The sequence below is a fragment of the Pseudomonas cavernae genome, from assembly GCF_003595175.1.
GTDB classification, from domain to species: Bacteria; Pseudomonadota; Gammaproteobacteria; order Pseudomonadales; family Pseudomonadaceae; genus Aquipseudomonas; species Aquipseudomonas cavernae.
On sequence record NZ_CP032419.1, the window covers coordinates 4,497,900 to 4,554,663 of the forward strand.

Annotated in this window: 54 protein-coding genes and 2 pseudogenes (1 of these 56 running past the window's edge); 32 read left to right on the top strand and 24 right to left on the bottom strand. The window is 64.2% G+C overall.

Going from position 1 to position 56,764, the window contains the following annotated elements; genetic code table 11:
- The 6 genes from D3880_RS20425 to D3880_RS20450 form a co-directional block, all read left to right on the top strand.
- On the top strand, window positions 1-173 hold the final stretch of the coding sequence (locus D3880_RS20425) for a hotdog family protein (RefSeq protein ID WP_119895246.1). It extends 292 nt beyond the left edge of the window; only the last 173 of its 465 coding nucleotides appear in the window; the start codon falls outside the window, past its left edge; it ends in the stop codon at window positions 171-173.
- A 91-nt stretch (window positions 174-264) separates the two neighbouring features.
- A complete protein-coding gene (fabG, locus tag D3880_RS20430) occupies window positions 265-993 on the top strand; it encodes a 3-oxoacyl-ACP reductase FabG (RefSeq protein WP_119895247.1) in 729 nt (242 codons plus the stop codon).
- Window positions 993-2,219 (top strand): beta-ketoacyl-ACP synthase, encoded by a 1,227-nt coding sequence (locus D3880_RS20435; protein ID WP_119895248.1) that lies wholly within the window; start codon window positions 993-995, stop codon window positions 2,217-2,219. The genes fabG and D3880_RS20435 overlap by 1 nt, the downstream gene beginning before the upstream one ends.
- A 25-nt stretch (window positions 2,220-2,244) precedes the next feature.
- Window positions 2,245-2,646, top strand: a complete 402-nt coding sequence (locus D3880_RS20440; RefSeq protein WP_119895249.1) for a hypothetical protein — start codon at window positions 2,245-2,247, stop codon at window positions 2,644-2,646.
- A gap of 24 nt (window positions 2,647-2,670) precedes the next feature.
- Window positions 2,671-3,114: an excinuclease gene (locus D3880_RS20445; protein WP_119895250.1), complete on the top strand. Its 444-nt coding sequence runs from the start codon at window positions 2,671-2,673 to the stop codon at window positions 3,112-3,114.
- Between the two features lie 39 nt (window positions 3,115-3,153).
- Complete coding sequence (locus tag D3880_RS20450; RefSeq protein WP_119895251.1) at window positions 3,154-3,747, top strand: Sbal_3080 family lipoprotein; 594 nt, start codon at window positions 3,154-3,156, stop codon at window positions 3,745-3,747.
- Between the two features lie 50 nt (window positions 3,748-3,797).
- Here the strand turns inward: D3880_RS20450 and hemE are convergent, their stop codons facing one another.
- From hemE to D3880_RS20505, 11 genes are all read right to left on the bottom strand, one after another.
- Window positions 3,798-4,865 (bottom strand): uroporphyrinogen decarboxylase, encoded by a 1,068-nt coding sequence (gene hemE, locus D3880_RS20455; protein WP_119895252.1) that lies wholly within the window; start codon window positions 4,863-4,865, stop codon window positions 3,798-3,800.
- A gap of 185 nt (window positions 4,866-5,050) precedes the next feature.
- Complete coding sequence (locus D3880_RS20460; RefSeq protein ID WP_119895253.1) at window positions 5,051-6,469, bottom strand: FAD-dependent oxidoreductase; 1,419 nt, start codon at window positions 6,467-6,469, stop codon at window positions 5,051-5,053.
- 32 nt (window positions 6,470-6,501) lie between these two features.
- A complete protein-coding gene (gltB, locus tag D3880_RS20465) occupies window positions 6,502-10,947 on the bottom strand; it encodes a glutamate synthase large subunit (protein ID WP_119895254.1) in 4,446 nt (1,481 codons plus the stop codon).
- A 244-nt stretch (window positions 10,948-11,191) separates the two neighbouring features.
- Complete coding sequence (locus tag D3880_RS20470; RefSeq protein ID WP_119895255.1) at window positions 11,192-12,820, bottom strand: AAA family ATPase; 1,629 nt, start codon at window positions 12,818-12,820, stop codon at window positions 11,192-11,194.
- Between the two features lie 17 nt (window positions 12,821-12,837).
- Entirely contained in the window at window positions 12,838-13,935 is a 1,098-nt protein-coding gene (gene aroB / locus D3880_RS20475; protein ID WP_119895256.1) for a 3-dehydroquinate synthase, read from the bottom strand.
- Window positions 13,936-13,986: 51 nt separating this feature from the next.
- On the bottom strand, window positions 13,987-14,505 hold the full coding sequence (gene aroK / locus D3880_RS20480) for a shikimate kinase AroK (RefSeq protein WP_119895257.1): 519 nt from the start codon (window positions 14,503-14,505) through the stop codon (window positions 13,987-13,989).
- 4 nt (window positions 14,506-14,509) lie between these two features.
- Window positions 14,510-16,573 carry a type IV pilus secretin PilQ gene (locus D3880_RS20485; protein WP_119895258.1) on the bottom strand — a complete coding sequence of 688 codons (2,064 nt, stop codon included), beginning with the start codon at window positions 16,571-16,573 and terminating at the stop codon, window positions 14,510-14,512.
- 54 nt (window positions 16,574-16,627) lie between these two features.
- Window positions 16,628-17,122 carry a type 4a pilus biogenesis lipoprotein PilP gene (gene pilP, locus D3880_RS20490; RefSeq protein WP_119895259.1) on the bottom strand — a complete coding sequence of 165 codons (495 nt, stop codon included), beginning with the start codon at window positions 17,120-17,122 and terminating at the stop codon, window positions 16,628-16,630.
- Window positions 17,123-17,151: 29 nt separating this feature from the next.
- On the bottom strand, window positions 17,152-17,775 hold the full coding sequence (gene pilO / locus D3880_RS20495) for a type 4a pilus biogenesis protein PilO (protein ID WP_119895260.1): 624 nt from the start codon (window positions 17,773-17,775) through the stop codon (window positions 17,152-17,154).
- The gene (locus D3880_RS20500; RefSeq protein ID WP_119895261.1) at window positions 17,772-18,344 is read right to left on the bottom strand and encodes a PilN domain-containing protein; all 573 of its coding nucleotides are present in this window, start codon (window positions 18,342-18,344) and stop codon (window positions 17,772-17,774) included. Before D3880_RS20500 ends, pilO begins: the two co-directional genes overlap by 4 nt.
- The gene (locus D3880_RS20505) at window positions 18,344-19,408 is read right to left on the bottom strand and encodes a pilus assembly protein PilM (RefSeq protein ID WP_119895262.1); all 1,065 of its coding nucleotides are present in this window, start codon (window positions 19,406-19,408) and stop codon (window positions 18,344-18,346) included. The genes D3880_RS20500 and D3880_RS20505 overlap by 1 nt, the downstream gene beginning before the upstream one ends.
- A gap of 184 nt (window positions 19,409-19,592) precedes the next feature.
- On the opposite strand from D3880_RS20505, the gene D3880_RS20510 reads away from it, so the two are divergent.
- The gene (locus tag D3880_RS20510; RefSeq protein ID WP_162935026.1) at window positions 19,593-22,028 is read left to right on the top strand and encodes a penicillin-binding protein 1A; all 2,436 of its coding nucleotides are present in this window, start codon (window positions 19,593-19,595) and stop codon (window positions 22,026-22,028) included.
- A 66-nt stretch (window positions 22,029-22,094) separates the two neighbouring features.
- Here D3880_RS20510 and D3880_RS20515 read toward each other — a convergent pair whose 3' ends face one another.
- From D3880_RS20515 to rpmE, 4 genes are all read right to left on the bottom strand, one after another.
- Window positions 22,095-23,363, bottom strand: coding sequence for a malic enzyme-like NAD(P)-binding protein (locus D3880_RS20515; RefSeq protein ID WP_119895264.1), 1,269 nt, complete (start codon window positions 23,361-23,363; stop codon window positions 22,095-22,097).
- Window positions 23,364-23,466: 103 nt separating this feature from the next.
- Window positions 23,467-24,906, bottom strand: a complete 1,440-nt coding sequence (locus tag D3880_RS20520) for a M48 family metalloprotease (RefSeq protein ID WP_119895265.1) — start codon at window positions 24,904-24,906, stop codon at window positions 23,467-23,469.
- On the bottom strand, window positions 24,903-25,703 hold the full coding sequence (locus D3880_RS20525) for a thermonuclease family protein (RefSeq protein ID WP_119895266.1): 801 nt from the start codon (window positions 25,701-25,703) through the stop codon (window positions 24,903-24,905). Before D3880_RS20525 ends, D3880_RS20520 begins: the two co-directional genes overlap by 4 nt.
- 23 nt (window positions 25,704-25,726) lie before the next feature.
- Window positions 25,727-25,939: a 50S ribosomal protein L31 gene (gene rpmE / locus D3880_RS20530; RefSeq protein WP_119895267.1), complete on the bottom strand. Its 213-nt coding sequence runs from the start codon at window positions 25,937-25,939 to the stop codon at window positions 25,727-25,729.
- Window positions 25,940-26,106: 167 nt separating this feature from the next.
- Between rpmE and D3880_RS20535 the strand changes: the two genes are divergently transcribed.
- The 10 genes from D3880_RS20535 to D3880_RS20580 all read left to right on the top strand — a co-directional run bounded on the left by D3880_RS20535 (window position 26,107) and on the right by D3880_RS20580 (window position 38,935).
- Complete coding sequence (locus tag D3880_RS20535; RefSeq protein WP_476644154.1) at window positions 26,107-28,341, top strand: primosomal protein N'; 2,235 nt, start codon at window positions 26,107-26,109, stop codon at window positions 28,339-28,341.
- A gap of 108 nt (window positions 28,342-28,449) precedes the next feature.
- Entirely contained in the window at window positions 28,450-30,192 is a 1,743-nt protein-coding gene (argS, locus tag D3880_RS20540; protein WP_119895269.1) for an arginine--tRNA ligase, read from the top strand.
- A 6-nt stretch (window positions 30,193-30,198) separates the two neighbouring features.
- The gene (locus tag D3880_RS20545) at window positions 30,199-30,879 is read left to right on the top strand and encodes an SPOR domain-containing protein (RefSeq protein WP_119895270.1); all 681 of its coding nucleotides are present in this window, start codon (window positions 30,199-30,201) and stop codon (window positions 30,877-30,879) included.
- Window positions 30,880-31,030: 151 nt separating this feature from the next.
- Window positions 31,031-31,561 (top strand): ATP-dependent protease subunit HslV, encoded by a 531-nt coding sequence (hslV, locus tag D3880_RS20550; protein ID WP_119895271.1) that lies wholly within the window; start codon window positions 31,031-31,033, stop codon window positions 31,559-31,561.
- Window positions 31,562-31,632: 71 nt separating this feature from the next.
- Window positions 31,633-32,970 (top strand): ATP-dependent protease ATPase subunit HslU, encoded by a 1,338-nt coding sequence (gene hslU / locus D3880_RS20555; RefSeq protein ID WP_119895272.1) that lies wholly within the window; start codon window positions 31,633-31,635, stop codon window positions 32,968-32,970.
- A gap of 61 nt (window positions 32,971-33,031) precedes the next feature.
- Window positions 33,032-33,406: a gamma-butyrobetaine hydroxylase family protein gene (locus tag D3880_RS20560; RefSeq protein ID WP_119895273.1), complete on the top strand. Its 375-nt coding sequence runs from the start codon at window positions 33,032-33,034 to the stop codon at window positions 33,404-33,406.
- Between the two features lie 259 nt (window positions 33,407-33,665).
- Window positions 33,666-35,348, top strand: a complete 1,683-nt coding sequence (gene phaC / locus D3880_RS20565) for a class II poly(R)-hydroxyalkanoic acid synthase (protein WP_119895274.1) — start codon at window positions 33,666-33,668, stop codon at window positions 35,346-35,348.
- Between the two features lie 161 nt (window positions 35,349-35,509).
- The gene (gene phaZ / locus D3880_RS20570) at window positions 35,510-36,367 is read left to right on the top strand and encodes a poly(3-hydroxyalkanoate) depolymerase (protein ID WP_119895275.1); all 858 of its coding nucleotides are present in this window, start codon (window positions 35,510-35,512) and stop codon (window positions 36,365-36,367) included.
- 192 nt (window positions 36,368-36,559) lie between these two features.
- Window positions 36,560-38,242, top strand: a complete 1,683-nt coding sequence (gene phaC, locus D3880_RS20575; protein WP_119895276.1) for a class II poly(R)-hydroxyalkanoic acid synthase — start codon at window positions 36,560-36,562, stop codon at window positions 38,240-38,242.
- A gap of 78 nt (window positions 38,243-38,320) precedes the next feature.
- Window positions 38,321-38,935: a TetR/AcrR family transcriptional regulator gene (locus D3880_RS20580; protein ID WP_119895277.1), complete on the top strand. Its 615-nt coding sequence runs from the start codon at window positions 38,321-38,323 to the stop codon at window positions 38,933-38,935.
- A gap of 47 nt (window positions 38,936-38,982) precedes the next feature.
- Here D3880_RS20580 and D3880_RS20585 read toward each other — a convergent pair whose 3' ends face one another.
- The 3 genes from D3880_RS20585 to D3880_RS20595 form a co-directional block, all read right to left on the bottom strand.
- Window positions 38,983-39,798, bottom strand: a complete 816-nt coding sequence (locus D3880_RS20585) for a phasin family protein (RefSeq protein WP_119895278.1) — start codon at window positions 39,796-39,798, stop codon at window positions 38,983-38,985.
- 10 nt (window positions 39,799-39,808) lie between these two features.
- On the bottom strand, window positions 39,809-40,240 hold the full coding sequence (locus D3880_RS20590; protein WP_119895279.1) for a phasin family protein: 432 nt from the start codon (window positions 40,238-40,240) through the stop codon (window positions 39,809-39,811).
- Window positions 40,241-40,347: 107 nt separating this feature from the next.
- Entirely contained in the window at window positions 40,348-40,623 is a 276-nt protein-coding gene (locus D3880_RS20595) for a polyhydroxyalkanoic acid system family protein (protein WP_119895280.1), read from the bottom strand.
- 131 nt (window positions 40,624-40,754) lie between these two features.
- On the opposite strand from D3880_RS20595, the gene ubiE reads away from it, so the two are divergent.
- The 9 genes from ubiE to D3880_RS20640 all read left to right on the top strand — a co-directional run bounded on the left by ubiE (window position 40,755) and on the right by D3880_RS20640 (window position 46,752).
- Window positions 40,755-41,525 carry a bifunctional demethylmenaquinone methyltransferase/2-methoxy-6-polyprenyl-1,4-benzoquinol methylase UbiE gene (gene ubiE / locus D3880_RS20600; protein ID WP_119895281.1) on the top strand — a complete coding sequence of 257 codons (771 nt, stop codon included), beginning with the start codon at window positions 40,755-40,757 and terminating at the stop codon, window positions 41,523-41,525.
- On the top strand, window positions 41,525-42,148 hold the full coding sequence (locus D3880_RS20605) for a ubiquinone biosynthesis accessory factor UbiJ (protein ID WP_119895282.1): 624 nt from the start codon (window positions 41,525-41,527) through the stop codon (window positions 42,146-42,148). The genes ubiE and D3880_RS20605 overlap by 1 nt, the downstream gene beginning before the upstream one ends.
- The gene (gene ubiB / locus D3880_RS20610; RefSeq protein ID WP_119895283.1) at window positions 42,145-43,752 is read left to right on the top strand and encodes a ubiquinone biosynthesis regulatory protein kinase UbiB; all 1,608 of its coding nucleotides are present in this window, start codon (window positions 42,145-42,147) and stop codon (window positions 43,750-43,752) included. The genes D3880_RS20605 and ubiB overlap by 4 nt, the downstream gene beginning before the upstream one ends.
- Window positions 43,753-43,875: 123 nt before the next feature.
- Window positions 43,876-44,277, top strand: coding sequence for a phosphoribosyl-AMP cyclohydrolase (gene hisI / locus D3880_RS20615; RefSeq protein WP_119895284.1), 402 nt, complete (start codon window positions 43,876-43,878; stop codon window positions 44,275-44,277).
- Window positions 44,270-44,605: a phosphoribosyl-ATP diphosphatase gene (locus D3880_RS20620; protein ID WP_119895285.1), complete on the top strand. Its 336-nt coding sequence runs from the start codon at window positions 44,270-44,272 to the stop codon at window positions 44,603-44,605. Before hisI ends, D3880_RS20620 begins: the two co-directional genes overlap by 8 nt.
- Window positions 44,606-44,627: 22 nt before the next feature.
- Window positions 44,628-44,873 (top strand): twin-arginine translocase TatA/TatE family subunit, encoded by a 246-nt coding sequence (locus D3880_RS20625; protein ID WP_119895286.1) that lies wholly within the window; start codon window positions 44,628-44,630, stop codon window positions 44,871-44,873.
- Window positions 44,874-44,876: 3 nt separating this feature from the next.
- Window positions 44,877-45,263: a Sec-independent protein translocase protein TatB gene (tatB, locus tag D3880_RS20630; protein WP_119895287.1), complete on the top strand. Its 387-nt coding sequence runs from the start codon at window positions 44,877-44,879 to the stop codon at window positions 45,261-45,263.
- The gene (gene tatC / locus D3880_RS20635) at window positions 45,260-46,048 is read left to right on the top strand and encodes a twin-arginine translocase subunit TatC (RefSeq protein ID WP_119895288.1); all 789 of its coding nucleotides are present in this window, start codon (window positions 45,260-45,262) and stop codon (window positions 46,046-46,048) included. Before tatB ends, tatC begins: the two co-directional genes overlap by 4 nt.
- Window positions 46,045-46,752 carry a 16S rRNA (uracil(1498)-N(3))-methyltransferase gene (locus tag D3880_RS20640; protein ID WP_119895289.1) on the top strand — a complete coding sequence of 236 codons (708 nt, stop codon included), beginning with the start codon at window positions 46,045-46,047 and terminating at the stop codon, window positions 46,750-46,752. The genes tatC and D3880_RS20640 overlap by 4 nt, the downstream gene beginning before the upstream one ends.
- A 140-nt stretch (window positions 46,753-46,892) precedes the next feature.
- Here D3880_RS20640 and D3880_RS20645 read toward each other — a convergent pair whose 3' ends face one another.
- Window positions 46,893-47,387: a winged helix-turn-helix transcriptional regulator gene (locus D3880_RS20645; protein ID WP_119895290.1), complete on the bottom strand. Its 495-nt coding sequence runs from the start codon at window positions 47,385-47,387 to the stop codon at window positions 46,893-46,895.
- 117 nt (window positions 47,388-47,504) lie between these two features.
- Between D3880_RS20645 and D3880_RS20650 the strand changes: the two genes are divergently transcribed.
- The 5 genes and pseudogenes from D3880_RS20650 to D3880_RS20665 all read left to right on the top strand — a co-directional run bounded on the left by D3880_RS20650 (window position 47,505) and on the right by D3880_RS20665 (window position 51,576).
- Entirely contained in the window at window positions 47,505-48,233 is a 729-nt protein-coding gene (locus tag D3880_RS20650; RefSeq protein WP_119895291.1) for an SDR family oxidoreductase, read from the top strand.
- 208 nt (window positions 48,234-48,441) lie between these two features.
- Window positions 48,442-49,029, top strand: coding sequence for a 2-hydroxychromene-2-carboxylate isomerase (locus tag D3880_RS20655; protein ID WP_119895292.1), 588 nt, complete (start codon window positions 48,442-48,444; stop codon window positions 49,027-49,029).
- A gap of 224 nt (window positions 49,030-49,253) precedes the next feature.
- Window positions 49,254-50,195, top strand: a pseudogene (locus D3880_RS23475) (methyl-accepting chemotaxis protein); the annotation flags it as partial.
- A 303-nt stretch (window positions 50,196-50,498) separates the two neighbouring features.
- Window positions 50,499-51,098: pseudogene (locus D3880_RS23480) on the top strand (methyl-accepting chemotaxis protein); the annotation flags it as partial.
- A 49-nt stretch (window positions 51,099-51,147) separates the two neighbouring features.
- A complete protein-coding gene (locus D3880_RS20665; RefSeq protein WP_119895294.1) occupies window positions 51,148-51,576 on the top strand; it encodes a UPF0158 family protein in 429 nt (142 codons plus the stop codon).
- Between the two features lie 344 nt (window positions 51,577-51,920).
- Here D3880_RS20665 and D3880_RS20670 read toward each other — a convergent pair whose 3' ends face one another.
- The 5 genes from D3880_RS20670 to pip form a co-directional block, all read right to left on the bottom strand.
- Window positions 51,921-52,655, bottom strand: a complete 735-nt coding sequence (locus D3880_RS20670; RefSeq protein WP_119895295.1) for an amino acid ABC transporter ATP-binding protein — start codon at window positions 52,653-52,655, stop codon at window positions 51,921-51,923.
- Window positions 52,648-53,610 carry an amino acid ABC transporter permease gene (locus D3880_RS20675; RefSeq protein ID WP_119895296.1) on the bottom strand — a complete coding sequence of 321 codons (963 nt, stop codon included), beginning with the start codon at window positions 53,608-53,610 and terminating at the stop codon, window positions 52,648-52,650. Before D3880_RS20675 ends, D3880_RS20670 begins: the two co-directional genes overlap by 8 nt.
- 72 nt (window positions 53,611-53,682) lie before the next feature.
- Window positions 53,683-54,474: a transporter substrate-binding domain-containing protein gene (locus D3880_RS20680; RefSeq protein ID WP_119895297.1), complete on the bottom strand. Its 792-nt coding sequence runs from the start codon at window positions 54,472-54,474 to the stop codon at window positions 53,683-53,685.
- A gap of 142 nt (window positions 54,475-54,616) precedes the next feature.
- Complete coding sequence (dtd, locus tag D3880_RS20685) at window positions 54,617-55,054, bottom strand: D-aminoacyl-tRNA deacylase (RefSeq protein ID WP_119895298.1); 438 nt, start codon at window positions 55,052-55,054, stop codon at window positions 54,617-54,619.
- Complete coding sequence (gene pip, locus D3880_RS20690; protein WP_119895299.1) at window positions 55,051-56,022, bottom strand: prolyl aminopeptidase; 972 nt, start codon at window positions 56,020-56,022, stop codon at window positions 55,051-55,053. The genes dtd and pip overlap by 4 nt, the downstream gene beginning before the upstream one ends.
- Before the next feature lie 89 nt (window positions 56,023-56,111).
- Between pip and D3880_RS20695 the strand changes: the two genes are divergently transcribed.
- Window positions 56,112-56,546, top strand: a complete 435-nt coding sequence (locus tag D3880_RS20695; RefSeq protein WP_119895300.1) for a hypothetical protein — start codon at window positions 56,112-56,114, stop codon at window positions 56,544-56,546.
- Window positions 56,547-56,764 lie beyond the last annotated feature (218 nt).

The following is a 56,764-nucleotide window of genomic DNA, read 5'->3' on the forward strand; positions in this document are numbered from 1 at the left end:
GCAGCGAGCTGCGCATCCGCGGCCTGCGCTCGCTGCAGGACGACAACGGCATGGGCGTCTTCGAATGCCACCTCGAGGGCGACGGCATCGCCGCCTCCGCGCGCCTAAACGTATTCCGTCCGCCGCACCCGGACGGCTATCTGCAAGAACCCGCTCAGGACTCCCCCGCATGACCGACCCGATCCTGGTCACCGGCTCCAGCCGCGGCCACCTAGCCCATGCCGGCGCGGGCGAGACGCCCGCCGCAGCATCAAGAGATCGCGCATGACCGATTCTATTTTGGTAACCGGCTCCAGCCGCGGCATCGGCCGCGCCATCGCCCTGCGTCTGGCGCGCGCCGGCTTCGATATCGTGCTGCACTGCCGCAGCCGCCGTGACGAGGCGGACAAAGTCCAGGCCGAGATCGAGGCGCTCGGCCAGAGCGCCCGCGTGCTGCAGTTCGACGTCGCCGACCGCGCCGCCTGCCGCGCCGCCCTGGAAGCCGACGTCGAGGCGCACGGCGCCTACTACGGGGTGGTGTGCAACGCCGGCCTGACCCGCGACGGCGCCTTCCCGGCGCTGACCGACGAGGACTGGGACCAGGTCCTGCGCACCAACCTCGACGGTTTCTACAACGTGCTGCAGCCGCTGACCATGCCGATGATCCGCCGCCGCGCGCCGGGGCGTATCGTCTGCATCACCTCGGTGTCGGGGCTGATCGGCAACCGCGGCCAGGTCAACTACAGCGCCTCCAAGGCCGGCGTGATCGGCGCCGCCAAGTCGCTGGCCATCGAGCTGGGCAAGCGGCGCATCACGGTCAACTGCGTGGCGCCGGGGCTGATCGACACCGATATCCTCGACGAGCAGGTGCCGGTCGAGGAGATCCTCAAGCTGATCCCGGCGCAGCGCCTGGGCACGCCGGAGGAAGTGGCCGGCGCGGTGAATTTTCTGATGTCCGAGGAGGCGGCCTACATCACCCGCCAGGTCATCGCAGTCAACGGAGGACTCTGCTGATGAAACGCGTGGTCGTCACCGGCATGGCCGGCATCACTTCGCTCGGCAACGACTGGGCGAGCATCGAGGCGGCGTTCCGCGCCAACCGCAGCGGCATCCGCCGCATGGACGAGTGGGATCGCTTCAGCGAACTGAACACCCGCCTGGCCGGGCCGATCGACGACTTCGGCGTGCCCAAGCACTGGACCCGCAAGCAGCTGCGCAGCATGGGCCGCGTCTCGCGGCTGGCGGTGGCGGCGGCCGAACGTGCCCTGGAGGACGCCGGCCTGCTCGGCGACCCATGCATCCAGGACGGGCGCATGGGCGTGGCCTGCGGCTCGTCCACCGGTAGCACCGACGAGATCAAGACGTTCGGCAACATGCTGCTGAACTCGGTGGCCGACGGCCTCAACGCCAACTCCTACGTGCGCATGATGCCGCACACCACGGCGGCCAACATCAGCATCTTCTTCGGCCTCACCGGCCGCCTGATTCCCACCTCCAGCGCCTGCACCAGCGGCAGCCAGGGCATCGGCTACGCCTACGAGGCGATCAAGTTCGGCCGCCTGCCGCTGATGCTCGCCGGCGGCGCCGAGGAACTCTGCCCGACCGAGGCCATGGTGTTCGACGCGCTGTACGCCACCAGCCTGAAGAACGATGCCCCGCACAGCACGCCGCGCCCCTACGACAACGGCCGCGACGGCCTGGTGATCGGCGAGGGCGGCGGCATGCTGGTGCTCGAGGAGCTGGAGCATGCGCTGGCACGCGGCGCGCGCATCCACGCCGAGATCGTCGGTTTCGGCAGCAACGCCGACGGCGCGCACATCACCAAGCCGGAACAGCTGACCATGCGCGGCGCCATGCAGCTGGCGCTGGACGACGCCGGCCTGAGCCCGGACTCCATCGGCTACGTCAACGGCCACGGCACCGCTACCGAGCAGGGCGACATCGCCGAAACCCTGGCCACCGCCGAGCTGTTCGGCAGCCGCATGCCGATCAGCTCGCAGAAGAGCTTCCTCGGCCACACCCTTGGCGCCTGCGGTGCGTTGGAGTCCTGGTTCAGCATCGAGATGATGAACCGCGACACCTACATCCACACCCTCAACCTCGACGAAGTCGACCCGCGCTGCGGCGAACTCGACTACCTGCGCGGCGAGGTGCGGCAGATGCACCACGACTACGTGATGAACAACAACTTCGCCTTCGGCGGGGTCAACACCTCGCTGATCTTCCGCCGCTGGGCCTGACCGCCGCCAATCAAGGAGATTAGGAATGTCCCTTCCATTGCGTACCCTGCTGCTGACAGCCGGTTTGACCATCCTGGCCGGCTGCACCAGCAAGCCCGTCGTCACCGTCGAGCAGAACGTGCCCGCCATCCATACCGGCGCGGCCATCGACACCCAGCGCGCGATCGTCAGCGCCCTGGGCAAGCGCGGCTGGCAGGTGCAGCAGGTCAGCAGCAACCAGGTGCTGGCGGAGATCACCCTGCGCGGTCGCCATCATGCGGAAATCACCATTCCCTACCGGCCCGATCACTACACCATCCAGTACCGCAGCAGCTGGGGGCTGGACTATAAGAATGGCAAGATCCATCGCAACTACAACCGCTGGGTGAACAACCTCAACAGCAGCATCTTGCGCGAACTGCAAAGCCAGCCCGTAAGCAAACTCTGATCCACCCTCATCAAGGAAGACACCATGCAACTCAAAGCCCTGATCACCAGCTCCGCCCTCCTGCTCGCCGCCCTGCCGGGCCTCAGCCAGGCCCGCGACACCACCTTGCACCTCGATTTCGACGCCATCGTCGCCCAGGCTACCCAGGCCGGGCGCCTGGACGGCAGCGTGAAGTTCTACCTGGCCGGCGAGCAGGTGCCGGGCAAGGTTGCCCCACTGAACGACGCCGTCACCAACAAGAAGACCAACGCCTTCAACAAGAGCGACGAGGAAGCCTGTGCCTGGGTGCTGCAGTCGGCCCTGGTCACCCTACAGGACGCCGCCAAGAAGACCGGCGCCAACGCCGTGGTGGATATCGTCAGCTACTACAAGCGCAACGAATTCCGTGACCCGCAGAAATATGAGTGCCATGCGGGCGCCTTCGTCGCCGGCGTGGCCCTCAAGGGCAAGCTAGCCAATGTCCAATAGGCCCCCGCCCATAAGCATCACATCGTCCAGGAATCAACTATGCCCACCAGACTCATCCTCGGCGCGCTGGCGCTCAGCGCCCTAAGCGGTTGCAGCATCCACCAGCAAGTCGACCCAGCCCAACTCGGCACCGACAGCGCAGCGGAAATCTGCATGATCGGCGCCAGCGGGGTGCGCGAAGGCTTCACGCAAACCTACCGCAGCGCCTTGCAGCAGAAGGGCTTTGCCGTCACCGAACTGAGCCCGGGCTCAAGCCCCTCGGCCTGCCCGCTAAGCACGACCTATACCGGCACCTGGAAATGGGATCTGGCGCTCTATATGGCCTATGCCGAAATGCGCGTGTATCAGCAGGGGCGGCAAGTCGGCCAAGCGGTCTACGACTCACGCTCGGGGAGCGGCCGACTGGATAAGTTCATCGACGCCGAGAGCAAACTCAACGAGTTGGCCGATCAACTGTTCCCCCCGGACAGCGTCAACCTTGGCCGTCCCGCGGCCTCAGCTAGCGCCCCCGCCACGCCGGCGGCGCCGAAGAGCCGCGCCCAGCTGATCGAAGAGCTGAACCGGGAACGCTTGTCCTACGAGGAATACCAACGGCGTTACCGGGAAATCACTCAGGCCAGCGAGACTCACTAACGCTGGCGCGCCATAGCAAAAGGGCCGCTAATGCGGCCCTTTTGCTTCGTTCAGCGATGGTACTGCGCCGACAATTCGTGCACCGCCTCGAGGAAGGCGCCGGCGTGCGCCGGGTCGACTTCCGGGGTGATGCCGTGGCCGAGGTTGAACACGTGGCCGCTGCCCTGGCCGTAACTGGCGAGGATGCGCGCCACCTCGGCGCGGATCGCCGCCGGCTGGGCGTACAGCACGGTGGGGTCCATGTTGCCTTGCAACGCCACTTGGTCGCCGACCCGGCGACGGGCGTCGCCGATCTCGCAGCCCCAGTCCAGGCCGAGGGCGTCGGCGCCGCTGGCGGCAATGGACTCCAGCCACAGGCCGCCGTTCTTGGTGAACAGGATCACCGGCACCTTACGGCCGTCGTGCTCGCGGATCAGCCCGGCGACGATCTGCTTCATGTAGGCCAGGCTGAACTCCTGGTAGGCCGCCGCCGACAGGTTGCCGCCCCAGGTGTCGAAGATCTGCACCGCTTGCGCGCCGGCGCGGATCTGGCCATTGAGGTAGCTGGTCACCGACTGCGCCAGCTTGTCGAGCAGCGCATGCATGGACTGCGGGTTGTCGTAGAGCATGGCCTTGGACTTGCGGAAGTCCTTGCTCGAACCGCCTTCGACCATATAGGTGGCCAGGGTCCAGGGGCTGCCGGAGAAACCGATCAGCGGCACGCGGCCATTCAGTTCGCGGCGAATGGTGCGCACCGCGTCCATCACGTAACCGAGATCCTGTTCCGGATCGGGAATCGGCAGGGCGGCGATATCGGCGGCGCTGCTGATCACCTTCTTGAAGCGCGGCCCCTCGCCGGTCTCGAAGTACAGGCCCTGGCCCATGGCGTGGGGAATGGTCAGGATGTCGGAGAACAGGATCGCCGCATCCAGCTGCGGGTAGCGGTCCAGCGGCTGCAGAGTGACCTCGCAGGCGAACTGCGGGTTCATCATCAGCCGCATGAAGTCACCGGCCTTGGCCCGGCTAGCGCGATACTCCGGCAGGTAGCGACCGGCCTGACGCATCATCCATACAGGGGTGACGTCGACGGGTTGCTTGAGCAGGGCGCGGAGGAAGCGGTCGTTCTTCAAGGCAGTCATGGGCAGTGTTCCCAAAATCGGCAGCAAAAAAGTGCGGGCATTTTCGTAGGGTGGATTAGCCGCAGCGCGGCGTAATCCACCGCCCACTCACAAAAAGGTGGGCAATTGTCGCAAAGCCCAATGCAAAAGGCACGGCGAGTGCCGTGCCTTTTGTCCGTCGCGACGATATGCCGCGCGCCGAGCGGTCAGACGTTCAGGTAATCGAGGATGCCTTCGGCGGCGTTACGCCCCTCGAAGATCGCCGTCACCACCAGGTCGGAACCGCGCACCATGTCGCCACCGGCGAAGATCTTCGGGTTGCTGGTCTGGTGCTTGAACTGGCCCTGTTCCGGCGCCACCACGCGACCTTGGCTGTCGGTCTGGATGCTGAGCTGCTCGAACCAGGCAGCCGGGCTCGGGCGGAAGCCGAAGGCGATCAGCACGGCTTCGGCCGGGATGATTTCCTCGGACCCGGGGATCGGCTCGGGGCTGCGACGGCCACGGGCGTCCGGCTCGCCGAGACGGGTCTCGACCACCTTGACGCCTTCCACCTTATCCTCGCCGACGATGGCGATGGGCTGGCGGTTGAAGAGGAATTTCACCCCCTCTTCCTTGGCATTCTTCACTTCCTTGCGCGAACCGGGCATGTTCTCGGCGTCACGGCGGTAGGCGCAGGTGACGCTCTTGGCGCCCTGGCGGATCGAGGTGCGGTTGCAGTCCATGGCGGTGTCGCCACCGCCGAGCACCACGATTTTCTTGCCCTTCATGTCGACGAAGTCTTCCGCGCTCTTCTCGAAACCGAGGTTGCGGTTGACGTTGGCGATCAGGAAGTCCAGGGCATCGTGCACACCCGGCAGGTCTTCGCCAGGGAAGCCGCCCTTCATGTAGGTGTAGGTGCCCATGCCCATGAACACGGCGTCGTATTCGGCGAGCAGTTGCTCGATGCTCACGTCAGTGCCGATCTCGGTGTTCAGGCGGAACTCGATGCCCATGCCACCAAAGACTTCGCGACGACGGCTCATCACGGTCTTTTCCAGCTTGAACTCGGGGATGCCGAAGGTCAGCAGGCCGCCGATTTCCGGGTTCTTGTCGAACACCACCGGGGTCACGCCGTTGCGCACCAGCACGTCGGCGCAGCCGAGGCCGGCCGGACCGGCACCGATCACCGCGACGCGCTTGCCGGTCGGCTTGACCTTGGACATGTCCGGGCGCCAGCCCATGGCGAAGGCGGTGTCGGTGATGTACTTCTCCACCGAGCCGATGGTCACCGCGCCGAAGCCGTCGTTGAGGGTGCAGGCCCCCTCGCACAGACGATCCTGCGGACACACGCGACCGCAGACTTCCGGCAGGGTGTTGGTCTGGTGCGACAGCTCGGCGGCAGCCAGGATGTTGCCTTCCGAAACCAGCTTCAGCCAGTTCGGAATGAAGTTGTGCACCGGGCACTTCCACTCGCAGTACGGGTTGCCGCAGCCGAGGCAGCGATGCGCTTGCTCACACGCCTGCTGCGGCTTGAACGGCTCATAGATCTCGACGAACTCTTTCTTGCGCTGGCGCAGGAGTTTCTTCTTCGGATCTTTGCGCCCGACCTCGATGAACTGGAAGTCGTTGTTCAGACGTTCAGTCATTTCAAAACCTCATCAAACTACTTCAGGCGCGATTATTGTGGGTTGGCACGGGTACTGGAGAGCAGCGAGGCCAGGTTGGCGGCCTTCGGCTTGACCAACCAGAACTTGCGCAGGTAGTCGTCCAGGTTGTCCAGGAGGTTGCGTCCCCACTCACTGCCGGTTTCTTGCACATATTCGGCCAACACACCTTGCAGGTGGCTACGGTAAGCCTCCATGGCTTCGCTGTTGATCCGCTGGATCTCCACCAGCTCGTGGTTGACCCGGTCGTAGAAGCTGTTGTCCAGGTCGAGCACATAGGCGAAGCCGCCGGTCATGCCCGAGCCGAAGTTGTAGCCGGTCTTGCCCAGCACGCAGACGAAACCGCCGGTCATGTATTCACAGCAGTGGTCGCCAGTGCCTTCCACCACAGTATGCGCCCCGGAGTTGCGCACGGCGAAGCGCTCGCCGGCGGTACCGGCGGCGAACAGCTTGCCGCCGGTGGCGCCGTACAGGCAGGTGTTGCCGATGATGGCCGAGTCCTGGGTCTTGAACGGGCTGCCCTTGGGCGGGGTGATCACCAGCTTGCCGCCGGTCATGCCCTTGCCGACGTAGTCGTTGGCGTCACCTTCCAGGTACAGGTTCAGGCCGCCGGCGTTCCACACGCCGAAGCTCTGCCCGGCCGTGCCGGTGAAGCGGAAGGTCAGCGGCGCCTTGGCCATGCCCTGGTTGCCGTGGGCACGGGCGATCTCGCCGGAAATCCGCGCGCCGATGGAACGGTCACAGTTGCAGATGTCCAGGGCGAACTCGCCGCCGCTCTTGGCGACGATGGCACCCTTGGCCAGTTCGACCATCTTCTCGGCCAGCAGGCCCTGGTCGAACGGCGGGTTGCGGTCGACCTCGCAGAACTGCGGCTTGTCGGCCGGGATGTGGTCACTGCCGAGCAGCGGAGTCAGATCCAGATGGTTCTGTTTTTCCGTCTCGCCGGGGAGCATTTCCAGCAGATCGGTACGCCCGATCAGCTCGCCGAGGCTGCGCACGCCCAGTTTGGCCAGCCACTCACGGGTATCTTCGGCCACGTAGGTGAAGTAGTTCACCACCATGTCGACGGTGCCGATGAAATGGTCCTTACGCAATTTATCGTTCTGGGTGGCGACGCCGGTGGCGCAGTTGTTCAGGTGGCAGATGCGCAGGTACTTGCAGCCCAGGGCAACCATCGGGCCGGTACCGAAACCGAAGCTCTCGGCGCCGAGTATGGCCGCCTTGATCACGTCGAGACCGGTCTTCAGCCCGCCGTCGGTCTGCACCCGCACCTTGCCGCGCAGGTCGTTGCCACGCAGGGTCTGGTGAGTTTCGGCGAGGCCGAGTTCCCACGGGCTGCCGGCGTACTTGATCGAGCTCAGCGGCGAAGCGCCGGTGCCGCCGTCGTAACCGGAGATGGTGATCAGGTCGGCATAGGCCTTGGCCACACCAGCGGCAATAGTGCCGACGCCGGCTTCCGCGACCAGCTTGACCGAAACCAGCGCCTGCGGGTTGACCTGCTTAAGGTCGAAAATCAGCTGCGACAGGTCTTCGATCGAGTAAATGTCGTGGTGCGGTGGCGGCGAGATCAGGGTCACGCCAGGTACCGCATAGCGCAGACGAGCGATTAGCCCGTTGACCTTGCCGCCCGGCAGCTGGCCACCTTCGCCGGGTTTGGCGCCCTGGGCCACCTTGATCTGCAGCACTTCGGCGTTGACCAGATATTCCGGAGTCACCCCAAAACGACCGGTGGCCACCTGCTTGATCTTCGAGCTGCGGACGGTGCCGTAACGCGCCGGGTCTTCGCCGCCCTCACCGGAGTTGGAACGACCACCGATGCGGTTCATCGCCTCGGCGATGGCTTCGTGGGCTTCCGGCGACAACGCGCCAAGGGAAATACCCGCGGCGTCGAAACGCTTGAAGATCGACTGCAGCGGCTCGACTTCGTCAAGGCTGAGCGATTGGTCAGCCAGTTTGACCTGCAGCAGGTCGCGCAGCATCGATACCGGACGGGTATCGACCAGCGCGGCGTATTCCTTGTACTTCTCGTAGCTGCCCTGCTGCACGGCGGCCTGCAGGGTGTTGACCACGTCCGGGTTGTAGGCGTGGTACTCGCCACCGTAGACGAACTTGAGCAGGCCGCCCTGCTGGATCGGCTTGCGATTGTTCCAGGCTTCGGCGGCCAGCAGTTTTTGCTCGCTCTCGAGGTCGACGAAACGCGCGCCCTTGAGGCGGCTGGCGACGCCACGGAAGCTCAGGCCGACCACTTCCTCGGACAGGCCGACAGCTTCGAACAGCTGGGCGCCGCGGTAGGAGGCGACGGTGGAGATGCCCATCTTCGAGAGGATCTTCAGCAGGCCCTTGGAGATACCCTTGCGGTAATACTTGAACACCTCGTCCAGATCGCCGAGCACTTCACCGGTGCGGATCAGGTCGGCCAGCACCTCGTAGGCGAGGAACGGGTACACCGCCGAGGCGCCGAAACCGAGCAGCACGGCATAGTGGTGCGGGTCGCGGGCGGTGGCGGTCTCGACCAGGATGTTGCAGTCACAGCGCAGGCCTTTTTCGGTCAGGCGGTGGTGCACCGCGCCGACGACCAGCGAAGCGTGGGCCGGCAGCTTGCCGGGGGCGATGTGCCGGTCGGTCAGCACCAGTTGGCTCTTGCCGGCGCGCACCGCTTCTTCGGCTTGATCGGCCATGTTGCGCACGGCGGCTTGCAGGCCGAGGCTCTCGTCATAGTTGAGGTCTATGACATGACGCTCGAAGCCCGGACGATCCAGAGTCATCAGCGCCCGCCATTTGGCCGGCGAGATCACTGGCGAGCTAAGGATGACGCGGGTGGCGTGATCGGACGACTCGGTGAAAATGTTGCGCTCGGCCCCCAGGCAGATCTCCAGGGACATGACGATCGCTTCCCGCAGCGGGTCGATCGGCGGGTTGGTGACCTGAGCGAACTGCTGGCGGAAGTAGTCATAGGGGGAGCGGATGCGCTTGGACAGCACGGCCATCGGCGTGTCGTCGCCCATCGAGCCGACCGCTTCCTGACCCTGCTCGGCCAGCGGGCGCAGCACCTGGTCACGCTCCTCGAAGGTGACCTGGAACATCTTCATGTACTGTTTGAGCTGGTCGGCATCGTAGCTGGCCACACCCTGATCGTCGGCCAGGGTCGCCTGAATGCGCACCGCGTTCTGCCGCAGCCACTGCTTGTACGGGTGGCGCGACTTGAGGCGATTGTCGATGTCGTCGGTGTTGAGCACCTGACCGGTTTCGGTATCCACCGCGAGAATCTGCCCAGGGCCGACCCGCCCCTTGGCGAGCACGTCTTCCGGCTGGTAGTCCCACACGCCGATTTCCGATGCCAGGGTGATGTAGCCGTTCTTGGTGGTCACCCAGCGCGCCGGACGCAGGCCGTTGCGATCGAGCAGGCAAACAGCGTAGCGGCCGTCGGTCAACACCACGCCGGCCGGGCCGTCCCACGGCTCCATGTGCATGGAGTTGTACTCGTAGAAGGCGCGCAGGTCGGCGTCCATGGTTTCGACATTCTGCCAGGCCGGCGGGATGATCATGCGCACGCCGCGGAACAGGTCGATGCCGCCGGTGACCATCAGCTCGAGCATGTTGTCCATGCTCGACGAGTCGGAGCCGACACGGTTGACCAGCGGACCCAGCTCGTCCAGATCGGGGATCAGCTCATTGGCGAACTTGGTGCGACGGGCCTGCGCCCAGTTGCGGTTGCCGGTGATGGTGTTGATCTCGCCGTTGTGGGCGAGGAAGCGGAATGGCTGCGCCAGCGGCCATTTCGGCAGGGTGTTGGTGGAGAAGCGCTGGTGGAACACGCAAATGGCGGTCTGCAGGCGCTCGTCACCCAGGTCTGGGTAGAACTGCTGCAGGTCGGCCGGCATCATCAGGCCTTTATAGATGATGGTCTTGGGCGAGAAGCTGCAGATGTAATGATCGGTATCGGCCGCATTGGCCACCGAGGAGCGGCGCCTCGCGCTGAATAGCTTGATCGCGAAGTCCTGATCGCTGAGGCCTTCGCCACCGACGAATACCTGCTCGATCTGCGGCAAGCGCTCCAGGGCCAAGCGCCCGAGCACGCTGGTGTCCACCGGCACCTTGCGCCAGCCGACCAGTTGCAGACCGGCAGCGAGGATTTCGCGATTCATATTCTCGCGAGCGACCTCGGCTTTGCCGGCATCCTGATTGAAGAACACCATGCCCACGGCGTATTGCTGCGGCAACTCGGCGCCAAAGTGATCCTTGGCCATGGCGCGGAGGAACAGATCCGGCTTCTGAATCAGCAGACCGCAGCCATCGCCTGTCTTACCGTCGGCGTTGATCCCGCCGCGGTGGGTCATACAGGTCAGAGCTTCAATCGCTGTTTGCAACAGGTGATGGCTCGCTTCGCCCTGCATATGGGCGATCAGGCCGAAGCCGCAGTTATCCTTGAACTCATCAGGATGGTACAGACCTGCTTTCATAGGGACTCTCACCAGATGCCTCTCATCAAGGCAATTACTTTCTAATTCAATCACTTACCAAGCGCGCAGGACTAAGCGCCAGCTTTGCGCAGGCAAAAGGGGGGTCATTGTACACAGCTGCCTGGGGGGTCACAAACCCCCGAGTGGCGATCAAGCGACACCTTATGTCGCTTAGATGAAAGGACAATACCATGCGGTCATGCTATCGACCGCATGGTCATCCTTGCCTAGCGCCCTAACAGCGTCAGCGTGCCCGCACATCCTGCTGGATGCTGGCGAAGCTCCGGGGCCAGGGCTTTCCGGCCTGCACCTTGGCCGGCAGACTCTTGATCGCCGCTTGTGCCGCATCGCGCGTGGCGAAACTGCCGTAGGTCACCACATACAGCGGCTGGCCTTGGTGCGCTTTCTTGAAATAGCGGTAATCGCCGCCTTGCTGGCGCACGAAGGCCTGAGCACTGCTCTCCGAGCGCGTTCCCAGTATCTGCAGCGCGTAGCGGCTGGCCGCCTGCCGACCGTACCAATCCGCCCCCGCGGGAACGGTGGCCGCTACCGCTTTCTCCGCAGGCTTTGCGGGCTTGGCGACAGGCTTGGTCACCGCGGCTGATGCAGGAGCTGGCGCCGGGCTCGGCTTGGACGCAGCAGGCACAACAGAAGCAGCCGCAACCACAGGATTTACCTTGGCCGCTGGAGCCCCCGATGCAGCCACTGGTGCTGCGGGAACAGGAGCGGCCGCCACAACAGGCGCTACCGGGTTGACCACAGGCGGCACCTGCGGCTCCACAGGCTCAGCCAAACCAGTCTCCTCGCCATCTGCCTGCCCCGCCACCTGAGCCAGCGGCTCACGAATGACCGGCTGTGCCTCACCCACAAGCGGCAGCGGCAATGGCTGTGCCGCACCGGCGAATTCGATGGCCGGACCACCCTGCGGCGCGGCCGTGACTTCCTGCGCCGCAACCGGCGCAGCGGGAGCGGCCGCCTCCAGCGGCAGCTGGGCCGCAACAGGCGCGACGGGCTCGACTGGCGAACCACCCTTCATCAGCCAGGCCACCGCCACCGCTACCGCCACCACCGTCAGCGCTAATAGATGTTTTTTGGGTAGCTTGAGGGCAAACCCAGCAGCCTGGGCCGAACCCCGCCGCACCAACATGGTATCGATCAGGGTCTCCCGCGCCACTTGATTGATCAGCCCCGGCCAGCCATCGGATTGCTGATGGATATCGGCCATCTGCTCATCAGACAGTAACTCGAGTCCCTGACCCGCACCCTCCAGGCGTTGAGCCAAATATTCCCGGGTCTCATCCTCACCGTAGGGCTGCAACTCGACGGCATGAAAACGCTCCTCGCCATCGGCCAGCAACTCGAGCCGTGGCAACAGCGACGAGTGCCCAAACAAGAACACATGCGGACGCCCTTCGGCACTGCCCGCTGCCAGCGCCAGCAGGGCATCGAGCGCGGAATCATCCAGCTGCTCGGCGTCATCGACAAGCAAATATACCTCTTGTCCCATTAACGCCAATTGTGCGACCTGGGCCAGGAGCGCGCGAACATCTGCTTGCGGCGAGCTCAACCCCTGGGCCACCTGACGCAGCAGCCCGCCGGCATCCATCGCCCCACGAGCCGAAAGCACCACGCTCTGCACCGCCTGCTTGTTGGTGCTGGCCACTAGCGCTTGGCGCAACAGCGTCTTGCCACTACCCTGCGGCCCAGTCACCGCCAGCAATAACTGGCTGTACCGGGCCAAGTGATGCAGCTGCCCCAGCACTGGCTTGCGCTGCGCCGGGAAAAACTTGAATCCCGGCACCCGGGCCGCGAAGGGATCGTGACTGAACTGATAGTGACTGAGGAAAGCCTCGTCGGCGTGCAAACTGGTCATGGTGCTCTCAATTAGTCTTAAAGCTGGTCCACCAACGCACGGTAATCCGCAGCCAAGGTGGCATCTAGAATCTCGCGAGGAAAATCGCCGGTCACGACGGCATCGCCCATCTGGCGTAGCAACACCAGACGTAAGCGCCCACCCTGCACTTTCTTGTCCACCGCCATGTACTTGAGAAAATGCTCGGCACTCATGTCTTCCGGCGGCACTACTGGCAACCCCGCACGCAGAAACAGACGGATTGCACGATCACGCTCAGCTGCGGCGATCCACCCCAAGCGCCTAGACATCTCCAGCGCCATGACGGTTCCCGCCGCCACCGCTTCGCCATGCAACCAAGCGCCATAGCCCTGATGGGCCTCAATGGCATGGCCGAAGGTATGGCCGAGATTGAGGATGGCCCGCAACCCCGACTCGCGCTCATCCACCCCGACGACACGCGCCTTGGCGGCACAAGAACGCTCGATGGCCGTGCTCAGCGCCTGCTGATCGAGCGCTCGCAACGCATCCATGTGCGTTTCCAGCCAGGCCAGGAAGGGTTCGTCACAGATCAAGCCATATTTGATGACTTCTGCCAGACCGGCAGACAGCTCGCGCGGCGGCAGTGTCGCCAGGGTGGCGGTATCGATGACCACCGCCTTCGGCTGGTAGAACGCCCCCACCATGTTCTTGCCCAGAGGGTGATTGATGCCGGTCTTGCCACCCACCGAAGAGTCCACCTGAGACAGCAAGGTGGTTGGCACTTGGATGAAGTCGACGCCACGCTGATAACAAGCCGCTGCGAAGCCGGCCATATCGCCGACCACCCCACCGCCCAACGCAATCACTGTCGTGCCACGCTCATGCCGAGCGCGCAGCAATCCATCGAAAATCAGCTGCAAGGTTTCCCAATTCTTGAACGCCTCGCCGTCTGGCAGAATCACTGTCGCCAGCTCAAACCCTTGTAACGCCGCGGTCAGCTTAGCCAGATAGAGCGGTGCGACGGTCTCATTGGTAACGATTGCAACTTGTCGCCCAGCAATGTGCCGCCCAAGCAGCTCCGCCCGAGCGAGCACACCCGCTCCGATGTAAATCGGATAGCTCCGTTCGCCAAGTTCGACCTGAAGAGTATGCATGCGGCCCCCACGGTAAAAAGGGCACTAGGATAGCGCAATTCCGTCTCCGCTTTAACGCGGCGGCAACGCTTGAAGACGCTCGAGGACTTCCTGCACCACCATACGTGGCGGGCGCTCGTCGGTCTCGATCACGATATCCGCGATCTCCCGGTAGAGCGGATCACGGATAGCCATCAAGTCGCGCAGAACTTTTCCTGGATTGGCCGTGCGCAAAAGCGGTCGATTCCGGTCCCGCGCAGTGCGGTCGAGTTGCTGTTCCACAGAGGTGTGCAGGTAAACGACCCGCCCCCCAGCATGCAGTGCCTGCCGGTTCTCTGGACGTAGCACCGCCCCGCCCCCCGTGGCCAGAACCACGCCGTCCAGCTCACAGAGCTCAGCAATGACCGCATGCTCGCGCTCACGAAAACCCTGCTCGCCTTCGACATCAAAGATCCAGGGGATATCAGCCCCCGTGCGCAGTTCAATCTCCTTGTCGGAATCCTTGAACGGCAACCTCAGCTCTTTCGCCAGCAACCGCCCGATGGTGCTTTTACCTGCCCCCATCGGGCCAATCAGAATCAAATTACGCACAAAATCACTGGCTCACAGCAATGGCCTGATTGTTCATGATACGCGGAGTCAGGAAGACCAGCAGCTCGGACTTCTTATTCTGCACAACATCGCGCCTAAACAGTCGACCAAGGAAGGGCAGGTCGCCGAGAAACGGCACCTTGTCGACGGACGTGGTCTGGGTGTTGGAAAACACCCCGCCGATCACGATAGTCTCTCCGTCGGCCACCAACACCTTGGCATTGACCTCATTTTTGTTGATCGCGGGAACCCCCCCCGTAGACGCCACGACCGAAAAGTCCGGGGCATCCTTGGTAACCTTGACCTCCATGATGATTCGGTTATCCGGCGTGATTTGCGGCGTAACCTCTAGCGACAGCGCCGCCTCTTTAAAGGAAGTACTGGTTGCACCGCTGGAACTGGCTTCTTGGTAGGGCACTTCGGAACCTTTCAGGATTTTGGCAGTTTCCTTATCCGATGTGACCACCTTCGGTTGCGACACGACCTCGCCGTTGCCGGTCTTTTCCATGGCCGACAGTTCCAGATCGAGAATGGTGTTGTCGGTGATAAATCCCAGATTCAATCCGGAGCTTGCCCCGGTGGCACCTAGATCGACAAAGGTCCCAGCATCGATTTCCAAAGGGTCACTGTTCTTGACTAGACTGTTCGAGCCGCCGACCACAAAGTTATTGTCGCCAACACTCACGCCACGCCACTCAACCCCGAGCGACTTGTCGTAATCGACATTGGCCTCGACGATGCGCGCCTCGATCATCACCTGGCGCACCGGGATATCCAATTGCGACACGATGCGCCGCAGCTCATCGAGCTTATCCTGAGTCTGGTAGGCGATAATGCTGTTGGTGCGATCATCCACCGTAATGGAACCACGCTCATCTTTACTGGCATCGCCACTAGTGACCGACTGGAACAGCTTGGCGATATCGGCCGCCTTGGCATAGTTGACTTGAATCAGCTCGCGGCGCAGCGGCGCAAGCTCGGCAATTTGCTTCTGCGACTCCAGCTCTTGGCGCTCACGCGCAGCAATTTCATCAGCCGGAGCAACCAGCAGAACGTTGCCCACCTTGCGCTTGTCCAACCCCTTGGTTTTCAACACCAGATCAAGCGCCTGGTCCCACGGCACATTTTGCAGACGCAAAGTGATATTGCCCTGTACGGTATCACTGGCCACCAAGTTCAGATCAGTGAAGTCGGCGATCAACTGCAGCACCGAACGCACATCGATATCCTGGAAATTCAACGAAAGCTTCTCGCCGTTGTAGGCGAAGCTCTCGGCCTTGCGTTTCTCAACATCCTGCTGATTCAGCGGCTTGATGCTGACGGTCAACTTGTTGTCAGCTTGATAGGCCAAGTAGTCATAGAAGCCCGTTGGCTCAATGGTGATACTGGCTTTATCCGCCCCCCCCGCAGCACTGACGAACTGCACAGGCGTCGCAAAATCCTTGACATCCAGACGGACCCGGAGGCTTTCAGGCAATTGCGTTTTGGCGAAATCCAGGCGGATCTTGCCACCTTGCTCTTGAATATCCGGGCTTACCGAAGGATCGGACAGCTCGATCACTACATTGCCCTCACCCTGCTCGCCCCGCTGAAAGTCAATATTGCGGATAACCCGCCCTGAAGGTGCATAGCTTTTCTTGGCAACTATGGGTGCCGACGGCGCCACGCGCGATACCGGCGCAGCGTTGGAGCTCTCACCAACCACCACATAAAGGGCATTACCTTCGGTGCGCGTGCTATAGGGGGCCAGGGTGGTGAGATTGATGATCAGCCGGGTACGATCCTTGGCCTCCACCACCGTAACGCTGCGAGCATTACCAACGCCCAGCTCGCGATTCTTTGTGCCAAGGCCGTTCTTCACCCCCGGAAGATCCAGCGCGATGCGCGCCGGCTGTTCGATGGTATAACCACGTGGCGCAGCCACTGGCTCATCAAACGCCAGTTTGAGCTCCACCCGATCCCCCGGCAAAGCAGCCACATCAAGTGCCTGCAGATTTGCCGCCAGCAAAGCCGGCGACAGAAGCGCCGCAAGAAAAGAAACGCAGAGGCGCGAAAGAGAGCTCTTCATTCTCAGATTCCGTTGTGCAGACCGGTAATTATTTTTCATTTCCCCACCCCAACCTTAAGAGCGCTCTTTGAGAGAGAGACTTCGCGGTCGCTCCAACCAGCCACCTTCACCATCCGGGACTATCTCGACCACATCTACTTTCGCTTCGCTGATCGCGATAATGCGACCATTGTTGCGCCCCAAGTAATCGCCAACCCTGACCCGATGCACCCCCCCTGCACCGCTAATCAAGGCATACATTCCTCCATCATTAGAGAGGGTACCGACCATTTCGAAGACTTCGATGTTGAAGCCCTCCAAAAATTGTTTTACCCGGGTTTCATCGGGCTTGATTTCCTTTGACCCCTTCGGCCGACTGACCAGATCAATCTTCACCGGCGGCTGGAATGGACTGCGCAACGCCGCCGCACTATAAGTAAAAGCCTCATAGGGCTGAAATTTCGGCAGCGGCTCAATTGAGCCCTTGGGGCGAGCACGAACTTCATCCATGTAAGTTTGCAAATCCGTAAAGTCTCCGCTAGATCCGCAACCTACCAGACCGCACAGCATCAAACCATACAAAGCAAGATGGGAGCTCTTCACTTCTGCAGCCCCTTGTCGTTATAACGGTAAGTTTTCGCCAGAATATTCATGCGCAACTTTGTCGAACTATCTGCACTGACCGGCTTAATCTCGAAATCATGCAACGTCACAATACGCGGTAGGCTGGAGACGCCACTTACAAACGTCGCCAGGTCATGATAAGAACCCACCACCGATATCTGGATAGGCAATTCGATATAGAACTGCTGAGCGACCTCCGGTAGAAGCTTGATCTCCTCAAACTCAAGACCACTACCCAGCCCCGTGCGCGTGATATCCTCAAGCAAACCAGGGACTTCCGTATCACTTGGCAATTGCCGCAGAAGAGCGCCGAAAGAAATCTCCATCTCTTTCATCTGTTCTTTGTAAGCCTCGAGGTTGGCTGCCTGGAACGCCTTTGAGGAAAACTGTTCTTTTAGCGCCACCTCTTCAGCACGTCGTTGATCCAGCTGAGCCTCAAGATCTTTGAGGTGAAAGTTATAACCAAGAGCCAACACAACTATCAGCAGCAAAATACATACAATTACTTTGACCGCGGCAGGCCATGCACCCAGGTTATTAACATCAAGGTCATTGATATCAATTTTCCGCAAACTTTCTAGCGAGTCGGCAAAGCTCATTTCTTGGCTCCTTCCGCTTCAACCGATGGCTGAGTTTGCTGAACCGTCAACTGAAAGACATTTGCCTGATCCAAGGCGCCAGCAGTTACAGCCTTAACAGCGGTGAGGTTCGGCGCATCCAACCAATCAGAGGCATCCAGGTTGCGCATGAGATTGGACACGCGATTGTTCGACTCCGCCGCGCCTTCAATTGCGATGCCTTTCCCCTTCATGCTGAGCGAGGTGAAATAAACACCATCCGGCAAGGTACGCGCCAGTTGATCAAACACGCGGCCAATAATCGAGCGGTTGCCCTGCAAATCCTGAATGATCTTCATCCGCTCAAGTAGTTGTTGCCGGCGAGTCTTCAGCTCACTGATTTCTTTGATGCGCGCATCCAAAACCGCAATCTCCTTGCGGATGAAGTCATTTCGAGCATTTTGCTGCTCTATCGCCGAATTAAGATATTGATCGCCAAGAAATACGACACCAGCAGCAAGAACCAAGACACCCGCGAGAGTCGCAAGAAATCGCTGCTTACGCTCCTCACGCAGTTGTTCACGCCAAGGCAGTAGGTTTATGCGCGCCATCAGTCGAAACTCCTCATCGCCAGACCACACGCAATCATCAAGGCCGGAGCATCGCTAGCCAAAGCCCCAGCATTGACCTTGCTGCTAAGCGCCATATCGGCAAACGGATTGGCCACCAGCGTCTGGGTACCGATCTTCTGCTGGATCAGCCGATCCAGATCGGGAATGGAGGCAGTTCCGCCCGCCAGGAGGATGTAATCCACATCATTGAATTGGCCAGCCGCGAAGAAAAACTGCAACGAGCGTGAAACCTGCTGCACCACAGCGTCCTTGAATGGCTGCAGAACCTCACTCTCATAGTCGTCCGGCAGACCGCCTTGCTTCTTAGCAAGGCCCGCTTCTTCGACTGACAAGCCATAACGACGCTGAATCTCGTCAGTCAGCTGCTTACCACCAAACAGCTGCTCGCGGGTATAGATGGTGCGGCCGTTATGCAGAACGCTCAGAGTGGTCATGGTGGCACCAATGTCCACGACTGCCACCGTCAATTCTTCGTGATCATTACCGAATTGCGGAGCCAGCAGGCCGTAAGCCCGTTCGAGAGCATAGGCCTCGACATCGACGACCTTAGCCGTCATGCCCGACAAGGCCAGGGCCGCCTCACGCACCTCGACATTCTCCTTGCGGCAGGCGGCAAGCAACACATCCACCCGCTCAGGGTTGCGGGCCGAAGGGCCCTGAACCTCGAAATCGATGGCGACTTCTTCAAGCGGATAAGGAATGTACTGGTCAGCTTCGATTTTCAGCTGATTCTCCAGCTCATCATCGGAAAGCCCCGCATCCATCTCGATGGTTTTGGTGATCACAGCAGAACCCGCCACCGCCACCACGGCGGTTTTCACACCGGTCTTGGCCTTGACCAGGACGCGGGTCAAGGCCTGCCCGACCCCCTCCAGCTCGGCGATGTTCTTCTCGACCACTGCATTTGGGGGAAGGGGCTCAACGGCGTATGCCTCTACCTTGTAGCGGCTTCCTGAGCGACTCAATTCCAAGAGCTTGACTGAGGTCGAACTGATATCTATCCCCAGAAGCGTATTCGCTTTCTTATTGAAGAGCCCTAGCACGACCGTTTTCCTATTGACATCCGCGACTTACGGACTATTTATGTTTTTTCACATTAAATAACAGTCTTGACATAAGCGCAAATAGCTACCTCACAAAAAAAGCGCTTATAATGTGAACGATTTTCCCCTTTTCGCTTTACCCTGCGTTCAACCCGTTCTTTTACTTGGAAATCCACAAGTTTTGATGCGCCTGCTGAAATTCTTCTGGTGGCTCTGCGTCACCGTTTTTTGTGGGCTGCTGCTCAGTTTCAGCGGCGCCTATCTTTATCTGAGTCCCGGACTCCCGTCTGTCGAGTCGCTCCGCAGCATCCAACTGCAGATCCCCCTCCGGGTCTACAGCAGCGATGCCAAGCTGATTGCCGAGTTCGGCGAGATGCGGCGCTCCCCCATCCGCTTCGCGGATATTCCCCCAGATTTCATCACGGCGCTACTGTCCGCCGAGGATGATAATTTCGCGAATCATTATGGCGTCGATTTGACCAGTCTGATGCGTGCCGCCACGCAATTATTAAAGAGCGGGCAGATTCAAACCGGTGGCAGCACGATCACCATGCAAGTGGCGAAGAACTACTTCCTCACCAGCGAACGCAGCTTCTCGCGCAAGATCAGCGAGATCCTGCTGGCCCTGCAAATCGAGCGAGAACTGAGCAAGGACGAGATTCTCGAGCTGTACGTCAACAAGATCTACCTGGGCAACCGAGCCTATGGCATCGAGGCGGCCGCACAGGTGTATTACGGCAAGTCGATCCGCGACCTCAGCCTTGCGCAGATGGCGATGATTGCCGGCCTGCCAAAGGCGCCTTCACGCTTCAACCCGCTGGTCAACCCGACGCGCAGCAAGGAGCGCCGCGACTGGATTCTCGGGCGCATGTACAAACTCGGCAAGATCGACGAGGCACGCTACCAGGCGGCACTGAATGAGCCCATCGACGCCAGCTACCATGTCCCGACCCCGGAGTTGAATGCTCCTTACGTGGCCGAGATGGCCCGCGCCGAGATGGTCGGCCGCTATGGCAGCGAGGCCTACACCGAGGGCTTCCACGTCACCACCACGGTGCCGAGCCATCTACAGGAGGCGGCCAATACCGCCGTACGCCAGGGGTTGATCAGCTACGACCAGCGTCACGGCTATCGCGGCCCGGAAACCCGCCTGCCGGGCATGACCCGGGAAACCTGGCAACTCGAACTGGCCAAACAGAAGTCCATCGGCGGCCTCGAGCCAGCCATCGTCACCCAGGTAGAAAAGAGCGGCATTCTCGTGTTGACTCGCAGCGGCCAGGAGGAAACTATCGCCTGGGACAGCATGAAATGGGCCCGCCCCTTCCTCAACACCAACAGCCTCGGACCGCGCCCGCAGCAGCCCGGCGATGTCGTGCAGATCGGCGACTTGATTCGCGTGCAGCGCCAGCAGGACGGCACCCTGCTGTTTAGCCAGATCCCCGCGGCGCAGAGTGCACTGGTTTCCCTCGACCCACAGAATGGCGCCATTCGCGCGCTGGTCGGCGGTTTCTCCTTCGAGCAGAGCAATTACAACCGCGCCGCCCAGGCCAAGCGCCAGCCTGGCTCCAGCTTCAAGCCCTTCATCTATAGCGCCGCCCTGGATCGCGGCTACACCGCCGCAACCCTGGTGAATGACGCCCCCATCGTATTCGTCGACGAATACCTGGATCAGGTCTGGCGACCGAAGAATGACACCAACACCTTCCTCGGACCGATCCGCCTGCGCGAGGCGCTCTACAGGTCACGCAACCTGGTGTCGATTCGCCTGCTGCAGGCCATCGGCATCGAGTATGCGCTGAACTACATCGAGCATTTCGGCTTCAACAAGCAGGAGCTGCCGCGCAACTTCTCCCTCGCCCTGGGCACTGCCAACCTCACCCCACTGGAGATCGCCGGCGGCTGGAGCGCATTTGCCAATGGTGGTTACAAGGTCCAGCCCTATCTGGTCGAACAGATCAACAGCCGCAATGGCGATTCGCTGTATATCGCCAATCCCGCCAGCGTGCCGCATGACACCTCGGTCGCCCCACAAGTGCCCATTCCGCAGACTGTCGCCAGTGCGACGCTAAGCTCCCCCGCCGACCCAGGCAGCGCCAGCTCGCAGCCAGTCGTTGCCGAGCGGATCCTCGATGCCCGCACCGCCTACATCATGACCAGCATGCTGCAGGACGTGATCAAGCGCGGTACCGGACGGCGCGCCCTGGTCATGGGTCGCAGCGATCTGGCCGGCAAGACCGGCACCACCAACGAGTCCAAGGACAGCTGGTTCTCCGGCTACAACGCCGACTACCTCACCACCGTCTGGGCCGGCTTCGATCAGCCGGAAAGCCTGGGTCGCCACGAATTCGGCGGCACCGTAGCCCTGCCGATCTGGATGGACTACATGAGCGCCGCCCTCAAGGACAAACCGGCACATTTACCGACGGAGCCGGAAGGCCTGCTCACCCTGCGCGTCGACCCACTCAGCGGCCGCGCCGCCACCCCAGGCACTCCCAATGCCTACTTCGAGCTGTTCAAGAGCGAGGATTCGCCGCCGCCGATGAGCGAGCTGGAGCCCGGCAGCAGCATTCCTGGTAGCCCGCTGCCGGCCGACGACGCGGCCCCCATCGACCTGTTCTGAGCTCGCTGCAAATAGCGCCCAATAAAAAGCCCCGCATCGGCGGGGCTTTTTATTACATCTCAGCAGTCAGGCCTTGAACACCTCATCCACCGAGTTCAGCGGATAGTGCGCCGGATATGGCAAGGTCGCCACACCGCTCTCGATCGCCGCTTTCGCCACGGCATCGCAAACCACGTTGATCAGACGCACATCCATCGGCTTGGGAATGATGTAGTCGCGACCGAACTCCAGCTTGATGCCACCGTAAGCGTCGCAGACCTCCTGCGGCACCGGTAGTTTGGCCAGATCGCGCAAAGCCAGGGCGGCGGCGATCTTCATCTCTTCGTTGATACGGGTCGCGCGTACGTCCAGCGCGCCACGGAAGATAAAGGGGAAGCCGAGCACGTTGTTGACCTGGTTCGGGTAGTCCGAACGACCGGTGGCCATGATCACGTCGCTGCGGGTGGCCTTGGCCAGCTCCGGCTTGATTTCCGGGTCCGGGTTCGAGCAGGCAAACACGATCGGATCGGCCGCCATGCGCTTGAGGTCATCCGCACTCAACAGGTTGGCGCCGGACAGGCCAACGAACACGTCGGCACCGTCGAGCGCTTCGGACAGGGTACGCTTGTCGGTCTCGTGGGCGAACACCGCCTTGTATTGGTTGAGGTCGTCGCGGCCGGCATGGATCACGCCCTTGCGATCGACCATCAGGATGTTCTCGACCCTCGCGCCCATGCTCACCAGCAGCTTCATGCAGGAGATCGCTGCAGCGCCGGCGCCCAGGCACACCACCTTAGCGTTGGCCAGGGTCTTGCCGACGATTTCCAGGGCGTTGAGCATGCCGGCGGCGGTGACGATCGCCGTGCCGTGCTGGTCATCGTGGAACACCGGGATGTCGCACTGCTCGATCAGCGCACGCTCGATCTCGAAGCATTCCGGCGCCTTGATGTCTTCCAGGTTGATGCCGCCGAAGGTGATGGAGATGCGTTTGACGGTATCGATGAAGGCCTGCGGACTTTCCGAGTCGACTTCGATGTCGAACACATCGATACCGGCGAAGCGCTTGAACAGCACGCCCTTGCCTTCCATGACCGGCTTGGAAGCCAGCGGGCCAAGGTTGCCGAGACCAAGAATCGCGGTGCCATCGGAGATCACTGCGACCAAATTGCCCTTGCCGGTGTACTTGAAGGCCAGCTCAGGATCGCGGGCAATTTCACGTACCGGTTCAGCCACACCCGGGCTGTAGGCCAGCGACAGATCGCGGGCAGTGGCGGTGGGCTTGGTCAGCTCGACGCTCAGTTTCCCCGGACGCGGGTGGGCGTGATAGTCGAGAGCGGCAGTTTTCAGATCAGACATAAATGGCAATCCCGCTTTTTTGTGCTGTTGAACAAACAGGCGGCCGAGCATACGCAAAGTGCTGCTGACCCACAAGGCAGGATTGTCCGACAAGTCAATCCTTCTAATGAACTACTTTCAACCAGTCTCCAGGCGATGGTTGACCGCTTGGATACTGGTGATTGAGCAGGCGCAGATTGGCCTCGGCATCGCGGGATAACGGGCTGTCCTTGGCCAGTTCGGCGAAGCTCTGACCGGCCTTGGCACGCACCAATTGCAGGCGCATCGGCTGGGCCAGTTTGCGCTCATCGGCAGTCAGCGGATGAAAGCTCTTGATGGTCTGTAGGAACTGATCATCCACGCCTTCCAGCGAAGCGCCCCCCTTCACCGCCGCGACGAAGAGGAAGGCCTTGCTGTCCTTGAAGATCACCGCGACACGCTTGGCCGGCCGCCCCGGGATGACCCCGGTGTAGCCCTGCAGCCCTGCCTGCTGCAGCGGCTCCGCTTGTGCCAAGCGTTGGCCGCCGAGACGGGCCTGGAGAAACGCCTCCGGCGTGTCCTTGGCGCGATCCAGTTGCATGGCGATCAAAGCCTGGCGATCGGCGCTCACAGCGATCAGCGCCTCGGGACGATTATCCATGGACCAACCCTGCGGAGCGCTAAGAGTGAAACCCAGGCCGGCATGGTAGAAACTCTGCCCGCGGCGCACGCCGGTGGCTTCCGAGTCGCCGAACGGCAAGCCCTGCAGATGCTGAAGGAACACCTCGCGATTGGTTTGCTGGCCGCCAGCGCCGGCCAGCGCACGCGCCGGCCCGACCGCTTGCTGCAGGCGCCGGTCGTTGTCCGGATGGGTATCGAACACGCCGTGATAACCGCTGGTCGGCACCGCCTGGCCGCGCCTGGTCGCCTGATCGCGGGCAAAGTCCTCCTGGCTCTTCAGCACCTTGACCACCTCGACCATCGCCTGCGGATCGTAGCCGCTGCGCGCCAGGTATTGCGCACCGAGGCTGTCGGCCTGCAATTCCATGTCGCGGCCGTAACCGCGCACCATCGCGGTGCCGAGCACATTGGTCAGATCACCGGCGGCACCGACCCCGGTACCGATCGCCACCGCCTGACCGAGCATACCCCAGGCCATCGACTGGCTCTGCTGCTGCACGCCGTGCCGTGCCGTGACGTGGCCGACCTCATGACCGAGCACCGCAGCCAATTCGGCTTCGGAATTGAGGTAGGCGAGCAGCCCGCGATGGATATAGATGTAGCCACCAGGCAGGGCGAAGGCATTGATGTCGGCGCTATCGATCACCGTGAATTGATACTTCAGGTTATCGCGATGACTATACCGGGCGACACGTTCACCAACCTGCTGCACGTAGGCTTGCAGTTTCTCGTCGGCGTAACGCGGGTATTCCTTGCCGATGTCCTGACTGGCGCGACGACCGAGGTCGAGCTCCTGCTGCTCGCTCATCATCACGAAATTGCTTTCGCCGGTGGCGGGATTGGTCGCGCAGCCGGCCAGCGTCGCGGCCAACAGCACCAGCAGCACAAGGAACTGCAGCTTCATGGCAACACCTCGAGCATCGCCGCATCGGTCAAAGGCAGCATCCAGCGTGCCTGCCCAGGTTTTACGCCGCCGCGCCGAGCGCGGTCAATCACCCAGCCGCGCGCCTCGATACGCCGCCCACTCAGCGCCTGCAGCGCCGGCAGGTCGAAACGCGTCAGCTGCTTGGGCGCAATATGCAGCACCAGCGGCCCGTCCAGCTCCAGCCACAGACCGCCGCGATTACGCTCGATCCCAACCACCCGAGCGCGGATCAAAGCGAAGCCGCCAGCCTGCAGCTGCTGCGGACTCTGCACCGGCGCCTGCCGCCACAGCCCGCGCCCGGCCTGCCGCGCTTCGGCCTCGGCGGCGTGCTGGCAAACCACCAGCGCGGTATTCGGCGCCACCGCCACCTGATAGCCGAGCCCAGCCGCCAACAGTTCGGCCTCCAGGTTACGCCCACGTGCGTCGTAAGCGTGCGCCAGGATGCGGCCGTAGTGATCTTTGGCCTGTTGGCCGAGGCGCAGGCCGACCCGATTATCGTTGGCCGCCACCAGTTCCTGCAGACGCCGACGCGCCGTTTCGGCAAATGGCTCGGTGGAACGCCCTTGATGCGCCAGCTCGGGTGCATTCAGACCGATCAAGCGCACGCTGCGGCCATCTTCGAGCTTCAGAGTGTCGCCGTCGACCACCCGCTGCACCTTGAAGCTCGGCAGTTGGCCCGGCAGCGGACAGCCTGCTTGGGCCAGCGGAAGCCAAGCGACAGAAACGAAAAAGGCGCCCACCAGGGACGCCTTTTTCACTTGCGCGGGAAAACCCATAGGGCCTTCGCGGGGCAGTCGGCTTATTTGCTGCCGAACACACCGAAGCGCTGCTTGAAGCGGTCGATACGGCCGCCGGTGTCGAGCATCTTCTGCTTGCCGGTGTAGAACGGGTGGCACTCGGAGCAGACGTCGAGGCTCAGGTTCTTGCCCAGGGTGGAGCGGGTCTTGATCACGTTACCGCAGCTGCAGGTAGCTTCGATCGCGACGTAATTCGGATGGATATCGGCTTTCATGGTGCATTCCTCAGGACTGGCATGCCGCCACTCGACACCATTGTCGGGTACCGCACGCAATTAGGCGGCGGATAATACCAGAGCGCCGCGACGACGCAAGCAGGGCGCAGCGCCGGTCGTCGCGCATCACCATGCTAAGATCGCGCGGTCCCCTCTGGAGCCCTCGCGTGTCCGACGCCCATTCGCCCGACGTCATCCTGCGCCTCGCCCTGCCCTCGCCGCTGCGCCGCCTGTTCGACTACCGCGCCCCGCCCGGAGTGGCGCGCGCGCAGCTGCAGCCGGGCATGCGCCTGCGCGTGCCGTTCGGCCGCCGCGAGCTGATCGGCATCCTGATCGAGGTCAGTGACCGCAGCGAGGTGCCGGCCGCCAAACTCAAGCCGGCGCTGGAACTGCTCGACGCCCGCGCGCCGTTGCCGCCGGCGCTGTTCAAGCTGTGCCTGTGGACCGCGCAGTATTACCAGCACAGCCTCGGTGACACCCTCAGCTGGGCGCTGCCGGTGCTACTGCGCCAGGGCGAGCCGGCGGAAGCGCGGCAGGAACGCTTCTGGCACCTGGCCGCGGGCGCCAGCCTCGACGACCCGCGCCTCGCCCGCGCGCCACGCCAGCGCCAAGCCCTGGCGACCATCGCCCAGCATCCGCACGGCGTCGCCCAGCAACTGCTCAGCCAGCTGCAGCTCAACCGCGACAGCCTGGAGCTGCTGCGCGAGAAGGGTCTGGTGCACATCGAGGTGCGCCGCCACGCCAGCAGCGAGCGGCCCACGCGCTGGCTGGCGCAGCCGGAACTGCCGCTCAACCCGGAGCAGAGCGCCGCGGCCGAGGCGGTACGGGCCGGCTTCGGGCGCTTCCATGCCTTCCTCCTCGCCGGGGTGACCGGCAGCGGCAAGACCGAGGTCTATCTGCAGCTGATCCGCGAGACCCTGGAGGCAGGCAAGCAGGCGCTGGTGCTGATCCCCGAGATCAACCTCGGCCCGCAGACCCTGGCGCGCTTCGAAAAGCGCTTCAACGCGCGCATCGCCCTGCTGCATTCCAACGTCAACGACCGCGAACGCCTGGACGCCTGGCTGGCGGCGCGCGACGGCGAGGCCGACATCATCATCGGTACCCGCTCGGCGCTGTTCACGCCGATGCAAAGGCCCGGGTTGATCATCATCGACGAGGAACACGACGCCTCCTATAAACAGCAGGAAGGCCTGCGCTACCACGCCCGCGACCTGGCCCTGGTGCGCGCGCGGCAGGACAACGTGCCGATCCTGCTCGGCTCGGCCACGCCGTCGCTGGAGAGCCTGCACAATGCCCACAACGGCCGCTACGCCCTGCTCAAACTGACCCAGCGCGCCGGCGGCGCCCAGCAGCCGCGCTTCCTGCGCCTGGACGTGAAGAGCCGGCCGCTCGACTCGGGGCTCTCCGGGCCGATGCAGCAGGCGATCGCCCAGACCCTGGCGGCCGGCCAGCAGGTGCTGGTGTTCCTCAACCGCCGCGGCTTCGCTCCGACCCTGCTGTGCCACGACTGCGGCTGGCTGTCCGGCTGCCCGCGCTGCGATGCGCGGATGACCGTGCACCAGCGCAGCAACGAATTACGCTGCCATCACTGCGGTCACGTCGAAGCGCGCCCGCACAGCTGCCCGAAGTGCCAGCGCCTCGACCTGCGCCCGGTCGGCGCCGGCACCGAGCGCGCCGAAGAACGCCTGGGCATCCTCTTCCCCGACTACCCGGTGCTGCGCGTCGACCGCGACAGCACCTCGCGCAAGGAGGCGATGGCCCAGCTGTTCGCCACCATCCAGCGCGGCGAACCGTGCATCCTGATCGGCACGCAGATGCTCGCCAAGGGCCACCACTTTCCACGCGTCACCCTGGTGGCGATCCTCGATGCCGACGGCGGCCTGTTCTCCGCCGACTTCCGCGCCAGCGAGCGCATGGCCCAGCTGATCGTCCAAGTCGCCGGGCGCGCCGGGCGCGCCGAGGAGCCGGGCAAGGTGATCATCCAGACCCACCTGGCCGAGCATCCGTTATTGGTGCAGCTGACCGAGCAGGGCTACTTCGCCTTCGCCGAGCAGGCCCTAGCCGAACGCCGCAGTGCCGGCCTGCCGCCCTTCGCCCACCTCGCCCTGCTGCGCGCCGAGGCGCACAAGCCGGGTCAGGCCGAGGGTTTTCTCGATCAGGCCTGCAGCCTGGCCGAACGGCTGCTGGATGAGCGGCGGCTCGGCGGCATCGAGCTGCTCGGCCCGGTGCCGGCGCCGATGGAACGCCGCGCCGGCCGCTACCGCGCACAGCTGTTGCTGCAGGCCAGCGCCCGCGCGCCGCTGCATCGCCTGCTCGGCGCCTGGCTGCTGGAACTGGAACAACTGCCCAGCGGCCGCGCGGTGCGCTGGTCGCTGGATGTCGACCCGATCGACCTGTTTTAACCCACCGCGGCCGCGCCACAGCGGTTGGCAAGCCCGGAACGGCCACGGATAATGCCCAGTTTTCAACCAGCGCCCAGGCGCCGCCGCCCGCCGGCAGGAAGAACCGACATGAAAGACCTCGTTCGTCAGCTGATCCAGCAAGCACTCACCCGTCTCGCCGAGGACGGCGTGCTGCCGCAGGGGCTCACTCCGGCCATTCAGGTGGAAAACACCAAGGACAAGACCCACGGCGATTTCGCCAGCAACATCGCCCTGATGCTGGCCAAGCCGGCCGGGCTGAAGCCGCGCGAACTGGCCGAGAAGCTGGTCGCCGCGCTGCCGCAGGACGCGCAGATCAGCAAGGTGGAGATCGCCGGCCCGGGCTTCCTCAACTTCTACCAGGACAGCGGTGGCCTCGCCGCGCGCCTGGACGCCGCGTTCGCCGATGCCCTGCTCGGCGTGCGCAAGGCCGGCCCGGCGCAGCGCGTGGTGGTCGACCTGTCCGCGCCGAACCTGGCCAAGGAGATGCACGTCGGCCACCTGCGCTCAACCATCATCGGCGACGGCGTGGCTCGGGTGCTGGAGTTCCTCGGCGACACGGTGATCCGCCAGAACCACGTCGGCGACTGGGGTACCCAGTTCGGCATGCTGCTGGCGTACGGCATGGATCTCCCCAAGGGTTTTAGATCCAAGGAGCTTTCTGACTTAGAAGGTTTCTACCGTGCAGCCAAGCAGCGCTTCGATCAGGAGCCCGAATTTGCTGAGCGTGCGCGCCAGCTCGTAGTGGAACTACAGGCCGGTAAAGAAGCGTGCTTAAGCGTTTGGCGGGAATTCAATGAAACGTCCCTGAGCCATTGCCAAGAGATATACGATCGCCTCGATGTGAACTTGACCAGGGCCGACGTCAAGGGCGAAAGCGCCTATAACGACGACCTCGCCCAGGTCATCGTCGACTTGCAGGCCAAGGGCCTGCTCACCGAGAGCGACGGCGCCCAGTGCGTGTTCATGGACGAGTTCAAGAACGCCGAGGGTAACCCGCTGCCGCTGATCGTGCAGAAGGCCGGCGGCGGCTACCTGTACGCCACCACCGACCTGGCCGCCATGCGCTACCGTGCCAACGTGCTGCACGCTGACCGCGTGCTGTACTTCGTCGACCAGCGCCAGGCCCTGCACTTCCAGATGGTCTTCGCAGCCGCGCGCCTTGCCGGCTTCGTCCCCGCAACCATGCAACTGGAACACATGGGCTTCGGCACCATGAACGGCGCCGATGGCCGGCCGTTCAAGACCCGCGACGGTGGCACGGTGAAGCTGATCGACCTGCTCGAGGAAGCCGAGACCCGCGCCTACGCCCTGGTCAAGGGCAAGAATCCCGAGTTGGACGACGCCGAGCTGCGGCAGATCGCCCGCGTAGTGGGCATCGCCTCAGTGAAGTACGCCGACCTGTCCAAGCACCGCACCAGCGACTACAGCTTCAACTTCGAGCAGATGCTCAGCTTCGAGGGCAACACCGCGCCCTACCTGCTGTACGCCTATACCCGCGTGGCCAGCGTGTTCCGCAAGCTGGGCAAGGACTTCGCCGAAGCCGACGGGCAGATCGACCTGCAGGCCGCGCAGGAGCTCGAACTGGCCGCCAAGCTGGCGCAATTTGGCGAGGTGCTGGCCAACGTCGCCGAGAAAGGCGTGCCACACCTGCTGTGCACCTACCTGTACGATCTGGCCGGGCTATTCTCCAGCTTCTATGAGCACTGCCCGATTCTTGCCGCCGCCGACCAGGCCACCCAACAGAGCCGCCTGCGTCTGGCCGCACTGACCGGCCGTACCCTCAAGCAAGGCTTGGAACTGCTTGGCCTGGACACCCTGGAACGCATGTAACGGACTATGGCGACCAAGAAAAAACCTGCCCCCAAGCGCGGCGCCAGCCGCTATCAGGCGCCCGCGAAGAAGCCCGTGCCCGGCTGGGTGTGGCTGGCCTGCGGTCTGGCCGTCGGCGCCTTCCTGATGCTGCTGGCCAAGCTCGAGCCGGGCCGCGACGAGGTCAAGCGCAGCAAGCCGGAGACCGCCCAGCAGGCAACGGGTGGCAAACCCGCCGGCAAGCCGGCGCCGGCCACCCCGACCCCGCCGCCGCAGGTGAAGCCGAAGTACGATTTCTACACCCTGCTGCCGGAGTCCGAGGTGATAGTGCCGCCCGAGGCGGTGCCGGAGCAGACACCGCCGGCGCCGACCCCGCAGGAGCTGGCCAAGGCCGACGCCGCGCGCGCCGAGGCGGCGCTCAAGGGCGAAACCCCGCCGCCGCTGCCGGTGGCGGTGAAAGCCGCCAGCACCCAGTACTTTCTCCAGGCCGGCTCGTTCCGCAAGCAGGCCGACGCCGAGAAGGTCCGCGCGCAGATCGCTCTGCTCGGCCAGGCGGTGCAGCTGGAATCCGGCACGGTGCGCGAGGAAACCTGGTACCGCGTGCTGGTCGGCCCGTTCAGCAACCGCGAGCAGCTGACCCAGGCGCAGAAGCAACTGGCCGGCAGCGGCTTCAGCAACTTGTTGCTGCAGCAGCGCCGGAGCCGCTGAGCCCCCGTCGCCGTCTGGATTTCCAGCCGGCGGCAATCCGCTGTTACAGCCATTAGCTCCCACCCGCAGCCTGCCGGTTGAAATGCCGGCAGGACTCCCCCATATGATTCTCCATTAGGGCATTCCGCCCCGCTGCGTGGAGATCCACCCCTTGACCACCATCGTTTCAGTCCGCCGCCAAGGCAAAGTCGTCATGGGCGGCGACGGCCAGGTTTCCCTCGGCAACACCGTGATGAAAGGCAACGCCAAGAAGGTCCGCCGCCTCTACCACGGCCAGGTCATCGCCGGTTTCGCCGGTGCCACCGCGGATGCCTTCACCCTGTTCGAGCGTTTCGAGGGTCAGCTGGAGAAACATCAGGGCCATCTGGTGCGCGCCGCCGTCGAGCTGGCCAAGGAGTGGCGCACCGACCGTTCGCTGAGCCGCCTGGAAGCCATGCTGGCGGTGGCCAACAAGGACGCCTCGCTGATCATCACTGGCAACGGCGACGTGATCGAACCCGAGGACGGCCTGATCGCCATGGGCTCCGGCGGTCCCTATGCCCAGGCCGCGGCTCGCGCCCTGCTGATGCACACCGAATTGCCGGCCCGCGAGATCGCCGAAACCGCGCTGAACATCGCCGGCAGCATCTGCGTGTTCACCAACCAGAATCTGACCCTCGAGGAGCTGGACTGCGTCGAGTGAGGCGCCGTCCACCCTCCTCTGGCGGCTGCGCGCCGACGTTCGCCGCCCCACCTCTTTAGCGAGTCCACGCCATGCCCATGACCCCCCGTGAAATCGTCCACGAACTCAACCGCCACATCATCGGCCAGGACGACGCCAAGCGCGCCGTCGCCATCGCCCTGCGCAACCGCTGGCGGCGCATGCAGCTGCCGGCCGAGCTACGCCAGGAAGTGACGCCGAAGAACATCCTGATGATCGGCCCCACCGGCGTCGGCAAGACCGAAATCGCCCGGCGCCTGGCCAAGCTGGCCAACGCGCCGTTCCTCAAGGTCGAGGCGACCAAGTTCACCGAGGTCGGCTATGTCGGCCGCGACGTCGAATCGATCATCCGCGATCTCGCCGACGCGGCGATCAAGATGCTGCGCGAGCAAGAAATCGTCCGCGTCCGCCACCGCGCCGAAGACGCCGCCGAGGAGCGCCTCCTCGACGCCCTGCTGCCGCCGGCGCGCAGTTTTGGTGACGAAGCCGCACAGAGCAGCGACTCGAACACCCGCCAGCTGTTTCGCAAGCGCCTGCGCGAAGGCCAGCTGGACGACAAGGAAATCGAGATCGAAGTCGCCGAGCACCCAGCCGGCGTCGAGATCATGGCCCCGCCGGGCATGGAGGAGATGACCAACCAGCTGCAGAACCTGTTCGCCAACATGGGCAAGGGTAAGAAGAAGAGCCGCAAGCTCAAGGTCAGTGAGGCCTTCAAGCTGGTGCGCGACGAGGAAGCCGCGCGCCTGGTCAACGAGGAAGAGCTCAAGGCCCGCGCCCTGGAGGCAGTCGAGCAGCAGGGCATCGTGTTCATCGACGAGATCGACAAGGTTGCCAAGCGTGGCAATGTCGGCGGCGCCGATGTGTCCCGCGAGGGCGTGCAACGCGACCTGCTGCCACTGATCGAGGGCTGCACGGTGAACACCAAGCTGGGCATGGTCAAGACCGACCACATCCTGTTCATCGCCTCCGGCGCCTTCCACCTGTCCAAGCCGAGCGACCTGGTGCCGGAGCTGCAGGGCCGCCTGCCGATCCGCGTCGAGCTCAAGGCGCTGTCGCCGGAAGACTTCGAGCGCATCCTCACCGAGCCGCACGCCTCGCTGACCGAGCAGTACAGCGCGCTGCTGCAAACCGAGGGGTTGACCATCGAGTTCGCCGAGGACGCCATCAAGCGCATCGCCGAAATCGCTTGGCAGGTCAACGAGAAGACCGAGAACATCGGCGCACGGCGTCTGCACACGCTGCTCGAGCGCCTGCTCGAAGAGGTCTCGTTCAGCGCCGGCGACCTCGCCGCCCAGCACGACGACAAGCCGATCCGCATCGACGCGGCCTACGTCAACAGCCACCTCGGCGAGTTGGCGCAGGACGAAGACCTGTCGCGCTATATTCTCTAAGGAGTAGCCGCGGCAGGCTGCACACCGAGTGCGTCCTGCCGCCGGCATCGGAGCCCCGCACATGCGCATCCCCAGCGCCATCAAGCTGCACAAAGCGTCCAAGACCCTGACCCTGGAGTACGGCGCCGACGAGCGTTATAACTTGTCCGCCGAGTTCCTCCGCGTGCACTCGCCGTCGGCCGAGGTGCAGGGCCATGGCCAGCCGATCCTGCAGCACGGCAAGCTCGGCGTGGGCCTGAGCAAGATCGAGCCGGCCGGCCAGTACGCACTAAAACTGTGCTTCGACGACGGCCATGACAGCGGGCTGTTCACCTGGGACTACCTCTATCAGCTGGCGCAACGCCAGGAACAGCTGTGGGCCGACTATCTCGACGAACTGGCCAAGGCCGGCAAGTCCCGCGACCCGTCCGAATCGGTGGTCAAGCTGCTGCTCTAACCCGCCGGTTAGGGCGAACTTTCTAAATCCCCTCGGCATACTCTCGCTCGCGCAAGACCGCCCGATCAGCCGGCTTGCGTAAATTCACGGCTCGGGTTACCAAGGTTCTGGCAGGCTCCATGCATTTGCCCAGGCGAATGTAGAGCATGAAGCGGAGCGCCTCCGCCCACCCGGTAACCCGAGCAGTACCAGGCTCCCAGCCCTGTGTCCGCGCACAGCAGCACGCCGGTATTCGTCTCAGGACAATGGAGCGTCGTAGATGAGCAACAAGAACACCGAAGACCTGCAACGCCAAGCCGCCGAGAACACCCTCGGGCTGAACCCGGTAGTTGGCTTGCGCAGCAAGGACATTCTGACTGCTGCCCGCATGGTGTTAACCCAAGCCGTTAAACAACCCATCCACAGCGCCAAGCATGTGGCGCACTTCGGCCTGCAGCTGAAGAACGTCCTGCTCGGCCAGTCCGACCTGCGCCCGGATGAGGGCGACCGCCGCTTCGCCGACCCAGCCTGGAGCCAGAATCCGCTGTATCGCCGCTACCTGCAGACCTACCTGGCCTGGCGCCAGGAGCTGCATGACTGGATCGAGGACAGCAACCTGCCCTCGCAGGACACCCGCCGCGGCCATTTCGTCCTCGATCTGCTCACCGAGGCGATGGCACCGAGCAACAGCATGGCCAACCCGGCGGCGGTCAAGCGCTTCTTCGAAACCGGCGGCAAGAGCCTGCTGGACGGCCTCTCGCACCTGGCCAAGGACCTGGTGAACAACGGCGGCATGCCCAGCCAGGTGAACATGAGCGCCTTCGAGGTCGGCAAGAACCTGGCCCTGACCGAAGGCGCCGTGGTGTTTCGCAACGACCTGCTGGAACTGATCCAGTACCAGCCGAGCACCGAGCAGGTGCACGAGCGGCCGCTGCTGGTGGTGCCGCCGCAAATCAACAAGTTCTACGTCTTCGACCTGTCGCAGGAGAAGAGCCTGGCGCGCTTCAACCTGCGCAACGGCATCCAGACCTTCATCGTCAGCTGGCGCAACCCAACCAAGGCGCAACGCGAGTGGGGCCTGTCGACCTACATCGAGGCGCTGAAGGAAACCATCGAGGTGGTCCTCGCCATCACCGGCAGCAAGGACGTCAACCTGCTCGGCGCCTGCTCCGGCGGCATCACCTGCGCCGCCCTGCTCGGCCACTACGCGGCTATCGGCGAGAATAAGGTCAACGCCATGACCCTGCTGGTCAGCGTGCTCGACACCCAGCTGGATACCTCGGTCGCCCTGTTCGTCGACGAGCAGACCCTGGAAGCGGCCAAGCGCCGCTCCTACCAGGCCGGCGTGCTGGAAGGCAAGGACATGGCCAAGGTGTTCGCCTGGATGCGTCCCAACGACCTGATCTGGAACTATTGGGTCAACAACTACCTGCTCGGCAACGAGCCACCGGTGTTCGACATCCTCTACTGGAACAACGACACCACGCGCCTGCCGGCGACCTTCCACGGCGATCTGATCGAGTTGTTCAAGACCAACCCGCTGACCCGTGCCAATGCCCTCGAGGTGTGCGGCACGCCGATCGACCTCAAGCAGGTGAAGAGCGACATCTACTGTCTGGCCGGGGTCAACGACCACATCACCCCCTGGGAGTCCTGCTACCGCTCGGCGCGGCTGTTCGGCGGCAAGATCGAGTTCGTGCTGTCCAACAGCGGCCACATCCAGAGCATTCTCAACCCGCCGGGCAATCCCAAGGCGCGCTTCATGACCGGCGACAGAGAGCTACCCGCCGACCCCAAGGCCTGGCAGGAAGAGTCGACCAAGCAGCCGGACTCCTGGTGGCTGCACTGGCAGGCCTGGCTGGCCGAGCGCTCGGGCAAGCTGAAAAAATCCCCGAGCGCCCTCGGCAACAAGACTTACCCGGCCGGCGAAGCCGCCCCGGGCACCTACGTGCATGAACGATGAAGACCGAGACCCCAGCAGTGGCGCCGGATAGCGCCACTTACCCAGGCGAGCCCGCCGACACCGCGCCCACGCCGCCACAACAGGCGGCACGGGGCGCCAACAGGACCGGTGCGGGGCGGCGCGGTGGCGCTGCCGCCGCGCCTTCGCAAGGGCCCTCCAGCATGCCGCAACCCTTTGTCTTCCGGACCATCGAGCTCGACGGCCTGAGCATCCGCACCGCCGTGCGGCCGGGCAAACCGCACCTGACGCCGCTGCTGATCTTCAACGGCATCGGCGCCAACCTGGAACTGGTGTTCCCCTTCGTCCAGGCGCTCGACCCCGACCTCGAAGTGATCGCCTTCGACGTCCCCGGGGTCGGCGGCTCCTCGACGCCGAGCACGCCCTACCGTTTCCCCGGCCTGGCCAAGCTGGCCGCGCGCATGCTCGACTACCTGGATATTGGACAAGTCAGCGCCATCGGCGTGTCCTGGGGTGGTGCACTGGCCCAGCAGTTCGCCCACGACTACCCGGAGCGCTGCAAGAAGCTGGTGCTCGCCGCGACTTCGGCCGGCGCCGTGATGGTGCCGGGCAAGCCCAAGGTGCTCTGGCGCATGGCCAGCCCACGCCGCTACATCCAGCCGTCCTATGGCGTGCGCATCGCCGCGGACATCTACGGCGGGGCCTTCCGCCGCGACGCCAGCCTGGCCCTGGCGCACGCCAGCAAGGTGCGCTCCTCGGGCAAGCTCGGCTACTACTGGCAGCTGTTCGCCGGCTTCGGCTGGACCAGCATCCACTGGCTGCACCGGATCCGCCAGCCGACCCTGGTACTGGCCGGCGACGACGACCCGCTGATCCCGCTGATCAACATGCGCCTGCTCGCCTGGCGGATTCCCAACGCCGAACTGCACGTGATCGACGACGGCCATCTGTTCCTCATCACCCGCGCCGAAGCGGTGGCGCCGATCATCATGAAGTTCCTCCAGGAGGAACGCCAACGCGCGGTGATGCACCCGCACCCGGCGCCACTGCGCAGCCATTGAGCAGCGCTGGCGCCTGCACGCACAGGGACGGTGCACGCAGTCGGGATTTGACCCGCCCTGAGCCTCTGTGTAACACCTTCGAAAACTTCGCGCGGCAGTCTGGAATGCTTATCCGGCGAGCATTGGTACAAGCCTTGCTGCTTGCCCCATGACGTTGCTCCTTTTCTGGCTTGATGACGGAGTGTTGTTTCTATGCGCGATAAATCTGCTGCGACTTCCCTGCCCACCCCCGCCACCTTGATGAATGTCCAGAATGCCGTGGTCGGCCTGCGCGGGCGCGATCTATTCTCCACCGTCCGCGGCCTGACCCTGCAGGGTATGCAGCATCCGCTGCGCAACACCAAGCACGCCCTGGCCCTGGGCAAACAGCTCGGCCGCGTGCTGCTCGGCGACACGCCGTACCAGCCCCACCCGAGCGACGCCCGCTTCGCCGATCCGGCCTGGAGCCTCAACCCCTTCTACCGCCGCAGCCTGCAGGCCTACCTGGCCTGGCAGAAACAACTCACGCTATGGATCGACGAGAGCACCCCCAACCCCGACGACCGCGCCCGCGCGCAGTTCATCGCCAGCCTGATCGGTGACGCCCTGGCGCCGTCCAACAGCCCGCTCAACCCGCTGGCGCTCAAGGAGCTGTTCAACAGCGGCGGCGGCAGCCTGATCAAAGGGGCCCGCCACCTGTACGACGACCTGCTGCACAACCACGGCCTACCCAGTCAGGTGAACAAGCAGGCCTTCGAGGTCGGCAAGAACCTCGCCACCACCGCCGGCTCGGTGGTGTTCCGCAACGAGCTACTGGAACTGATCCAATACCGACCGCTGAGCGAGAAGCAATACCTCAAGCCGCTGCTGATCGTGCCGCCGCAGATCAACAAGTTCTACATCTTCGACCTCAGCACCGAGAAGAGCTTCGTCCAGTACGCGCTGAAGAACGGTCTGCAGGTATTCATGGTCAGCTGGCGCAACCCCGATGCGCGGCATCGCGAATGGGGCCTGTCGACCTATGTGCAGGCGCTGGAGGAGGCACTGGACGTGTGCCGCAGCATTACCGCCAGCAAGGATGTGCACCTGCTGGGCGCCTGCGCCGGTGGCCTGACCATGGCCGCGCTGCAGGGCCACCTGCAAGCCAAGCGCCAGCTGCGCAAGGTCGCCAGCGCCACCTATGCGGTGAGCCTGCTGGACTGCCAGATCGACAGCCCGGCAATGCTGTTCGCCGACGAGCAGACCCTCGAGGCAGCCAAGCGTCGCTCCTATCAGCAAGGCGTGCTGGACGGCCGCGACATGGCGCGGATCTTCGCCTGGATGCGCCCCAACGACCTGATCTGGAACTATTGGGTCAACAACTACCTGCTCGGCAAGCAGCCACCGGCGTTCGACATCCTCTACTGGAACAACGACAACACCCGCCTGCCGGCCGCCCTGCACGGCGACCTGCTCGACCTGTTCAAGCACAATCCGCTGACCCATCCCGGCGGCCTGGAGGTGTGCGGCACGCCGATCGACCTGCAGAAGGTCACGGTCGACAGCTTCAGCATCGCCGGCATCAACGACCACATCACCCCCTGGGACGCGGTCTACCGCTCGACCCTGCTGCTCGGCGGCGAACGCCGCTTCGTGCTGTCCAACGCCGGGCATATCCAGGCCATTCTCAACCCGCCGGGCAACCCCAAGGCCAACTTCATCGAGAACGCCAAGCTCAGCGCCGACCCGCGCGCCTGGTACTACGACGCCAAGCAGAGCGCCGGCAGCTGGTGGCCCGAGTGGCTGAACTGGATCCAGGCGCGCGCCGGCGAGCAGCGCGAAACCCAACTGAGCATCGGCAACGCCCGCTACCCGGCGATGGAAGCCGCGCCCGGCACCTATGTGCATGTGCGCTGAACAGCAGTGGCCACGCCTGGTCGGCGGTCATCCGACCAGTTACCTTCTGGCCATCGGCGGCCACCACAAGATCATGGCATGAAGACCCGCGACCGCATCCTCGAGTGTGCCCTGCTGCTGTTCAACCAGCTCGGCGAGCCCAACGTCTCCACCCTGGAGATCGCCAACGAACTGGATATCAGCCCCGGCAACCTGTACTACCACTTCCACGGCAAGGAGCCGCTGGTGCTCGAGCTGTTCGCCCGCTTCCAGGAAGAAATGGCGCCGCTGCTCGACCCGCCCGCCGACGCGCGCCTGGGCGCCGAGGACTACTGGCTGTTCCTGCACCTGATCGTCGAGCGCCTGGCGCAGTACCGCTTCCTGTTCCAGGACCTGTCCAACCTGGCCGGGCGCCTGCCGAAACTGGCGCGCGGCATCCGCAGCTGGCTGAACGCCCTCAAGCGCACCCTCGCCGCCCTGCTCGCGCGCCTGAAGGCCGAGCGGCAGCTGACCAGCGATACCCGGGCCCTCGGCCTGCTGGTCGAGCAGATCACCCTGACCCTGCTGTTCTCCCTCGACTACCAGCGCATCCTCGGCACCGACGGTGAAAGCCGGATAGTGGTGTACCAGGTGATGATGCTGGTCACCCCGCACCTGACCGCCGACTCGCGGCAGGCCGCCGAGCAACTAGCGCTGCGTTATCTGCAAGCCTGAAACGCAAACGCCCGGCGCTAGGCCGGGCGTTCTCGCTCCTGAAGCACTCAGGACTGAGTGACAGGCGTCGTCGGCGCTGCGGTCGGAGCCGAAGCAGGAGTCGCAGCAGCTGCGGGAGCCGGAGCCGCCGGCGTCACCGCCGCGGCCACGGCCGGCTTGGCTGCCGGTTTCGCGGCAGCCTTGGCGGCCGGCTTAGCCGCAGGTTTGGCCGCTGGCTTGGCTGCCGGTTTCGCCGCCGCTTTGACAACAGGTTTGGCGACCGGTTTCGCAGCGGGCTTGCCCGCGGCCTTGGCGGCAGGTTTAACCGCCGGCTTGGCGGCTGGCTTCGCTGCGGGCTTGGCGGCTGCAACCTTGGCGGCCGGTTTGGCGGGCGCTTTCGCAGCCGGTTTCGCTGCAGCCTTGGCCGCCGGTTTGGCCGCTGCTTTCGCTGCCGGTTTGACCGACTTGGCGGAAACCCCGGTGAGCTTCTCGATCTGCTTGGTCAGAGCCTCCACCTTGCCGTGCAGATCCTTGACCTCATTGCGACTCGGTACACCCAGACGCGAGATGGCGCTATTCAGACGCTTGTCGAAGGCCTCTTCCAGCTCCTCCCACTTACCCAGGGCCAAGCCTTTCATTTCGGTGACCTTGGACTTGGCCGACTTGGCCGAGGACTTCACCGCACCGAACTGCTTGTCGACTCCGGTCTTGGCCAGCTTCTCGGCCTTTTCGCCGTCCGCCACCAAGGTGTCGAACAGCTTGCTGCCGTCCTTGCTGACCTTCGAGTAAGCACCCAATCCAGCCAGCCAGATTTGCCGAGAATATTTTTCAACCTCGCCAATCCAGGAGCTGCCTGGTTTCTCGGTTTTCTTTTTAGCAACCATCCCGCTCTCCTTATTGAGTCTTAGCCACGCGTGCGAGCAACTCGTTCAACACATCCAGCTTAGCAGAGAGTGTTTCGACGTCCTGCCGCGAGGCGATACCGAAGCGATTGAGGGCACCGGAGACACGTTCATCGAAGGCCTTCTCGATCTTGTCGAAGCGGCTTTCGACCTTGTCCTTGATGCTGGTGACATTGCTCTTGACCACATCGATCTGACTGTTGGCGGCTTCGACTTGTTCAGTCACCAGCTTCTTGCCTTGCTTCTCTACCGACTCGCCGGCCTTGACCAGCTCCTTCAGGTAGTCGGCACCTTCGTGCCCGGCCTTGGCATAAGCGCCCAGACCCGCCAGCCAGATCTGCCGGCCGTAGTGTTTGACATCGGTCAGCAGGGTGGATTTGCTGGCGACTTTTGCCACTTTCTTCTTCACGGCGACTTTCGACATGCTGCACCTCACGTTCTCAAGTTTGAGCAAACGCCCACGGATTGCAGGCTTGAGGGCAAGGTAGCGGGGAAAATTAGAATTCACATACTAGTCACGAAAGTCGGCTCTCAAGCGAGCTTCTCGTCCAAGGTCTGCTCGATCTCGCGCTTGATCGGCCCGCTCATGGCCGACAGCAGCAAGCCCAGCTTCAGCTCGACACGCACGCGGTCCTCACCGACTTCGATCTTGCCGTCGGCGCCGCTGCGCTTGAACTCCAGGGTGTCGCCGTTCCAGCGGTAGCTGACCTGATATTCCTTGGCCAGGCGCTCGGCCAGTTGTTCGGCCTTGGCGCGGGCGGCGGCGCGGCCGAGGGAATGGGAACGTTCGACGTTGATGCGGGCCATGGCGGACTCCTGACTGCGGCCGGTGGTCACGCGACTATATCAGGCCCGCCGCCAGCAGGCCCGGCGGGCCGCCAAGACAAAGCAGGCCCGCGGGATTAGAATGGCCGGCACTTTCTTTCGGTGGCAGCGATATGAACGATCCGCGCAAAGGCAGCGATGCCGAACCTAGCACCCACTTCGGTTACCAGAACGTGCCGGAAAGCCAGAAGGCCGGGAAGGTCGCCGAGGTGTTCCATTCGGTGGCGGCCAAGTACGACCTGATGAACGACCTGATGTCCGCCGGCGTGCACCGCTTGTGGAAGCGTTTCACCATCGAGCTGTCCGGCGTGCGTCCGGGCAATCGCGTGCTCGACATCGCCGGCGGTACCGGTGACCTGACCCGCCAGTTCTCGCGCCTGGTCGGCCCGACCGGCGAGGTGGTGCTGGCCGACATCAACGCCTCGATGCTCATGGTCGGCCGCGACAAGCTGCTCGACAGCGGCGTGTCCGGCAATGTCAGCTTCGTCCAGGCCGACGCCGAGAAGCTGCCGTTCCCCGACAACCACTTCGACTGCGTGACCATCGCCTTCGGCCTGCGCAACGTGACGCACAAGGACGACGCCCTGCGCTCCATGCTGCGGGTGCTCAAGCCGGGCGGGCGCCTGCTGGTGCTGGAATTCTCCAAGCCGACCAGCAGCCTGCTGGCCAAGGCCTACGACGCCTACTCCTTCAGCCTGCTGCCGCTGATGGGCAAGCTGATCACCAACGACGCCGACAGCTACCGCTATCTGGCCGAGTCGATCCGCATGCACCCGGACCAGGAAAGCCTGAAGGCGATGATGGTCGAGGCCGGCTTCGACCGCGTCAGCTACCACAACATGACCGGCGGCATCGTCGCCCTGCATCGCGGCATCAAGCCCTGATGCTGACCCAGGCCGTGCTGGCCGGCGTCGAGCTCGGCCTCAATCGCGTATTGCGCCTGGACGCCACGGCCCTGCCGCGGCTCGATGCGCTGAGCGGCCGGGTCATCGCCGTCGACTGCCAGAGCCCGGCCGTGCAGCTGTTCATCCTACCCTCAGGTGATGGTCTGCAACTTGCCGCGCACTGGGAGGCGCCCGCCGACTGCCGCCTGCGCGCGCCGGCCGGTAGCCTGCTGCGCCTGGCCCTGAGCAAGGACAAGAGCGCCGTGCTGCACAGTCCAGAGGTCGAGTTGGACGGTGACAGCGCGCTGCTGCTGGAACTCGCCGGCATCCTCCAGGACCTCGAGCTGGACTGGGAATACGAGCTGTCGCGCTGGCTCGGCCCACTCGCCACCCAGCTGCTCGCCGGCCACCTGAAGCTGCGCGCGCGCCTGCTCGGCCATGGCCTCGACAGCCTGCGCCTGAGCCTCACCGACTTCCTCAGCGAGGAATCGCGCAGCCTGGTCGGTCAAGCGGAAGCCGAGGCACGCTTCGCCGAACTGGATCGGCTCAAGCTGGCTCTCGACCGCCTCGACGCCCGCATCGAACTACTCTCCATCAAACTCCAACCCAGCGATCCCGCATGAAGCTGCTTGCCGTCCGCCGTCTGCTGCGTATCCAGAATGTGGTCATCCGCTATCGCCTCGACGACCTGCTGTTCAGCCTGCCGCTGCCCTGGTGGCTCGCCGCGTTGCGCTTCGCCCTGCCCTGGCGCTGGCTGCCGCGCAAGCCGCTGCAACTGACCCGCGGCGAATGCCTGCGCCTGGCGCTGCAGGACCTCGGGCCGATCTTCATCAAGTTCGGCCAACTGCTGTCGACCCGCCGCGACCTGCTGCCGCCGGACATCGCCGACGAGCTGGCCAAGCTGCAGGACCAAGTCCCGCCCTTCGATCCCGAGCACTCGCTGGCGCTGATCGAGGAACAGCTGGGCGCCAAGGTCAGCAGCCTGTTCGCCCGCTTCGACAGCCAGCCACTGGCTTCGGCCTCGGTCGCCCAAGTGCATGCCGCGCAGTTGAAGAGCGGCGAGGAAGTGGTGATCAAGGTGATCCGCCCGAACCTCAGGCCGGTGATCCGCGCCGACCTCGCCTGGCTGTTCCTGCTCGCCAAGCTGTCCGAACGCATCTCCACCGAAGCGCGGCGCCTGCACCCGGTGGAAGTGGTCAGCGACTACGAGAAGACCATCTACGACGAGCTCGACCTGCTGCGCGAGGCGGCCAACGCCAGCCAGCTGCGGCGCAACTTCGAGGGTTCTCCACTGCTCTACGTGCCCCAGGTGTATTGGGACCTGTGCCGGCCCAAGGTGCTGGTGATGGAGCGCATCTACGGCGTGCCGGTGACCGACCTGGCCAGCCTCGCCGACCAGCGCACCAACATGAAGGTGCTGGCCGAACGCGGCGTGGAAATCTTCTTCACCCAGGTGTTCCGTGACAGCTTCTTCCACGCCGACATGCACCCCGGCAACATCTTCGTCAGCACCCGCACGCCCTGGAGCCCGCAGTACATAGCCATCGACTGCGGCATCGTCGGCAGCCTCACCCCCGAGGACCAGGACTACCTGGCGCGCAACCTGATCGCCTTCTTCAAGCGCGACTACCGCAAGGTCGCGCAACTGCACATCGATTCCGGTTGGGTGCCGGCGGAAACCCGGGTCAACGATTTCGAGGCGGCGATCCGCACCGTCTGCGAACCGATCTTCGAGCGGCCGCTGAAGGACATCTCCTTCGCCCAGTTGCTGCTGCGCCTGTTCCAGACCGCGCGGCGCTTCAACATGGAGATCCAGCCGCAGCTGGTGCTGCTGCAGAAGACCCTGCTGAACATCGAGGGCCTGGGCCGCCAGCTGTATCCCGACCTCGATCTGTGGAGCACCGCGGCGCCGTTCCTCGAGCGCTGGATGCGCGAACGGGTCAGCCCCAAGCAGCTGCTGCACAACCTGCAGAGCCAGGTCGAGCAGGTGCCGCACCTGGCCAACATGACCCGCGACCTGCTCGAGCGCCTGTCGCAGCCGCCTGCCGCAGCCGCGCCGGCGCCCATCCACGCAGGCCGCGACGCCTGGGCTCTGCGCCTGACCGGCGCGGCGCTGCTGGCCGGCAGCGCCGCCGTGGCCGCTGCCACTGGCGCGCTTATCAGTCTGAGCGCCTGGCCGGTGTGGTTGATGGGCGCGGCCGGGCTGTATCTGATCCTGCGCCGATAGCCAGTCAGCGCCGCGACTGGCACACTTGGCAGAATCTATTAGCACTGCCGATAACGCACTGACCCGCAGGGGAAGCGACGTCTCTGCCCCTGCCCTCCAAGGCCCACCCGGGCGGAAGTACCGATGACTGATTGGCTCGATGACATCAACTGGAACAGCGACGGCCTGGTGCCGGCGATCGCCCAGGACCATAAGACCGGCCGCGTGCTGATGATGGCCTGGATGAACCGCGAGGCGCTGACCCTGACCGCCACCGAACAGCGCGCCATCTATTGGTCGCGTTCACGCGGCAAACTGTGGCGCAAGGGCGAGGAGTCCGGCCATGTGCAGAAACTCCACGAGCTGCGCCTTGACTGTGACGCCGACGTGGTCATTCTGCTGGTCGAGCAGCTCGGCGGCATCGCCTGCCATACCGGCCGCGAGAGCTGCTTCTATCGGGTCTACGCCGACGGCGCTTGGCAAACCGTCGACCCGGTGCTCAAGGACCCGCACGCCATCTATCAGGGAGGCCACCCGCATGAGTGACACCCTCACCCGCCTGGCCGAAGTGCTCGAAGCGCGCAAAGGCGCCGCCCCCGACAGCTCCTACGTGGCCAGCCTGTACCACAAGGGCCTGAACAAGATTCTGGAAAAACTCGGTGAGGAAGCGGTGGAAACCATCCTCGCCGCCAAGGATGCCGCCGTCAGTGGCGACAGCAGCGACCTGATCTACGAAACCGCCGACCTGTGGTTCCACAGCCTGGTCATGCTCGCCGCCCTCGGCCAGCATCCGCAGGCGGTGCTGGACGAACTGGATCGGCGCTTCGGGCTGTCCGGGCACGCCGAGAAGGCCGCCCGCAACCCTTCGGCTTAACGCAGTCACAGAGGAAAACAGCATGGGCATTTTTGACTGGAAACACTGGGTCGTCATTCTGATCGTCGTCGTCCTGGTGTTCGGCACCAAGAAACTCAAGAACCTCGGCTCCGACCTCGGCGAAACCATCAAGGGGTTCCGCAAGGCGATGAACGAGGAAGAGAACAAACCCGCCGAGCCGCCGGTGCAACCAGGCGCGCCGCTGAACCCGCCGCACACCATCGATGCCCAGGCGCAGAAGGTCGAAGAGCCGGCGCGCAAGGACTGAGTCATGTTCGGGATCAGCTTCGGCGAACTACTGCTGGTCGGCCTGATCGCCCTGTTGGTGCTCGGCCCCGAGCGCCTGCCTGGTGCGGCACGTACCGCCGGACTGTGGATCGGCCGGCTGAAGCGCAGCTTCAATGCGATCAAGCAGGAAGTGGAGCGCGAGATCGGTGCCGACGAGATTCGCCGGCAGCTGCACAACGAGAACATCATGGCCCTCGAACAGCAGGCCAAGAACCTGATCGCACCGCCGCCCGCTACCGCCGAGTCCGCCGGGCCGGCCAGCGCCGCTGCGGCCGCGCCTGAAACCGCCGTACCCGCCAGCCCGACGAGTCCTGAGGCCGGCCAAACCGCGCCCAGCCCCGACCTGCAACAACCGCCGCGAACCCCATGAGCGACCAGAAGCCGGAACTCGACCAGGAAATGCCGCTGGTCTCGCACCTCACCGAACTGCGTACCCGTCTGCTGCGCTGCGTGGCGGCGGTGTTCCTGATCTTCGCCGGGCTGTTCTACTTCGCCCAGAAGATCTACACCCTGGTGTCGGCGCCGTTGCGCCAGTACCTGCCGGAAGGCGCGACGATGATCGCCACCGACGTCGCCTCGCCGTTCCTCACCCCGTTCAAGCTGACCATGGTGGTGGCGCTGTTCCTCGCCATGCCGGTGATCCTCCACCAGATCTGGGGCTTCATCGCCCCCGGCCTGTACAAGCACGAGAAGCGCATCGCCGTGCCGCTGCTGGTCTCCAGCATCATCCTGTTCTACGGCGGCATGGCCTTCGCCTACTTCCTGGTGTTCCCGATGATCTTCCACTTCTTCGCCAGCGTGACGCCGGAAGGCGTGGCGATGATGACGGACATCTCGAGCTACCTCGACTTCGTCATGACCCTGTTCTTCGCCTTCGGCGTGGCCTTCGAGATTCCGGTGGCGGTGGTGCTGCTGATCTGGATCGGCGTGGTCGACGTCGCCTACCTGCGCAAGATCCGCCCCTACGTGGTGATCGGCTGCTTCGTGGTCGGCATGGTCCTCACCCCGCCGGACATCTTCTCGCAGACCATGCTGGCGGTGCCGATGTGGCTGCTGTTCGAGCTTGGCATCCTCGCCGGCAGCCTGGTGCGCAAGCGCGGCGAGGAGCAGGCCGACGAGCCGCCGGAAGACCAGCCGCCCGCCGTGCAACCGTGAACCTGCTGCTGCTGGAAGACGCCGACTTCGTCGCGGCGGACCGGGCGATCCTGCGCGACCGCCGCCTCAAGCACCTGCACGAGGTGCATCAGGCCGCCAGCGGTGACCGCCTGCGCGTCGGCCGCCTCAACGGCCTGATGGGCAGCGGCACGTTGTTGCGCCTGGACGCCACGGAAGCCGAGCTGCAGCTGCAGTTCGACCAGCCGCCACCGGCCAAGCTGCCGCTGACCCTGCTGCTGGCCCTGCCGCGGCCGAAGATGCTCAAGCGCATCCTGCAGACCGTCGCCGCCATGGGCGTGCCGCGGCTGGTGCTGCTGAACAGCTATCGGGTGGAAAAGAGCTTCTGGCAGACGCCCTTCCTCGAACCGGCGGCGCTTCGCGAGCAGCTGATCCTCGGCCTGGAACAGGCGCGCGATACGGTACTGCCCGAGGTGCTCATCGAGAAGCGCTTCAAGCCATTCGTCGAAGACCGCCTACCGGCCATCGCCGCGGAGACCCTCGGCCTGGTCGGCCACCCCGGCGACTACCCGCCCTGCCCGCGCGCAGTGGAACAGGCGGTGACCCTGGCCATCGGCCCGGAAGGCGGCTGGATTCCCTACGAGGTGGACAAGCTGCGCGAGGCCGGCCTACAGCCTGTGCAGCTCGGCGCGCGCATCCTGCGCGTCGAGACCGCCGTTCCGGTGCTATTGGCACGACTGTTCTGAGCCTCGGCCCGCTTTCCGTAGGATGGGTTGAGCGCAGCGATACCCATCTTCCGCCGCCCGGACGCCCGCATGCTGGGTATCGCCACGCTCAACGCCAGCCTACAGAGCCACCCGGCGCGCAATCCGAACCGTAGCGCGCCCTAACCCCGGCCTCGCGCATGCCAGTGCGCCGGCAGCAGCTGCCCGCGGTACTCCGGCGCCTCGTTGAGATCGACATCCTGCGGCCGCAACGGCTCGCCGCATTCCGAACAGACCAGCACGCCGTGCATATGCTGCCCGCAGCCCTTGTGGATGTGGCGGATCGGCGCGCCCTCGGCACCGCTGAGGTGGCGGTCGCCCCAGTTCACCAGCGCCAGGATCGCCGGGTACAGCTCGTGGCCGCGCGCGGTCAGGCGGTACTCCTCGCGGCGCGGGCGCTCCTGATAGGCGACCTTGTCCAGCACCTGCGCCTGCACCAGCGTCTTCAGACGGTCGGCCAGCACATGACGGGTGATGCCCAGGCGCTGCTGAAAATCCTCGAAACGGCGCACGCCGAGAAAGGCCTCGCGCAGCACCAGCAGGGTCCAGCGGTCGCCGACCACTGCCAGGGTGCGCGACAGCGAACAGGGTTGTTGATCGAGTTCCTCCCAGCGCATGGCCGGTCCTCCGTCAGGTAATGGCGCTACTCTAGCTTGACAGGTTCTAAAAAGGAACTGACTATTCTAGGCAGGTTCCAAAATGGAACTGACAAACCACAACGCGGAGGAACGGCCATGGCCAAACGCAAGGCGGTACTGGTAGTGGGAGCCGGCGATGCCACCGGCGGGGCGATCGCCAAGCGCTTTGCCCGCGAGGGTTATGTCGCCTGCGTGGCGCGACGCCATGCCGACAAGCTGGAGCCGCTGGTCGCGGAAATCCAGGCCGCTGGCGGCCAGGCGCGGGCCTTCGGCTGTGACGCGCGGGTGGAAGAGCAGGTGCTGGAGATGTTCCAGACCATCGAGAGCGAAGTCGGCCCGCTGGAAGTGGTGGTGTTCAACATCGGCGCCAACGTGCAGTTCTCCATCACCGAAACCACCGAGCGGGTCTACCGCAAGGTCTGGGAGATGGCCACCCTGGCCGGCTTCCTCACCGGCCGCGAGGCGGCCAAGGTGATGCTGCCGCGTGGCCGCGGCACAGTCATCTTCACCGGCGCCACCGCTTCGTTGCGTGGCCGCGCCGGCTTCGCCGCCTTCGCCAGCGCCAAGTTCGCCCTGCGCGCCCTGGCCCAGAGCATGGCCCGCGAGTTGGGCCCGCAAGGCATCCACGTCGCCCACCCGGTGATCGACGGTGCCATCGACACCGCCTTCATCCGCGACAACTTCCCCGAGCGCTACCAACTCAAGGAACAGGACGGCATCCTCAACCCCGAGCATATCGCCGAGCAGTACTGGCAACTGCATCGCCAGCCGCGCGACTGCTGGGTGCATGAGCTGGATCTGCGCCCCTGGACGGAAACCTTCTAAGAACCTGTTCAATGTCTCGTGAGACCAGCACCTGTCATTGCCCGTCGGTGGAAAATGCTTCGCAGATTTCCACCCTACGCCAACGTTCAGACTTTGTAGGGTGGATAACGCTTTGCTTATCCACCATTACGCCGACACGGAGCGGTCACCGGAGTGACCTTGAACAGGCTCTAAGCCGCCCCTATTTCCCCGCGACAAGGACAACAAGATGAGCAAGACCGTGGAATTCTTCTTCGACTTCGGCAGCCCGACCTCCTACCTGGCCTGGACCCAGCTGCCGAAGATTGCCGCCGCAGCCGGTGCGACCATCGTCTGGCGGCCACTGCTGCTCGGCGGCGTGTTCAAGGCCACCGGCAACCAGTCGCCGGCCGAGATTCCGGTCAAGGGCCGCTACATGAACCAGGACCTGGCGCGCTTCGCCAAGCGCTACGGCGTGCCGCTGCGCTTCAACCCCTACTTCCCGATCAACACCCTGCACCTGATGCGCGGCGCCGCCGGCTACCAGGACGACCCGCGCTTCCACGCCTACCTGGCGGCGATCTTCCAGGCCATGTGGGTCGACGAGAAGCCCATGGGCCGCCCCGAAGTGGTCGCCGAAGTGCTCGCCGCCGCCGGCTTCGATCCCGCCGACTTCGAGCGACGGATCGGTGACGAGGCGGTCAAGGAACGCCTCAAGGCCACCACCGAGGAAGCCATCGGCCGCGGCGTGTTCGGCGCGCCGAGTTTCTTCGTCGACGGCGAGCTGTTCTTCGGCCAGGACCGCCTCGACTTCATCGCCGAGACCCTGACGAAATAGGCCGCAACCAGCAAGCACGGGCGTTCCAAGCGACGAGCGGTTGACGTCAACGCCTAAGAAAGTCGACCGAATGGTCGATTAAAGAAGCGCGCCACCGACCAAACGGAGCGCCTCGTTCTTGCTGGAGAAATGGAATGTTCAACTGGCTCACCGACGCGCTGGGCAACGTCAGCGTTAACCGAAAATTGGCGCTTGGTTTCGGCATCGTCCTGGCGCTGACCCTGATGGTCGCCCTGATCGGCTGGCTCAACATGAGCACTATCATCGAGCGCGGCGACAAGCTCGCCAGTCTGTCCCAGCTCAATCTGCTGGCCAAGGACTTGCGCATTCACCGCCTCAGCTACCAGTCCAGCCGCGAGGCCGAAGACCGCGAGGCGGTGCTGCAGACCCTCGACAAGCTGGATCAGCACAACCAGCAGCTACTCGGCCGCCTAACCGACCCGCAGGATCGTCAGCTCCTGGACAAGCTGAGCGGCCATATCGACGACTATCGTCGCAGCTTCGCCGCGCTGATGAAGACCTTCGACAATCGCGAAAGTGCGCGGCAGAACCTGATCCAACAGGCGACGGCGGTCGCCGACAGCATCGTCAAGGTCGAGCAGGACATCATCAACGACGCTGGCGGCGCGATCGAGCAGCGCCTGCACGACCTGCATACCTTTGCCCAGTTCGGCCGCCAGGTGGTGCAGGCGCGCTTCCAGGCCTCCACCTATACCAGTGGCGACAATCAGGCGCACAAGGCCGCCGCCCTCGGCGCCGTCGACCAGACCATCGAAGCCCTGCGCAGCCTGCGCGGCCAGGTCGGCAGCGGCCATGAAGCCGAACTGGACGAGTCCGCAGCAGCGCTGGCGACCTATCGGGCGACCCTCGCCTCGTTCTCCGGAGAGATCGACGCCAGCCTGGCGGCGCGCGAAACCATGGTGTCGCTCGGCGGACAGATCGAAGGACTGAGCGATGAGCTGAGCGACCGTCAGGCCGCCAAGCGCGACGCCGCCGCCGAGCACGCCCGTCTGCTGATCAGCCTCGGCGTGGCCCTGGCCCTGCTGCTGGGCATCGGCGCCGCCTGGACGATCACCCGGCAAATCGTCGCACCGCTGAACGACACCCTGGCCGCCGCCAACCGTATCGCGTCCGGCGACCTCAGCCAGGACGTACGCGCCAACCGCCGCGACGAACTCGGCCAGTTGCAACAGGCGATGCAGCGCATGACCCTGAGCCTGCGCGAGCTGGTCGGCCGCATCCACGACGGCGTGACGCAGATCGCCAGCGCCGCCGAACAGCTTTCCGCGGTCACCGAACAGACCAGTGCCGGGGTCAACAGTCAGAAGGTCGAGACCGACCAGGTCGCCACCGCGATGAACGAGATGGCCGCCACCGTGCAGGAAGTCGCGCGCAACGCCGAGCAGGCCTCCGAGGCCGCCGCGGAAGCCGATCGCGAAGCCAGCCAGGGTGATCGTGTGGTCAGCGACGCCATCGCGCAGATGGACCGCCTGGCCGCCGAGGTGCAGAGCTCGGCCAACGCCATGGAACAGCTCAAGCAGGAAAGCGCGAAGATCGGCAGCGTGCTCGACGTGATCAAGTCGGTCGCCGAGCAGACCAACCTGCTGGCGCTCAACGCGGCCATCGAGGCGGCGCGCGCCGGTGAGGCCGGGCGTGGCTTCGCGGTGGTCGCCGACGAGGTGCGCGGCCTGGCGCAGCGCACGCAGAAATCCACCGAGGAAATCGAAGAGCTGATCGCCGGCCTGCACAGCGGTACCCAGCAGGCCGCCAGCCGCATGGACAGCAGCCGCGAGCTGGCCGGGCGCACCGTCGAACTGGCGCGCAAGGCCGGCGACGCGCTGGCCAGCATCAACCAGCGGGTGTCGAGCATTCAGGCGATGAACCTGCAGATCGCCGCGGCCGCCGAGGAACAGAGCGCGGTGGCCGAGGAGATCAACCGCAGCGTGATCAGCGTGCGCGACATCTCCGAACAGACCGCCGCGGCCAGCGAGGAGACCGCCGCCTCCAGCACCGAGCTGGCGCGCCTGGGCGGCGAACTGCAGGCGCTGGTCAACGGCTTCCGCCTGTAACGCCGATAGGGGTAGGATCAGCGGGTAAGCCATTGCAGGGGAACCGGCCATGCGCCCGCTGACTATCGATCTCGACGAACTGGCCTTTGCCCTGAATACCGCCGGGCTTGACCACTACCTGGACCTGCTCAGCGGCAAGGTCGCGCTGATTCCCGTCGAGGATGCCGACCCCGAACTCGAGGCCTTGCTGCAGGCCGAGCCGGAACGTTTTCTGTTGATCGACCCGCTCAGCCCCGGCCAAGCCTTGGCGCTGATGCAGGAGTTCCTGGTCGAAGTCGGCGATCCGCACGCCTACGCCGTGCTGGAGCACGCCCTCGCCAGGCGCAAGCCGTTTCGCGCGTTCAAGCATGCGCTGCTGGCCTATCCGCAGCTGCTGGAGGCCTGGTATGCCTTCGAGGCCGCGCGCCTGCGCGAACTGGCCCTGGACTGGCTGGAGGAGAACGAACTGCAGGCGGCCCAGGGCCATACTTGGCATTGAGCGCGTCGCAGGATGAGCTCCCCCCTGCAAGCGCTTACAGCAATGTAGGGTGGATGTCGCGCAGCACATCCACCGGCCTTTTGGGGTGGCAAACGCTTCGCGGTTTTCCACCCTACGACTACCCCACCCTACGCCGGCGTCCTGCTTAGAGCCTGTTTAGGATCTCGCGAGCTAAGGTCAGACAAGGCGAAGTCGGGCGAAGACGCACAGTTTACGAGTTGTAAATGAGCAGTACTCGTTTCACTCGCCCTCCGGGCCGCGCTGAAGCGCGTTAGCCGCAAGCGGCTTGCTGAGCCCGACTTCAACGCGGTATGGCCGACGTGCAGCAGATCATCAACAGGCTCTTACAGCACCTGCTTGAGGAAGGCCTGCGCGCGCGGGTCCCGCGGCTGGGCGAAGAACTGCGCCGGCGGGGCGTCTTCGAGCAGCTTGCCGTGATCGAAGAACAGCACGCGGTCGGCCACTTCGCGGGCGAAGCCCATCTCGTGGGTGACGCAGACCATGGTCATGCCTTCCACGGCCAGCTGCTTCATCACGTCGAGCACCTCGCCGACCATTTCCGGGTCGAGCGCCGAGGTCGGTTCGTCGAACAGCATCACCTTCGGCTCCATGCACAGCGCGCGGGCGATGGCCACCCGCTGCTGCTGGCCGCCGGACAGGCGCGAGGGGAATTCGTCGGCCTTCTGGGCGATGCCGACCTTGGCCAGCAGCGCGCGCGCCTTGTCCTCGCGTTCGGCCTTGCCGCGCTTGCGCACCACCTTTTGCGCCAGGCACAGGTTCTCCAGCACGGTCATATGCGGGAACAGGTTGAAGTGCTGGAACACCATGCCGACTTCGCGGCGGTAGGCATTGACGTCGGTCTTCGGGTTGGCCAGGTCGAGGCCGTCGATGCTCACCGAGCCGGAATCGAGCTCCTCCAGGCCGTTGAGGCAGCGCAGGAAGGTCGACTTGCCGGAACCGGACGGACCGATCACCACCAGCACCTCGCCGCGTGCCACCGAGGTCGACACGTTGTCCACCGCGCGCACCTCGTGGCCGCGGGCATCGAAGACTTTTACCAGATCACGGACTTCAATCACTTTGCGCGAGCCTCCGTTCCAGGCGGTTGGCGATTTGCGACAGCGGCAGGTTGATCACCAGGTACAGCGCCGCCACGCAGAACCAGATCTCGAAGGTCGAGAACGAGGTGGTGATCGCCTCGCGGCCGCTCTTGGTCAGCTCGGTGATGGCGATCACCGAGACCAGCGAGGTGTCCTTGACCAGACTGATGAACTGCCCGGCCAGCGGCGGCAGCACGCGCTTGAACGCCTGCGGCAGGATCACGTGACGCATGGTCTGCGGTGCGGTCAGGCCCAGCGAGCGGGCCGCCTCGTTCTGGCCCTTGGCGATCGACTGCACGCCAGCGCGGACGATCTCGGCGACATAGGCGCCGGTGAACAGCGCCAGCGCCGCCACCCCGGCGAACTCGCGCGACAGGTTCAGTACCGTGCCGATGAAGAAGTAGAAGATGAAGATCTGCACCAGCAGCGGCGTGCCGCGCACCAGTTCGACATAGACGGTCGACAGGTCGCGCAGGGTCGAGTTCTTCGACAGCCGGCAGAGGCCGGTGGCCAGGCCGATCAGCAGGCCACAGGCGCCGGACAGCACGGACAGCCACAGCGTGGTCCACAGCCCCCAGAGCAGCGGGCCGGCCGCCCAATGACGGGTCACGCCGATCTCGTCGCCTTCGCTGACGTCATCGCCCGGGGCGACCTTGAGGCTGTCCTTGGCGACGCTCAGCTGCGTCTCGCCGCCGCTCTCGTTGGCCAGGGTCACCAGGGCCTGCTCGCCTTGCTCGGCGATGGCCTTGACGCTGGCGTAATCGGGCGCGCGTTGCGCTTCTTCGGCCTGATAGGCGAAATACTGCGGCACCCGACTCCAGCGCCACTCGTAGGAGATCAGCGAAGTCGAGAACCACAGGGCGTAGGCCAGGGCGATGAGGATCAGGCCGGTGAGCAGATGCCAGGGCCACTGGGCGTGTTTCGGTTTAGCCACGGGTCGGTTTCCCTAAAATGCAAACGCGCAGGCCGGGCCTGCGCGTCGAGTCTTGAAGCGTAGCCGAACGGCTTACTCCATCTCTTTCAGCCACTCGGTCTTCTTGAACCACTTGGCGTGGATACGCTCGTAGGTGCCGTCATGGTGGATCTGGTTGAGGAAGTTGTTGATCCAGTTGAGGCTGTCGTAGTCGCCCTTCTTCAGGCCGAAGGCCAGCGGCTCGTAGGTGAACGGCTCATCCAGGTAGACCAGTTTGCCGGCGCCGGCCTTGTTCACCGCCACCACGTTATACGGCGCGTCGTAGATGAAGGCGTCGGCCTTGCCATTGACCACGTCCATCACCGCTTCCTGCTCGTTGTCGAAGCCGTGGTACTGGGCCTTGGCGATCAGCTTCTTGGCGACCATCTCGCCGGTGGTGCCGATCTTCGAGGTGATGCGGTACTGCGCGTCGTTGAGGTCCTTGTAGGACTTGATCTTGTCCGCCAGCTCCTTGCGCACCAGCAGGGTCTGGCCGACCACGATGAAGGGTTCGGAGAAGTTCAGACGCAGATTGCGCTCCTGGGTCAGGGTCATGCCCGAGCCGATCATGTCGAACTTGTTGGTCAGCAGCGCCGGGATGATGCCGTCGTAGCTGGTGGACACCAGCTCCAGCTTGACGCCCATGGATTTGGCCATGGCTTTCAGCAGGTCGACTTCGAAGCCGATGATCTCGCCGCGCTTGTTGGTCATCTCGAACGGCATGTAGGTCGGGTCCATGCCGACGCGCAGGGTGCCGCTCTTGACCGCGTCGTCGATCATCCCGGCGTGGGCCAGGCCGCTCAGGGCGCAGGCGGAAAGCAGCAGGGTGGCGAGAAATTTCTTCATGGCGAATCCTCGATTGGGCAAAGGGGACGTGGGCGCGCGGCGCCCACCGGCAAAAATGTGCGGCGCATGCTAACTGGCATCAGCAAAGATGGCGAGTCGACAAAAGGCAAGAGACGCGCCAGCAGACGACCTGCAGGTCAACTCAGACTTGCAGCAGGAAGGTCACCGGGCCGTCGTTGATCAGCTGCACCTGCATGTCGGCACCGAAGCGGCCGGTAGCCACCTGCGGGTGCTGCTGGCGGGCCAGCGTCACCAGCGCGTCGAACAGTTCGGCGCCTTGGGCCGGCGGTGCCGCGGTGGAAAAGCTCGGGCGCAGGCCGCTGTTGGTATCGGCGGCGAGGGTGAACTGCGAGATCAGCAGCAGGCCACCACCGATGTCCTTGAGCGAGCGGTTCATCTTGCCCTCGGCGTCGCTGAACACCCGGTAGTTGAGCAGCCGCTGCAGCATCTTGGCGACGCGGGCCGGATCGTCCTGCGGCTCGACGCCGATCAGCGCCAGCAAGCCCTGGTCGATGGCACCGACGCACTCCCCGGCGACGTCCACCCGCGCGCTGCGCACGCGCTGAATCAGGGCTTTCATACTTCTTCCGGCGGCAGGTCGAGAAGCTTGCGGGCGATCTGGTTGGCGGCGCGCACCAGGGCGTCGGTGATGCCCAGTTCGGCGGCGGCGTGGCCGGCGTCGCGGATCACCTGCAGCTCGCAGTTCGGCCAGACCTGGTGCAGCGCCCAGGCGTTGTCCAGCGGGCAGACCACGTCGTAACGGCCATGCACTATGACCCCGGGCAGATGGGCGATCTTGTGCATGTCACGCAGCAACTGGTCGGGCTCGAGGAAGGCGTTATGGATGAAGTAATGGCACTCGATGCGCGCGATCGACAGCGCCCGCTGCGGCTCGCTGAAGTGGTCGACCACCTGTGGATTGGGACGCAGCGTGGCGGTGCGCCCTTCCCAGGTCGACCAGGCCTTGGCCGCATGCATCTGGGCGATCTGGTCGGCGCCGGTGAGACGTTTGTGGAAGGCGCTGACCAGATCGCCGCGCTCGTCGGCGGGGATCGGCGCCAGGTAGTCCTGCCAGTAATCGGGGAACAGCCGGCTGGCGCCCTCCTGATAGAACCAGTGAATTTCCTGCGGCCGACAGAGGAAGATGCCGCGCAGGATCAGCGCCAGCACCCGCTCGGGATGGCTCTGGGCGTAGGCCAGCGACAGGGTCGAACCCCAGGAACCGCCGAACAGCACCCACTTGTCGATGCCCAGGTGCGCACGGATGCGCTCGAGGTCGGCGACCAGGTGCCAGGTGCTGTTGTTCTCCAGGCTCGCATGCGGGGTGGAGCGCCCGCAGCCGCGCTGGTCGAAGGTGATGATGCGGTACAGGGTCGGATCGAAGTAGCGGCGGCTGGCGGCATCGCAGCCGGCCCCCGGGCCGCCGTGGATGAACACCACCGGCAAGCCCTCCGGCGAACCGCTCTCGTCCACATAGAGGACGTGCGGCGCCTCCACGGCCAACTCATGGCGGGCGTAAGGCTTAATCTCCGGATACAAAGTCTGCATAGCGCGCTCCCGAATCTGCTCGTACGGTGCCGCCCAGGCCCCGCGGAAATGTCCTGCCGGGCATCATAACCATGAAACAGGAGTTGAGCATGTCGGCACGCCGATTTGTCCTGCCGCTGTGGCTGATCCTCACCCTGCTCGGTGGCTGCGCCGACGACGATCCGCAGGTCGCCCTGGAGACTGCGGTGCAGCAACTGCAGGACAACCTCGAGGCGAAACAGACCAGCGCGGTGCTCGAGCAACTGCATGACGACTTCCGCGCCCAGGCGGGCCAGGACCGCGCCTGGGCGCAACGCACCATGACCCTGCTGTTCCTGCGCCATCAGCACATCAAGGTGATCGCCCTGAGCCAGAGCAACCGGCTCGACCCGATCTACCTCGACAAGGGCCATACCGACGCCGAGGTGGTCCTGAGCGGCGCCGAGGGACTGATCCCCGATAGCGCCCGGCACTATCGGGTCAAGCTGGAGTGGTGGCAGGACGACGCCGACGAATGGAAGTTGGCGCGCCTGGACTGGCAGTGAACCGTAGGATGGGTTGAGAAGCGTAGCGCCGATACCCATCGTTGCAGCGCCGATGGGTATCGCTACGCTCAACCCATCCTACCGACTGGACTGGCAATAGCCGTAGCGGAGCGCTATCAGAACCTGTTCCGGATCTCGCGAGCTAGAGTCAAACAAGGCAAAAACGGCTGAGGAAGCGGAGTTTACGAGTTGTAAATGAGCATTCCGAAGCCATTTTT

Coding starts and splice junctions, on each gene's coding strand:
- D3880_RS20695 (WP_119895300.1), top strand. CDS start 56,112: ATGTCGGCACGCCGATTTGTCCTGCCGCTGTGGCTGATCCTCACCCTG.
- D3880_RS20620 (WP_119895285.1), top strand. CDS start 44,270: ATGAGTGACACCCTCACCCGCCTGGCCGAAGTGCTCGAAGCGCGCAAA.
- D3880_RS20580 (WP_119895277.1), top strand. CDS start 38,321: ATGAAGACCCGCGACCGCATCCTCGAGTGTGCCCTGCTGCTGTTCAAC.
- D3880_RS20585 (WP_119895278.1), bottom strand. CDS start 39,798: ATGGTTGCTAAAAAGAAAACCGAGAAACCAGGCAGCTCCTGGATTGGC.
- D3880_RS20435 (WP_119895248.1), top strand. CDS start 993: ATGAAACGCGTGGTCGTCACCGGCATGGCCGGCATCACTTCGCTCGGC.
- D3880_RS20680 (WP_119895297.1), bottom strand. CDS start 54,474: ATGAAGAAATTTCTCGCCACCCTGCTGCTTTCCGCCTGCGCCCTGAGC.
- gltB (WP_119895254.1), bottom strand. CDS start 10,947: ATGAAAGCAGGTCTGTACCATCCTGATGAGTTCAAGGATAACTGCGGC.
- tatC (WP_119895288.1), top strand. CDS start 45,260: ATGAGCGACCAGAAGCCGGAACTCGACCAGGAAATGCCGCTGGTCTCG.
- dtd (WP_119895298.1), bottom strand. CDS start 55,054: ATGAAAGCCCTGATTCAGCGCGTGCGCAGCGCGCGGGTGGACGTCGCC.
- phaC (WP_119895276.1), top strand. CDS start 36,560: ATGCGCGATAAATCTGCTGCGACTTCCCTGCCCACCCCCGCCACCTTG.
- D3880_RS20625 (WP_119895286.1), top strand. CDS start 44,628: ATGGGCATTTTTGACTGGAAACACTGGGTCGTCATTCTGATCGTCGTC.
- hemE (WP_119895252.1), bottom strand. CDS start 4,865: ATGACTGCCTTGAAGAACGACCGCTTCCTCCGCGCCCTGCTCAAGCAA.
- D3880_RS20515 (WP_119895264.1), bottom strand. CDS start 23,363: ATGTCTGATCTGAAAACTGCCGCTCTCGACTATCACGCCCACCCGCGT.
- D3880_RS20665 (WP_119895294.1), top strand. CDS start 51,148: ATGCGCCCGCTGACTATCGATCTCGACGAACTGGCCTTTGCCCTGAAT.
- rpmE (WP_119895267.1), bottom strand. CDS start 25,939: ATGAAAGCCGATATCCATCCGAATTACGTCGCGATCGAAGCTACCTGC.
- fabG (WP_119895247.1), top strand. CDS start 265: ATGACCGATTCTATTTTGGTAACCGGCTCCAGCCGCGGCATCGGCCGC.
- D3880_RS20650 (WP_119895291.1), top strand. CDS start 47,505: ATGGCCAAACGCAAGGCGGTACTGGTAGTGGGAGCCGGCGATGCCACC.
- D3880_RS20485 (WP_119895258.1), bottom strand. CDS start 16,573: ATGAAGAGCTCTCTTTCGCGCCTCTGCGTTTCTTTTCTTGCGGCGCTT.
- pilP (WP_119895259.1), bottom strand. CDS start 17,122: ATGCTGTGCGGTCTGGTAGGTTGCGGATCTAGCGGAGACTTTACGGAT.
- ubiE (WP_119895281.1), top strand. CDS start 40,755: ATGAACGATCCGCGCAAAGGCAGCGATGCCGAACCTAGCACCCACTTC.
- D3880_RS20560 (WP_119895273.1), top strand. CDS start 33,032: ATGCGCATCCCCAGCGCCATCAAGCTGCACAAAGCGTCCAAGACCCTG.
- phaZ (WP_119895275.1), top strand. CDS start 35,510: ATGCCGCAACCCTTTGTCTTCCGGACCATCGAGCTCGACGGCCTGAGC.
- D3880_RS20460 (WP_119895253.1), bottom strand. CDS start 6,469: ATGACTGAACGTCTGAACAACGACTTCCAGTTCATCGAGGTCGGGCGC.
- D3880_RS20520 (WP_119895265.1), bottom strand. CDS start 24,906: ATGAAGCTGCAGTTCCTTGTGCTGCTGGTGCTGTTGGCCGCGACGCTG.
- aroB (WP_119895256.1), bottom strand. CDS start 13,935: ATGCATACTCTTCAGGTCGAACTTGGCGAACGGAGCTATCCGATTTAC.
- D3880_RS20525 (WP_119895266.1), bottom strand. CDS start 25,703: ATGGGTTTTCCCGCGCAAGTGAAAAAGGCGTCCCTGGTGGGCGCCTTT.
- pilO (WP_119895260.1), bottom strand. CDS start 17,775: ATGAGCTTTGCCGACTCGCTAGAAAGTTTGCGGAAAATTGATATCAAT.
- D3880_RS20470 (WP_119895255.1), bottom strand. CDS start 12,820: ATGACCAGTTTGCACGCCGACGAGGCTTTCCTCAGTCACTATCAGTTC.
- phaC (WP_119895274.1), top strand. CDS start 33,666: ATGAGCAACAAGAACACCGAAGACCTGCAACGCCAAGCCGCCGAGAAC.
- ubiB (WP_119895283.1), top strand. CDS start 42,145: ATGAAGCTGCTTGCCGTCCGCCGTCTGCTGCGTATCCAGAATGTGGTC.
- D3880_RS20590 (WP_119895279.1), bottom strand. CDS start 40,240: ATGTCGAAAGTCGCCGTGAAGAAGAAAGTGGCAAAAGTCGCCAGCAAA.
- D3880_RS20655 (WP_119895292.1), top strand. CDS start 48,442: ATGAGCAAGACCGTGGAATTCTTCTTCGACTTCGGCAGCCCGACCTCC.
- D3880_RS20500 (WP_119895261.1), bottom strand. CDS start 18,344: ATGGCGCGCATAAACCTACTGCCTTGGCGTGAACAACTGCGTGAGGAG.
- D3880_RS20645 (WP_119895290.1), bottom strand. CDS start 47,387: ATGCGCTGGGAGGAACTCGATCAACAACCCTGTTCGCTGTCGCGCACC.
- tatB (WP_119895287.1), top strand. CDS start 44,877: ATGTTCGGGATCAGCTTCGGCGAACTACTGCTGGTCGGCCTGATCGCC.
- D3880_RS20445 (WP_119895250.1), top strand. CDS start 2,671: ATGCAACTCAAAGCCCTGATCACCAGCTCCGCCCTCCTGCTCGCCGCC.
- D3880_RS20605 (WP_119895282.1), top strand. CDS start 41,525: ATGCTGACCCAGGCCGTGCTGGCCGGCGTCGAGCTCGGCCTCAATCGC.
- pip (WP_119895299.1), bottom strand. CDS start 56,022: ATGCAGACTTTGTATCCGGAGATTAAGCCTTACGCCCGCCATGAGTTG.
- D3880_RS20595 (WP_119895280.1), bottom strand. CDS start 40,623: ATGGCCCGCATCAACGTCGAACGTTCCCATTCCCTCGGCCGCGCCGCC.
- D3880_RS20510 (WP_162935026.1), top strand. CDS start 19,593: ATGCGCCTGCTGAAATTCTTCTGGTGGCTCTGCGTCACCGTTTTTTGT.
- hslU (WP_119895272.1), top strand. CDS start 31,633: ATGCCCATGACCCCCCGTGAAATCGTCCACGAACTCAACCGCCACATC.
- D3880_RS20545 (WP_119895270.1), top strand. CDS start 30,199: ATGGCGACCAAGAAAAAACCTGCCCCCAAGCGCGGCGCCAGCCGCTAT.
- hisI (WP_119895284.1), top strand. CDS start 43,876: ATGACTGATTGGCTCGATGACATCAACTGGAACAGCGACGGCCTGGTG.
- D3880_RS20440 (WP_119895249.1), top strand. CDS start 2,245: ATGTCCCTTCCATTGCGTACCCTGCTGCTGACAGCCGGTTTGACCATC.
- D3880_RS20450 (WP_119895251.1), top strand. CDS start 3,154: ATGCCCACCAGACTCATCCTCGGCGCGCTGGCGCTCAGCGCCCTAAGC.
- argS (WP_119895269.1), top strand. CDS start 28,450: ATGAAAGACCTCGTTCGTCAGCTGATCCAGCAAGCACTCACCCGTCTC.